The organism is Staphylococcus sp. LCT-H4, assembly GCF_001866145.1.
GTDB lineage: Bacteria > Bacillota > Bacilli > Staphylococcales > Staphylococcaceae > Staphylococcus > Staphylococcus succinus.
Map to the genome: position 1 here is coordinate 115,344 of NZ_MODY01000002.1, position 57,671 is coordinate 173,014.

The 57,671-nt window shown below is 31.6% G+C and carries 60 protein-coding genes and 1 pseudogene (2 of these 61 cut by a window edge); 46 read left to right on the plus strand and 15 right to left on the minus strand.

Translation table 11 applies throughout. From position 1 onward, the window contains the following. Both BK821_RS05475 and BK821_RS05480 read left to right on the plus strand, forming a co-directional pair. On the plus strand, positions 1-417 hold the 3' portion of the coding sequence (locus tag BK821_RS05475) for an endonuclease III domain-containing protein (protein WP_071331390.1). Its footprint begins 222 nt before the window's first position; the window shows 417 of its 639 coding nt (coding positions 223-639); its start codon lies off the left edge, out of view; its stop codon occupies positions 415-417. A 58-nt stretch (positions 418-475) separates the two neighbouring features. Next, positions 476-1,366, plus strand: coding sequence for an ABC transporter substrate-binding protein (locus BK821_RS05480; RefSeq protein ID WP_046837065.1), 891 nt, complete (start codon positions 476-478; stop codon positions 1,364-1,366). A gap of 230 nt (positions 1,367-1,596) precedes the next feature. Here the strand turns inward: BK821_RS05480 and BK821_RS13700 are convergent. After that, positions 1,597-1,689, minus strand: a pseudogene (locus BK821_RS13700) (VOC family protein); the annotation flags it as partial. A 248-nt stretch (positions 1,690-1,937) separates the two neighbouring features. Between BK821_RS13700 and BK821_RS05485 the strand changes: the two are divergent. From BK821_RS05485 to BK821_RS05515, 7 genes are all read left to right on the plus strand, one after another. Next, complete coding sequence (locus BK821_RS05485) at positions 1,938-2,285, plus strand: hypothetical protein (protein ID WP_071331391.1); 348 nt, start codon at positions 1,938-1,940, stop codon at positions 2,283-2,285. 303 nt (positions 2,286-2,588) lie between these two features. Further along, positions 2,589-3,539 carry a FecCD family ABC transporter permease gene (locus BK821_RS05490; RefSeq protein ID WP_071331392.1) on the plus strand — a complete coding sequence of 317 codons (951 nt, stop codon included), beginning with the start codon at positions 2,589-2,591 and terminating at the stop codon, positions 3,537-3,539. Positions 3,540-3,628: 89 nt separating this feature from the next. Then, positions 3,629-4,327 carry an HAD family hydrolase gene (locus BK821_RS05495; protein WP_046837068.1) on the plus strand — a complete coding sequence of 233 codons (699 nt, stop codon included), beginning with the start codon at positions 3,629-3,631 and terminating at the stop codon, positions 4,325-4,327. A 4-nt stretch (positions 4,328-4,331) separates the two neighbouring features. Further along, the gene (locus BK821_RS05500; protein WP_046837069.1) at positions 4,332-5,132 is read left to right on the plus strand and encodes an alpha/beta fold hydrolase; all 801 of its coding nucleotides are present in this window, start codon (positions 4,332-4,334) and stop codon (positions 5,130-5,132) included. 185 nt (positions 5,133-5,317) lie between these two features. Beyond that, entirely contained in the window at positions 5,318-5,824 is a 507-nt protein-coding gene (locus BK821_RS05505; protein WP_046837070.1) for an SA0570 family protein, read from the plus strand. Between the two features lie 200 nt (positions 5,825-6,024). Beyond that, entirely contained in the window at positions 6,025-6,735 is a 711-nt protein-coding gene (locus BK821_RS05510; protein WP_071331393.1) for a hypothetical protein, read from the plus strand. A 194-nt stretch (positions 6,736-6,929) separates the two neighbouring features. Then, positions 6,930-7,730, plus strand: coding sequence for an alpha/beta fold hydrolase (locus BK821_RS05515; protein WP_063410208.1), 801 nt, complete (start codon positions 6,930-6,932; stop codon positions 7,728-7,730). 289 nt (positions 7,731-8,019) lie between these two features. On the opposite strand, the gene sarA is transcribed toward BK821_RS05515, so the two are convergent. The 3 genes from sarA to BK821_RS05530 all read right to left on the minus strand — a co-directional run bounded on the left by sarA (position 8,020) and on the right by BK821_RS05530 (position 10,732). After that, entirely contained in the window at positions 8,020-8,394 is a 375-nt protein-coding gene (gene sarA, locus BK821_RS05520) for a global transcriptional regulator SarA (RefSeq protein WP_069823490.1), read from the minus strand. Positions 8,395-8,753: 359 nt separating this feature from the next. Continuing rightward, positions 8,754-9,686 carry an efflux RND transporter periplasmic adaptor subunit gene (locus tag BK821_RS05525; RefSeq protein WP_071331394.1) on the minus strand — a complete coding sequence of 311 codons (933 nt, stop codon included), beginning with the start codon at positions 9,684-9,686 and terminating at the stop codon, positions 8,754-8,756. Positions 9,687-9,802: 116 nt separating this feature from the next. Then, entirely contained in the window at positions 9,803-10,732 is a 930-nt protein-coding gene (locus tag BK821_RS05530) for a DMT family transporter (protein ID WP_071331395.1), read from the minus strand. 262 nt (positions 10,733-10,994) lie between these two features. On the opposite strand from BK821_RS05530, the gene BK821_RS05535 reads away from it, so the two are divergent. Then, positions 10,995-11,231: a hypothetical protein gene (locus BK821_RS05535; RefSeq protein WP_046837077.1), complete on the plus strand. Its 237-nt coding sequence runs from the start codon at positions 10,995-10,997 to the stop codon at positions 11,229-11,231. A 237-nt stretch (positions 11,232-11,468) separates the two neighbouring features. On the opposite strand, the gene BK821_RS05540 is transcribed toward BK821_RS05535, so the two are convergent. Together BK821_RS05540 and sroA are read right to left on the minus strand one after the other, a co-directional pair. Further along, complete coding sequence (locus BK821_RS05540) at positions 11,469-11,696, minus strand: DUF2922 domain-containing protein (RefSeq protein ID WP_069823494.1); 228 nt, start codon at positions 11,694-11,696, stop codon at positions 11,469-11,471. A gap of 22 nt (positions 11,697-11,718) precedes the next feature. Next, entirely contained in the window at positions 11,719-11,925 is a 207-nt protein-coding gene (gene sroA / locus BK821_RS05545; RefSeq protein ID WP_046837079.1) for a sigS mRNA-stabilizing protein SroA, read from the minus strand. A 145-nt stretch (positions 11,926-12,070) separates the two neighbouring features. Between sroA and BK821_RS05550 the strand changes: the two genes are divergently transcribed. The 9 genes from BK821_RS05550 to BK821_RS05590 all read left to right on the plus strand — a co-directional run bounded on the left by BK821_RS05550 (position 12,071) and on the right by BK821_RS05590 (position 20,977). After that, the gene (locus BK821_RS05550; protein ID WP_046837080.1) at positions 12,071-12,622 is read left to right on the plus strand and encodes a tyrosine-type recombinase/integrase; all 552 of its coding nucleotides are present in this window, start codon (positions 12,071-12,073) and stop codon (positions 12,620-12,622) included. A gap of 22 nt (positions 12,623-12,644) precedes the next feature. Continuing rightward, on the plus strand, positions 12,645-15,041 hold the full coding sequence (locus BK821_RS05555) for a DUF4040 family protein (RefSeq protein WP_071331396.1): 2,397 nt from the start codon (positions 12,645-12,647) through the stop codon (positions 15,039-15,041). After that, the gene (gene mnhB2 / locus BK821_RS05560) at positions 15,028-15,453 is read left to right on the plus strand and encodes a Na+/H+ antiporter Mnh2 subunit B (RefSeq protein WP_046837082.1); all 426 of its coding nucleotides are present in this window, start codon (positions 15,028-15,030) and stop codon (positions 15,451-15,453) included. Before BK821_RS05555 ends, mnhB2 begins: the two co-directional genes overlap by 14 nt. Beyond that, positions 15,450-15,800, plus strand: a complete 351-nt coding sequence (gene mnhC2, locus BK821_RS05565) for a Na+/H+ antiporter Mnh2 subunit C (protein ID WP_046837083.1) — start codon at positions 15,450-15,452, stop codon at positions 15,798-15,800. The genes mnhB2 and mnhC2 overlap by 4 nt, the downstream gene beginning before the upstream one ends. Then, complete coding sequence (mnhD2, locus tag BK821_RS05570; protein WP_177165131.1) at positions 15,790-17,292, plus strand: Na+/H+ antiporter Mnh2 subunit D; 1,503 nt, start codon at positions 15,790-15,792, stop codon at positions 17,290-17,292. Before mnhC2 ends, mnhD2 begins: the two co-directional genes overlap by 11 nt. After that, complete coding sequence (gene mnhE2 / locus BK821_RS05575; RefSeq protein WP_046837084.1) at positions 17,292-17,774, plus strand: Na+/H+ antiporter Mnh2 subunit E; 483 nt, start codon at positions 17,292-17,294, stop codon at positions 17,772-17,774. The genes mnhD2 and mnhE2 overlap by 1 nt, the downstream gene beginning before the upstream one ends. Continuing rightward, positions 17,771-18,073, plus strand: coding sequence for a Na+/H+ antiporter Mnh2 subunit F (gene mnhF2, locus BK821_RS05580; protein WP_046837085.1), 303 nt, complete (start codon positions 17,771-17,773; stop codon positions 18,071-18,073). Before mnhE2 ends, mnhF2 begins: the two co-directional genes overlap by 4 nt. After that, entirely contained in the window at positions 18,048-18,494 is a 447-nt protein-coding gene (locus tag BK821_RS05585; RefSeq protein WP_046837086.1) for a Na+/H+ antiporter subunit G, read from the plus strand. The genes mnhF2 and BK821_RS05585 overlap by 26 nt, the downstream gene beginning before the upstream one ends. A 431-nt stretch (positions 18,495-18,925) precedes the next feature. Then, on the plus strand, positions 18,926-20,977 hold the full coding sequence (locus BK821_RS05590; RefSeq protein ID WP_046837087.1) for a cation:proton antiporter: 2,052 nt from the start codon (positions 18,926-18,928) through the stop codon (positions 20,975-20,977). Positions 20,978-21,244: 267 nt separating this feature from the next. Here the strand turns inward: BK821_RS05590 and mntC are convergent, their stop codons facing one another. The 3 genes from mntC to BK821_RS05605 are packed head-to-tail and all read right to left on the minus strand — an operon-like array spanning position 21,245 to position 23,747. Further along, on the minus strand, positions 21,245-22,168 hold the full coding sequence (gene mntC, locus BK821_RS05595; protein ID WP_046837088.1) for a manganese ABC transporter substrate-binding lipoprotein MntC: 924 nt from the start codon (positions 22,166-22,168) through the stop codon (positions 21,245-21,247). Further along, positions 22,165-22,998, minus strand: a complete 834-nt coding sequence (locus tag BK821_RS05600; RefSeq protein ID WP_071331397.1) for a metal ABC transporter permease — start codon at positions 22,996-22,998, stop codon at positions 22,165-22,167. The genes mntC and BK821_RS05600 overlap by 4 nt, the downstream gene beginning before the upstream one ends. A gap of 26 nt (positions 22,999-23,024) precedes the next feature. Beyond that, positions 23,025-23,747 carry a metal ABC transporter ATP-binding protein gene (locus BK821_RS05605; protein WP_071331398.1) on the minus strand — a complete coding sequence of 241 codons (723 nt, stop codon included), beginning with the start codon at positions 23,745-23,747 and terminating at the stop codon, positions 23,025-23,027. A gap of 120 nt (positions 23,748-23,867) precedes the next feature. Between BK821_RS05605 and BK821_RS05610 the strand changes: the two genes are divergently transcribed. Next, complete coding sequence (locus BK821_RS05610; protein ID WP_046837091.1) at positions 23,868-24,512, plus strand: metal-dependent transcriptional regulator; 645 nt, start codon at positions 23,868-23,870, stop codon at positions 24,510-24,512. Positions 24,513-24,633: 121 nt separating this feature from the next. Here the strand turns inward: BK821_RS05610 and BK821_RS05615 are convergent, their stop codons facing one another. Next, positions 24,634-25,386 (minus strand): M50 family metallopeptidase, encoded by a 753-nt coding sequence (locus BK821_RS05615; protein WP_071331399.1) that lies wholly within the window; start codon positions 25,384-25,386, stop codon positions 24,634-24,636. Between the two features lie 240 nt (positions 25,387-25,626). On the opposite strand from BK821_RS05615, the gene tarA reads away from it, so the two are divergent. After that, the gene (tarA, locus tag BK821_RS05620; protein WP_071331400.1) at positions 25,627-26,373 is read left to right on the plus strand and encodes an N-acetylglucosaminyldiphosphoundecaprenol N-acetyl-beta-D-mannosaminyltransferase TarA; all 747 of its coding nucleotides are present in this window, start codon (positions 25,627-25,629) and stop codon (positions 26,371-26,373) included. An 84-nt stretch (positions 26,374-26,457) separates the two neighbouring features. On the opposite strand, the gene tagH is transcribed toward tarA, so the two are convergent. Beyond that, positions 26,458-27,252, minus strand: coding sequence for a teichoic acids export ABC transporter ATP-binding subunit TagH (gene tagH / locus BK821_RS05625; RefSeq protein WP_046837094.1), 795 nt, complete (start codon positions 27,250-27,252; stop codon positions 26,458-26,460). Between the two features lie 397 nt (positions 27,253-27,649). Between tagH and BK821_RS05630 the strand changes: the two genes are divergently transcribed. The 4 genes from BK821_RS05630 (at position 27,650) to tagD (ending at position 31,257) form a co-directional block, all read left to right on the plus strand. Beyond that, complete coding sequence (locus BK821_RS05630) at positions 27,650-28,450, plus strand: ABC transporter permease (RefSeq protein WP_046837095.1); 801 nt, start codon at positions 27,650-27,652, stop codon at positions 28,448-28,450. Between the two features lie 169 nt (positions 28,451-28,619). Next, positions 28,620-29,711 carry a teichoic acid glycerol-phosphate primase TarB gene (gene tarB / locus BK821_RS05635; protein ID WP_071331401.1) on the plus strand — a complete coding sequence of 364 codons (1,092 nt, stop codon included), beginning with the start codon at positions 28,620-28,622 and terminating at the stop codon, positions 29,709-29,711. Then, complete coding sequence (locus BK821_RS05640; RefSeq protein WP_046837097.1) at positions 29,708-30,766, plus strand: glycosyltransferase family 2 protein; 1,059 nt, start codon at positions 29,708-29,710, stop codon at positions 30,764-30,766. The genes tarB and BK821_RS05640 overlap by 4 nt, the downstream gene beginning before the upstream one ends. 92 nt (positions 30,767-30,858) lie before the next feature. Continuing rightward, positions 30,859-31,257 (plus strand): glycerol-3-phosphate cytidylyltransferase, encoded by a 399-nt coding sequence (tagD, locus tag BK821_RS05645; protein ID WP_046837098.1) that lies wholly within the window; start codon positions 30,859-30,861, stop codon positions 31,255-31,257. Between the two features lie 361 nt (positions 31,258-31,618). Here tagD and pbp4 read toward each other — a convergent pair whose 3' ends face one another. Next, positions 31,619-32,911 (minus strand): penicillin-binding protein PBP4, encoded by a 1,293-nt coding sequence (pbp4, locus tag BK821_RS05650; RefSeq protein WP_046837099.1) that lies wholly within the window; start codon positions 32,909-32,911, stop codon positions 31,619-31,621. A gap of 240 nt (positions 32,912-33,151) precedes the next feature. Between pbp4 and BK821_RS05655 the strand changes: the two genes are divergently transcribed. The 12 genes from BK821_RS05655 to BK821_RS05710 all read left to right on the plus strand — a co-directional run bounded on the left by BK821_RS05655 (position 33,152) and on the right by BK821_RS05710 (position 46,349). Continuing rightward, the gene (locus BK821_RS05655; protein ID WP_046837100.1) at positions 33,152-34,870 is read left to right on the plus strand and encodes an ABC transporter ATP-binding protein; all 1,719 of its coding nucleotides are present in this window, start codon (positions 33,152-33,154) and stop codon (positions 34,868-34,870) included. A 382-nt stretch (positions 34,871-35,252) separates the two neighbouring features. Further along, a complete protein-coding gene (locus BK821_RS05660; RefSeq protein WP_046837101.1) occupies positions 35,253-36,482 on the plus strand; it encodes a NupC/NupG family nucleoside CNT transporter in 1,230 nt (409 codons plus the stop codon). 500 nt (positions 36,483-36,982) lie between these two features. Next, positions 36,983-37,819 (plus strand): YitT family protein, encoded by an 837-nt coding sequence (locus tag BK821_RS05665; protein ID WP_046837102.1) that lies wholly within the window; start codon positions 36,983-36,985, stop codon positions 37,817-37,819. Between the two features lie 343 nt (positions 37,820-38,162). Beyond that, complete coding sequence (locus tag BK821_RS05670; RefSeq protein ID WP_046837103.1) at positions 38,163-38,966, plus strand: ABC transporter ATP-binding protein; 804 nt, start codon at positions 38,163-38,165, stop codon at positions 38,964-38,966. 10 nt (positions 38,967-38,976) lie between these two features. Continuing rightward, positions 38,977-39,978: a FecCD family ABC transporter permease gene (locus BK821_RS05675; RefSeq protein ID WP_046837104.1), complete on the plus strand. Its 1,002-nt coding sequence runs from the start codon at positions 38,977-38,979 to the stop codon at positions 39,976-39,978. Then, positions 39,975-40,991: a FecCD family ABC transporter permease gene (locus tag BK821_RS05680; protein WP_071331402.1), complete on the plus strand. Its 1,017-nt coding sequence runs from the start codon at positions 39,975-39,977 to the stop codon at positions 40,989-40,991. Before BK821_RS05675 ends, BK821_RS05680 begins: the two co-directional genes overlap by 4 nt. Before the next feature lie 156 nt (positions 40,992-41,147). After that, complete coding sequence (dhaK, locus tag BK821_RS05685; RefSeq protein ID WP_046837106.1) at positions 41,148-42,113, plus strand: dihydroxyacetone kinase subunit DhaK; 966 nt, start codon at positions 41,148-41,150, stop codon at positions 42,111-42,113. Between the two features lie 33 nt (positions 42,114-42,146). Next, a complete protein-coding gene (gene dhaL, locus BK821_RS05690; protein WP_046837107.1) occupies positions 42,147-42,722 on the plus strand; it encodes a dihydroxyacetone kinase subunit DhaL in 576 nt (191 codons plus the stop codon). A gap of 2 nt (positions 42,723-42,724) precedes the next feature. Next, entirely contained in the window at positions 42,725-43,087 is a 363-nt protein-coding gene (gene dhaM, locus BK821_RS05695) for a dihydroxyacetone kinase phosphoryl donor subunit DhaM (protein ID WP_071331403.1), read from the plus strand. A gap of 199 nt (positions 43,088-43,286) precedes the next feature. After that, on the plus strand, positions 43,287-43,787 hold the full coding sequence (locus tag BK821_RS05700) for a hypothetical protein (RefSeq protein ID WP_046837109.1): 501 nt from the start codon (positions 43,287-43,289) through the stop codon (positions 43,785-43,787). A gap of 340 nt (positions 43,788-44,127) precedes the next feature. Then, entirely contained in the window at positions 44,128-45,195 is a 1,068-nt protein-coding gene (locus BK821_RS05705; RefSeq protein WP_046837110.1) for a YkvI family membrane protein, read from the plus strand. Positions 45,196-45,317: 122 nt separating this feature from the next. Then, positions 45,318-46,349 (plus strand): alpha/beta hydrolase, encoded by a 1,032-nt coding sequence (locus tag BK821_RS05710; RefSeq protein WP_046837111.1) that lies wholly within the window; start codon positions 45,318-45,320, stop codon positions 46,347-46,349. A gap of 112 nt (positions 46,350-46,461) precedes the next feature. On the opposite strand, the gene BK821_RS05715 is transcribed toward BK821_RS05710, so the two are convergent. Continuing rightward, a complete protein-coding gene (locus tag BK821_RS05715; RefSeq protein ID WP_046837112.1) occupies positions 46,462-46,968 on the minus strand; it encodes a GNAT family N-acetyltransferase in 507 nt (168 codons plus the stop codon). Between the two features lie 120 nt (positions 46,969-47,088). On the opposite strand from BK821_RS05715, the gene BK821_RS05720 reads away from it, so the two are divergent. The 5 genes from BK821_RS05720 to BK821_RS05740 all read left to right on the plus strand — a co-directional run bounded on the left by BK821_RS05720 (position 47,089) and on the right by BK821_RS05740 (position 51,881). Beyond that, entirely contained in the window at positions 47,089-48,006 is a 918-nt protein-coding gene (locus BK821_RS05720) for an NAD-dependent epimerase/dehydratase family protein (protein WP_046837113.1), read from the plus strand. A gap of 14 nt (positions 48,007-48,020) precedes the next feature. Then, positions 48,021-48,701 carry a response regulator transcription factor gene (locus BK821_RS05725; RefSeq protein ID WP_046837114.1) on the plus strand — a complete coding sequence of 227 codons (681 nt, stop codon included), beginning with the start codon at positions 48,021-48,023 and terminating at the stop codon, positions 48,699-48,701. Then, positions 48,688-49,710, plus strand: a complete 1,023-nt coding sequence (locus BK821_RS05730) for a sensor histidine kinase (RefSeq protein ID WP_046837115.1) — start codon at positions 48,688-48,690, stop codon at positions 49,708-49,710. Before BK821_RS05725 ends, BK821_RS05730 begins: the two co-directional genes overlap by 14 nt. A gap of 532 nt (positions 49,711-50,242) precedes the next feature. Then, positions 50,243-50,860 carry a DUF47 domain-containing protein gene (locus BK821_RS05735; RefSeq protein WP_046837116.1) on the plus strand — a complete coding sequence of 206 codons (618 nt, stop codon included), beginning with the start codon at positions 50,243-50,245 and terminating at the stop codon, positions 50,858-50,860. A gap of 13 nt (positions 50,861-50,873) precedes the next feature. After that, positions 50,874-51,881, plus strand: a complete 1,008-nt coding sequence (locus BK821_RS05740) for an inorganic phosphate transporter (RefSeq protein ID WP_046837117.1) — start codon at positions 50,874-50,876, stop codon at positions 51,879-51,881. Positions 51,882-52,358: 477 nt separating this feature from the next. Here the strand turns inward: BK821_RS05740 and BK821_RS05745 are convergent, their stop codons facing one another. Continuing rightward, positions 52,359-53,168, minus strand: coding sequence for a LysM peptidoglycan-binding domain-containing protein (locus BK821_RS05745; RefSeq protein ID WP_046837118.1), 810 nt, complete (start codon positions 53,166-53,168; stop codon positions 52,359-52,361). Positions 53,169-53,620: 452 nt separating this feature from the next. Here BK821_RS05745 and BK821_RS05750 point away from each other — a divergent pair, with 452 nt between their 5' ends. The 4 genes from BK821_RS05750 (at position 53,621) to BK821_RS05765 (ending at position 56,489) form a co-directional block, all read left to right on the plus strand. Further along, positions 53,621-54,274: a Bax inhibitor-1/YccA family protein gene (locus BK821_RS05750; protein ID WP_071331404.1), complete on the plus strand. Its 654-nt coding sequence runs from the start codon at positions 53,621-53,623 to the stop codon at positions 54,272-54,274. Positions 54,275-54,698: 424 nt separating this feature from the next. Continuing rightward, a complete protein-coding gene (locus BK821_RS05755) occupies positions 54,699-55,046 on the plus strand; it encodes a transcriptional regulator, SarA/Rot family (RefSeq protein WP_046837120.1) in 348 nt (115 codons plus the stop codon). 218 nt (positions 55,047-55,264) lie between these two features. Further along, positions 55,265-55,981, plus strand: coding sequence for a YebC/PmpR family DNA-binding transcriptional regulator (locus BK821_RS05760; RefSeq protein ID WP_046837121.1), 717 nt, complete (start codon positions 55,265-55,267; stop codon positions 55,979-55,981). A 1-nt stretch (position 55,982) separates the two neighbouring features. Continuing rightward, complete coding sequence (locus BK821_RS05765) at positions 55,983-56,489, plus strand: cupin domain-containing protein (protein WP_046837122.1); 507 nt, start codon at positions 55,983-55,985, stop codon at positions 56,487-56,489. Positions 56,490-56,565: 76 nt separating this feature from the next. Here the strand turns inward: BK821_RS05765 and BK821_RS05770 are convergent, their stop codons facing one another. Further along, positions 56,566-57,671, minus strand: the 3' portion of a protein-coding gene (locus tag BK821_RS05770; protein WP_046837123.1) for a 5-methyltetrahydropteroyltriglutamate--homocysteine S-methyltransferase. It continues 7 nt past the right edge of the window; 1,106 of the gene's 1,113 nt are visible here — the last part of the coding sequence; its start codon lies beyond the right edge, outside the window; it ends in the stop codon at positions 56,566-56,568.

Sequence of the window (57,671 nt, forward strand, 5' to 3'; positions counted from 1 at the left end):
AAATCTAGTGGCTTTTATAAAAACAAAGCCCAAACAATAATCTCGTTATTACGTTGGTTGCAGCAATTTAATTTTGACTATCAAGCAATAGCTGAAAAATATAAAAGTGATTTAAGGTCAACTTTATTAACAATTAAAGGTATTGGGAGTGAAACAGCAGATGTACTTATAGTATATATATTTGGTGGTGTAACCTTTATTCCTGATAGCTATACACGTAGAATTTATAGGAAGCTCGGTTATAAGCATACTGAGAACTACGAAAAATTAAAAAAACATATTATGTTACCAGAAAATTTTACAAATGAAGATGCGAATGAATTTCATGCACTATTAGATAACTTTGGGAAAAATTATTTTAATGGTAAAGATAAAAAGAAATACACATTTTTAGATTGTTATTTTGAAATAACATAGTAGATAAGCACTGAGAATTTGATATGATAGATGTAAAAGACAATGAGGAGACAATGAAATGAAAAAAATATACAAAATATTATATCTTTCTATCATTTTAGTGTTATTGTTAGCGGCTTGTGGGACAGGACAAGATCAAGCTAATCATAAAGCTGGAAAGTCGGATACCCCTTCTTATCATAGAATCATATCATTGATGCCTAGTAATACAGAAATACTGTATGAATTAGGTTTAGGAAACAAAGTGGTCGGAGTATCAACTGTGGATGACTATCCCAAAGAGGTAAAAGACAAAAAACAATTTGACGCTATGAAATTAAACAAAGAAACTTTGTTGAAGGCAAAGCCAGATTTAATATTAGCACACGAGTCACAAAAAGCGACAAGTGGTGAAGTATTAAAATCATTGAAAAAAAGCGGTGTAAAAGTAGTTTACGTAAAAGATGCGCAATCTATTAATGAAATGTATGACACATTCAATCAAATTGGTACAATAACAGGTAAAGAAAAAGCTGCGAAAGCACTTGTAAAAGAAACAAAAAATAATATAGAAAAAGTAAAAGCATCAATTCCTAAAAATAGTAAATCCCAGAAAGTATTTATGGAAATTTCATCACAGCCAGAAATATATACTGCTGGCAAACATACTTTTTTTGATGATATGTTAAAGCAATTGAAAACCCAAAACAGCTTTTCTAATTTAGAAGGATGGCAAAAAGTGAGTAAGGAAGCTATTATTAAGAAAAATCCAGATATGATGATATCTACTATGGGAATATCTAAAGAAGATTATAAAAAAGAGTTATCGCAACGTGGTGGATTTAAAGATATAAACGCTGTGAAGCAATCTAACATAGAATCGGTAAATGGTGACGAAATTTCTAGACCAGGGCCACGTATAGACGATGGTTTAAAAGCCTTGAAGGAAGCTATTTATAAAAATAACTAACTGGAATAGTAACTTCGTTTTTTAGTTTAATTTGGTATTTAAAGTGTAAATGAAAAATATTTCGTAAAATACCTTAATACTTCAACGTAGCGCTTTTAAAAATGAAATAAAGTCATATAAAGTTAACAGCCAACCCATTTTATTTGGGTTGGCTGTTCTATTTCAAAGTAGTGTGGTTTGTATTCAGAGTCTATAATATAGATTTATTCTTTGATTACTAAATTAGGGTTTCATACTACTTCCCACAGATGACCGTCTGGATCTTGAAAATATCCTGAATAACCACCCCGAAAAGATTTGTGAAGTTCAATTATGATAGTAGCACCAGCGTTTCTTGCTTATTCAATTACTTGTTCTACTTCCTCTTGATGTTGAATATTAATTTTTGAAGTAACTTTTATAATCAGTAATTTTAATAATATTAATTATTTACTGTAAATATTTAGTATATTTATTATATAAAAATAATGAGAAAAGTTTTTGTTTTATTGATATTATTATAAAGATAACTCAAAATTAAAAATATATCATGAGATATTAAACTAGTTACTTTATTAAAAGGAGATTCATCATGAAGAATTTCATACCAGTTGCATATATATTGCCTTTTACATTTTTAGGTATTTTTACAGATTACCTATCGTTTACAATAATTGGTTATATTGTATTTGGGGTAATGCTTATCACATTGAATAGTCTATCAATCGGACAGTATAAATTAGTAATCGTTTTAATGTTAAACATTGTTTCGATGATAAGCTCCATCATATTTTCTATATATCTATTGAATTCTAATGAACAGGCAGTAAGTTATTTCAAGCCAGAAACACCTGTTAACTTAATTGTTGTTTATACAGTTATAATTTACTTTATTAGCATATTAATCGCTAAGCTACTTACATATGTAAACACAGAATAACAAATGATTAGAGCATAAGTTTATTGTTTGTTATTTATTTTATAATCTAGTTATAGCAATATAGAATAAAGTTAACTGCGTAATTTAAGGGATTTAATTTTGTCTTTTTGATAACATTAGGTTAGTATACTTTTCTACTTTTTAAATGATAGATATTAAAAGGGTGCTAGTTTCCATAAGCGTTTAAAAAGCACATACCATCTTAGTATATATTGTTGTATATAAGATAAAATACTGTAGTTTTAATTTAAATCAGATGGTATTGTAATAATTGAAAGATACTACTGAAAGCGTGGCAAAAAAATGAAGTACTATAAGACATTAATCATTTGGACAAGTGTACTTATTATAAGTATATTATTAAGTTTATTATGGGGGATTGGTGACTTAAATGGTTTATTATCAAAAACCATTCTCTTTCAGGTCAGAATTCCAAGAGCATTAGAAGCGTTATTAGCTGGTGTAGGTTTAACGCTTGCTGGGCATATGTTTCAGACATTGTTAAATAATCCATTGGCTGATAGTTTTACTTTAGGATTAGCAAGTGGTTCTACATTTGGTTCAGGTTTAGCAGTAGTGCTTGGTTTATCATTTTTTTGGTTACCGCTGTTTTCTGTTATATTCAGTATTACTACGCTTATTTTAGTTATTGCTTTAACTACAGCAATGTCGAGAGGATACCCAGTACGTACATTAATATTATCAGGGATAATGATAGGCGCATTATTCAATGCATTGTTATATGTATTAATAATATTTAATCAAAATAAATTGAATAATATTGTGAATTATATGTTCGGTGGTTTCTCTTCTGCAGAATATAATGAAGTTATTTATATCGGCGTTGTGTTAGTTACAGGTGGATTGATTTTATTATGTATGGTTTCAAAAATAAAATTATTACAACTTGGAAATTTACGTGCTCAATCTTTAGGATTAAATGTCCAAAGTGTAACTTATGGAGTCTTGCTTATTTCATCTATCTTAACTGCTGTTATCGTCGCATATGTAGGTGTTATTGGCTTCGTAGGTATGGTCATACCACAACTTGTAAAAAGGCACAGCCAAAATTATGATTTGGGACAACAAATGATACTTAATATGATAATTGGTGGTACAATTATGGTGCTTTCAGATTGGTTAGGAAGTATTATCTTGGATCCATTCCAAGTGCCAGCAAGTATTATACTGGCTTTATTAGGTATTCCTGTTTTGTTTTATATAATGATTTCACAACCCCGTATGTATGAATAACAAAACTTATTTAAAAAGCCATCATGTAATATAAATTGTAGTACTTATAAAAAAAGAAAATAAATGTTTGAAATAAAGAGGTTATGAATATGGACTTAACTCAAGTAAAAGCAGTTGTATTCGATTTAGAAGGTACATTATTAGACCGCAAAAAATCTAGAGATAAATTTATAGAAGAACAATATGAAAGGTTTCATGATTATTTAGTGCGTATTCAACTTGCAGATTTCAGGAAAAAATTTATAGAATTAGATGATGATGAGGATCATGATAAACCAGAATTATATAAAGCAATCATAAAAGATTTCCATGTTGATCGATTAACATGGAAGGACTTATTCAATGATTTTGAAATGCATTTTTATCGTTATGTATTTCCTTATTATGATACTTTATATACACTTGAAAAGTTATCGAAATATGGATATTTGACTGGGGTTATTGCTAATGGTAAATCAAAAATTAAGCAATATCGCTTACATGCTTTAGGGGTTGAAGATGCTATTAACTATCTTACTACTTCTGAAACAGTTGGGTTTCGTAAACCGCATCCAAAGGTTTTTGAGGATATGTTATCTCAATTGGGTACCAAGCCCGAAGAAACGATGTATGTTGGCGATGACGCGCTCAATGATGTAGCCCCAGCAAGAGCAATGGGCATGATTAGTGTATGGTTTAAAGAAGATGATGATGTAGAGGTAGAACCTTTACCAGAAGAGGTGGATTTTACTATTACAACGATGGAAGAACTATTATCGATATTACCAATTGCGAAGAAAGGAAGCTGACAGTATGGAATTATTTACCACAAATGATGGCATAACATTAAACTATAGAACGAGTGGTGAAGGCAATGCTATTGTTATGATTCACACTGCGTTTGATAATTTAACTGTTTTTAATGAGATTGAAAAGAAATTGAATACGAATCATCAGGTTGTATTAATTGATTTAAGAGGGCACGGTTATTCTGATAAACCGAATAATCTACATTTTAAAACATATGCAGAAGATGTAAAAGCTTTATTAGATTATTTGTATATTGAACAATGTGCATTCATAGGTCATGAGATGGGCGCTTCTATAGCTGTTTCAATTGCAGCTGAATTTCCAACACTTGCTACATCCTTAACATTAGTTAATCCAACAATGTTAAACGACATGAATCCAGCTGAAAGATTATATCGTAAATATGCCAACAAAATAAGGAATTGGGATGAAGAAAAGCAACAAAAATTTCTTGATAAACATTTATATTATTCAAAACGAAAGGTTAAGAAATTTTTGAAACAGTTAGACAACACAAATGGCATCGCGACTAAAAATGAATTGTCGGCTGTAAAACAATCATTTAATAATAATAATATTTCTTATTATCTAGGGAAAGTGAATTCACCTACATTAATTATTGTTGGCCAACATGGAGAACGTACTAGTGTTGTTGAAGCTAAAGAATTTGGTGATTATATTGGTGATGTTAAGTTTGAAGTTTTTAAAGAATCAGGTCTTTATCCGTTTGTAGAAGAAAAATCTAGATTTATTGAACTTAGTAAAAATTTTATTAATGAACACGAAACAACGGTAACAAATTAATTGAATAAGGTAATATGAATAGCAGTTAAAACAATAATGGTAAATATACCACTTTAAGTTGCTTTCTTATTACAGTGACGAAATTTTTGTAATATTTCTGTAACCTCACTGTTAATTAAGTAATATTTATAGTACAATATGAATAAGGAAAAAATAACGCATAATTAATAGAAGGAGAGAGTGCTATGAAAAAATTAGTCGCAGCAGTTTTAGTCACAGGTTTGGCATTTTCTGGAGTTAATGCAGGAAGTGCTTCAGCAGCTTCAGGTAACTCTATCCAAAGTGTTGATCAACTACAACAAGGTGACACAACTTTAGAAGGTGCTAAATTAGGATCATCCATTCAAAGTGTATTGAAAAATAATAGTAAACCTATTTATTCACATAGACCTGATGGTAAAGAGCATTACTATGAGTTTAAACAAGATGATGGCGTGCTAGTCGTAACTACAAACGGTAAGAAGAATGAAGGTAAGATTACACGTGTTTCTATGAGCTATAATGATACAGATGGTCCATCTTACAAAGAAGTAACTGAGCATGTAAGCCATAATGCTATTACACGTGAACATTATAATAATGTGACAGGTAATTTTGGTTATATCCAAGATGACGATGTGTCATATCAATTTAGTTCAGCATCACCAAGTGATAAAGATATTAAACTATATCGCATAGATATTAGTAAATAAACATCACTAGCAACACATAAAATGAATAACATAACCGGCAAGTGTGAATTTAATACTTGTCGGTTATTTTATTTTCAAATTATGAAAAAGTATGAGATTATAAATTAAATTGAAGTAAACAAATACAACATTTATCAATAAAAAGTTAAATATTATTATTTACTGGATAAATTTTTAATAATATTTTTAAGGAGCCTACCATGAGAGTTAATGACAAAGTATTAGTAGAAAATATTAATGATTACTTCACTCATAAAGGTCTTTCACCGAATTTAATAGACGATATTAAGGAAAAATTGAAAAAAGATTTTCATAAATCGGAAGCTCAAGACAAGGATTATATTGAGTATAGAAGTAAATCACCAGCAGAAATTATTTTGACCATACAACGCAATTTATTTACATTGCAGCTGAATCCTATTGTATTTTTTATTGTGAATTTTATATTATTGTCCTATTTATATGATAAGCATTATGTATCATTTCAAGCTGCTTCAGGTTTATCAATATTCTATTGTTTGGTGATTTTACCAATTTCAATATTTATTTACTTGCGAATAGATTGGAAAAACTATTTGTATAGTAACAAATTTGAGAGGATTATTGGTTTGATTGTGGCAGGTGCTGCATTTGTGCTCGTTATTGTTCATGCATTTGATTTGAATTTAGGTATCGTAGCAGTAACCATATATGCCCATCAATTTGTATTTTTTGTAGGAATTATATTTAGTATTTCAGGTGTTTATTTTAGAAGATTAGAATTTACTGGCATTGGATTATTATTATGTCAAAAAACAATAGACGCTATGATTAAGAATTCAAACATTGCCCAAATCGGATCCATAGTTATATGGGTATTATTACTTATTGTGATTATTTATTATACGATACGTATATCATCAAGAAATTAAAATAAGCGTGAAATATAATGAAAAAGCATCCATCAACAAGATAACGATTATTTCGTTTATCTTGTTGATGGATGCTTTTTATGTAGGATAACATAAAAGAATTTATAAAAAATTAAATATAGAAGAATAATGAATTGTAGCGTAATAAACACAAAATGAGGGTATATTAGTTTTGTAAAGGGAGGTGACCCATGATGAAAAAAATTGAAACGAGTTTCGGCACCGAGATTGCATACATCCGCGAGGGTCAAGGTATTCCTATTATATTAATTCACGGGCTTGACGGAAATATGGCCTCTTTATATGATTTAAAAAATAAATTGAAAACGTACTTTGAAGTTATTATTTATGACGTAAGAGGCCATGGTAAATCATCAAAACCTAATTCTTTTCATTTGCAAGATCATGTCTCAGATTTGAATATATTGATGCATAAATTGAGCATTGAACCGGCACATTTAATTGGATACGATATGGGAGGGGTGATTGCAAAGCACTTTACTGATCAATATGAAACAAGCGTAAGATCGCTCACACTCATTGCTTCTAACTTAAATAATAGTGTGCATGGATTGAATAAGTTGATGATTGAACATCAAGATGAAATTGAAGGCTTTGATAAATCTGAAGCGCTCATTATTTTATTTCCTTATTTGTACAAAAAACAAGATGTTGCTAAAAAGTGGTTTCAAAACCAATTGATATATAGTCGTCAGTCATCTGAAGATAGTGCTATTGCAACGAGAGCTCTGATGAATTTTCCAGAGTATGATAAAAATAATTTAATTAAGCATGTGAACGTTCCTACTTTAGTTATCTATGGTCGCTATGATCCATTATGTTCTAAAGAAAGTTTTCAACAATATCATGATGCGTTTACTTCATTAAAAATATTTGAATTTAATCACTCAGGTCATGCACCACATGTAGAAGAAGCTGAGCATTTTATGGAGATTTATCTTAAATTTGTAAATGCTTTGGAATATCAAAGTTAAAAACTAATAATTAAATAAATATAACTTTGGAATTCAAGGAAAAAATAATAGTTTGATTATGAAGAGGAGCAATTACTATAATTTAGTGATTGCTCCTGTTTGCATAAATGTTATTTTTTAAGTATTATAAAATATGGTGAAAATTAGCGTTTGAATTAAATTAAGCTTTATAAAATATTGAAGAGAAATGTTATTACTTATTATATTGGAATTAAGACACAATAAAAACCCACCAACTATTATAAGTGGTGGGTAGTTTGTATGCGTTGGGTAGTAACTTTAAGATTTTTTAAACTTCTTTATCGTCATTAGCATCTTTAATGCGTTGATTAACACGAGATAATAACTCATTGATTTTTTTACGTTGTTTAGTATTCACTAAAATTAAAACAGTTCTTTCATCGTGTTCGTTACGTTTCTTATCAAAGTAATCTTCTTGTGACAAGTTTTTAACAGCTTTAACCACTTGGGGTTGTTTATAGTTTAAATGGTTAATGATATCTTTTAAATAATATTCTTCATTTTCGTGTTCGCTAATATATGTTAATACTGCGAATTCCTCGAAACTTACAGAAAATTCCTTTTTAATAATACCTTTTAATTTGTCAGCATATGTGACCATAGCTAATAATTCAAAACAATCATTGATCTTTGTGATAGCCATCCTAATTCCTCCCTATTCTAATTCCCAATTTAGTATACATATTAAAAATATTTTTGTATAATTATTTGTCTTAATTCAAAGTTGAATACAAAGATTCTTCATAATTTATGACTCAATTATATTTGAATAAAATTTATTAAAGCCTCTTTTATTTAGTTTATTATAACTAAATAAAAATAGAAAGTAAACAAAAAAGTGTTTAAGCGTTACAATAATGATTTCTGTATTTAATACAATTATTTACAGACCAATCCAAGAAAATAATTTTATTCTATCAAATTTCAATTTTTTGTCATTAGATAAAAATTAAACAAGAACACTAAAAAAATTAAAGCGCTTACTAATTATGATGTGCACATCTAATTTTTAGAGCGCATAATATCAGCATTTTTAACAACTACTTCTCCCGGTTTTAATCCGTCGACGATTGTTACATGTTCTTTATTACCCATATTTTGAGTTTTAATAACCCTTTTAATAAATTTATTATTTTTTTGTATAAAAACAAATTGCCCTTGATATATTGTGGATTTTGGTAATTCAATCATATGATTTGGAACTTCAATTTGGACATGCTTCCCAATAGGAAGGTTATTTTGCGAAATAAATTCTACTAAATAGTGAGAATGTTTAAGATTTTTTTGAAAATTGATTGGTAATTTTGCAATATAGCTTATTTCACCAGAAAAAGTTTTTTGTTTTGAATGGCGTATGATCACTTTATCTTTTAAATGTAATGATTCTATTATAGACTCAGGAACTGCTGCTTTTATGAGCATTTTAGAATTATAAATATGAAGAATGATATCTTCACTTTGAGAAGGGGAATGATTATTCACGTAGATTGTACCTGTTTCGGGAGCGTATACTTTTGTGCGAAGTTGGTTTTGTAATTGTTGAATATCTGCTTGCAACTTTAGCATTTCTTGTTTAAGTAAGTTTAAATGGGAACCTTTATTTTGTTTTAAATAGAACAGTTGTTTTTGTTTAGTAGTTATTTGCTGTTCAATCGATGGGTTATAATATTCAAAAAGGACTTGGTTTTTTTTGATTCTATCATTTGATTTTACAAACCAGTCATTAATATAGCCTTTGCTTTTATCATATGTAATGGAAGCTATTTTCGAGGGAACTTTTTTGCCAACAAAAATGAAAGGTTTGTTATACGTTATTTTAATCGTTTCAATAGAAGTATTTGTGGAGGAAAGTTGCGTCTTAAAATAGATACAGTAGAAAATAAGCATAGTTGTAATTATTGCTATGATTGCACATATCATAATCACTTTTTTCATTGATGTCACCTCTAGTAGTAATGATGGTTATATTATACATCCAAATAATCTTTGTGAGGATTAAAAAAACGAGTCATTTACTATATGTTGAAAGTAAATGACTCGGTGCTACTATTTTAAAATAATCTTAATAAAATAATACCTATCATAATTGCTATAATGCCACTAACTTTTCGAATGGTAACTTTATTGACATGAGTACCAAGTAAACCAAAGTGATCAATAATAATGCCCATCAACATTTGACCCAGCATAACTATAATTGTAGTAAGCGCTGCGCCCAGGTGAGGCATCAAAATAATATTCGTAGTGACAAAAATAACACCTAAGATTCCGCCAATAAAATAAAGCGGCTTAATTTTACCTTGTTTTGTATCATACGAACTCAGTTTAAGGCTACGGTTAAAAATGAGTGTCAAGACAAATAATGCTATTGTACCCACTGTAAATGATATAAGCGCTGCCATTACTGAAGAGTGTATTTGTTGCCCTAACGCACTATTTGTAGCCGTTTGAATCGGTGGACAAAAGCCAAAAATAAAACCAACTATAATCCAAATATAGACTTTTGAATGTGTCTGTGTAGCTCTTTTATTACTGCGAACATAGTTCATTAAGACAATTCCTATGATTAAAAAGATAATACCGAACACTTTAAATAAGGTGAAAGTTTCTTGTTCTGCACCAAACCAACCCAATGTATCTATCGTTACGCCCATGATGATTTGCCCTGCTACTGTCATAACCACGGTTAAAGAAGCGCCTAAACGAGGTAATAGCACTAAGTTGCCAGTGAGGAAAATAACTCCTAGTAAACCACCTAAAAACCATATATAACTAAAAGATTGATTATCATAAAAGTCCGGTGTAAAAACATGAGGATTAATAATAATATTAAGTAAAATTAAAAAAATTGTCCCTGTTGCAAATGATATTGTGGATGCATAGAAAGAAGATCGTGTATAAAGACTTAATCTAGAATTAATAGAAGTCTGAAAAGGTACGACCATACCTGCAATAATACCTACTATATATAAGAGAAACATTGAATCACTCTTTCTGAAAAGTTTGTCTATATCATTATATAGTAAAGTGTAAAATAATCATATGAGTTAATTTGAGAAAAAGGTTTTGTAGTTATAATAAATAATGATGTACACAACACACAAAGTGTAATAAGATATATAAGTTGAATCTTTTCGGAAATAAAAAGGTTAACTATTATAATGAATCTTGAATATACACAACTAAGAAAATAAATATTATTAAATAATAAGAATGTTATTAAGAAGTGAGTGACTGAATATATTGAAGCAACTTTCCATAATTCGTCTTTTAGATGAGGAAACTTTTTTTGTAGGAGCAGGTAACGATGAAGGTATACAAAATAAGCAATTTATTGAGATATTAAACCCAAGAAGATCTTATAAAAATTTGGCACAGATTATAGAAGTTTATGACCAATACGCATTATGCAAAAAATTAGGTAAAAAGAAGATATTTTTTGGTGACAGAGTCAGATTGAGACCACTGAAAAATCAATGATATTGAATGATTAAATAGAGTAATAAAAAACCAAACGCAAATGACGTTTGGTTTTTTATTATTATCAAGATGAATCTAATAACAATAATTTGGCGTGAATATCTAGGAATTAATACAGCTAAATATTAAAAGTTAAACATGTATTTCAAGAAATCGTGTCATTTTGAAAAAACTGTCGACAAAGTCGCACGCCTTTGCCAACAGTTTCTACATATATCGTATAAGCAATAGTGAAATTTATTTTGTAAGTGTTTCGAAGATAACTTTAGTTGATTTATCTATAATTTGTGCTGAATGCACTTTTGTAGGAATACCGGCTTTAGGTCTGAATATATCTAGAGCGATTAATTTGTTCATACCTTCTTTTACAGCAGTATCATTGAGAAAATGCTCGATTTTGGGCAATTGAATTTTTATAGACTTGTTTACGGCATCGTTGAAAATAAGTTCTAGTGTTTGTGCCATTGTAATGACTCCCCCTTAATATTTAATTAATCGTTTCTGTTTTGATAACTTCTAGTGTTTCAAAACGTTCTCCTGTGATTTGTTCGATAATAGATTTAAAGCTCTTTAATTGTTCAGGCGTTGCATCTGTATTTAAATTAGCAAAGTGACGTTTGAAAAGGGATGCTTTTCCATCTTTATCGTACAATACACGTGACAATGTAACAGCAAGTTGATTGATTTGATTCATATTTTAACCTCCTTTCATTATATATATCGAAATAAAAAGGCAAAATGGTCAAAAAATTTAAAAAAATAATCTTAAACACTTTCATGTTACTTAAATATCATATATCATTAAATAAGAAACATTTAAGATGGTCAGAGGTGAATATATGAATCAAGTGGATCCAATTAGGGATATTAAAGAGATAAGAGCGATGTATGAAGTGTTAAGCCGTAAGTCTAAAAGAGATTATTTATTGTTTAAATTTGCTATACATACGGGTGTTAAGTTATCGGCGTTATTAAACCTTTGTGTAGCAGATGTTAAAGGAGAACATGATGATATAAAGGTGTATTGGTTAGAAGACCATGCGCCGAGTATTTATATAAAATTACCTGAAGCATTACGACAAGAATTATCACAATTTATTTCACAAGCACAATTGATGGATGATGAATTATTATTTCAATCGAATCGCACATTGAAAGGGCTCTCAAGACAGCAAGCCTATCGGATTATTCATGCTGCGGCAGATGAGTTAGGTATGCTACACATAGGGCTAACAACATTAAGGAAGACGTTTGCATATCATGCTTATCAGTCTGGCATTTCAATTTCAATTATTCAAAAATACCTTGGACACCAGACGACATTCGAAACGATGAAATTTATTGGTATTTCAACAAAAGCGAGTAAAACAACCATCGCTTTGAGTTTATAATTAAATAAAAAGGAGGAATAGGATGAGCTTATTATATCTATTTAGTGCTTTGTTAATCATAATGATTTTATTATTATTTACGTTAACGAATCACAAGTTACAACAACATGCCGGGCAATTTGTATTGATAGCACCAATCATTTCATCAATATACTTTTTGTGGCAAATACCACGAGTTATGCAAGGACATTTTGTAACGGTTAAAATACCATGGCTTACGCTATTAGATATTAATATCGATTTTAGAGTTGATGGTTTAAGCTTATTTTTTAGTTTATTAATATCATTGATCGGTTTAGCAGTTTTTTATTATGCGACACAATATTTATCTAAAGAACATGATAACTTACCACGTTTTTATATCTACTTATTATTATTTATGTTCAGTATGATAGGTGTTGTAACTTCTAATAACACAATACTCATGTATGTATTTTGGGAATTAACAAGTGTATCTTCATTCTTACTTATCGCGTATTGGTACAACAAGGGAGAAAGTCAATTTGGCGCTATACAATCATTTATGATTACAGTATTTGGTGGTCTTGCTTTATTAGCTGGATTTATAATGATTTATATAGTGACAGGGACAAATTCAATTTCTGAAATAATAGAACAAAGTGATAAATTAGCACAAAGTAATTTATTTATTCCTATTATTATCATGATATTATTAGGGGCATTTACAAAATCTGCACAATTTCCATTTCATATATGGCTTCCTAAAGCCATGGCAGCACCGACACCGGTAAGTGCATACTTACATTCAGCTACAATGGTTAAAGCGGGTATTTTTTTACTATTCAGATTTACGCCAGTATTGGGATTGAGTGATTTCTACATATACTGTGTTACATTTGTTGGTTTAATAACAATGCTATTTGGTGCAATTAATGCTACTCGCCAGTTTGATTTGAAGGGTATATTAGCCTATTCTACAATTAGCCAATTAGGGATGATTGTATCAATGGTAGGTCTTGGTGGGGGATTTGCACAACATCCCTCTGGAGAAGCTTCTAAGGTCTATGGATTAATACTATTTGCAGCATTATTTCATCTTATGAATCACGCGCTCTATAAAGGTGCGTTATTTATGGGGGTCGGAATCATAGATCATGAAACAGGGACACGAGATATTCGGAGATTATCAGGGTTAAGAAAGGTATTTCCTATAACACATATTGTCATGTTGCTTTCTGCATTATCTATGGCGGGTATACCCTTCCTAAATGGATTTTTAAGTAAAGAAATGTTTTTTGAAAGTTTAGTAAGTACAAATGAATTACCACAGTTTAATATTATACTTACTATAATTATCACAGCGATTGGAGTAGTGGCGAGCATATTTACGTTGATTTATGCTGTTTATATGATTAAAGAAGTTTTCTGGGGGGATTCTCAGCAAGCAGATCTACCTTTAAAATCGCCACACGAACCCTTTTTATTCACACTACCTTCTGCAATTATGATGATTTTGTTGCCGGTGATTTTTTTCATACCAAATCTATTTGGAGAATCAATCATTTTACCGGCATTACGAAGTATCACAATTGGAGAAAATGTAGATGAATTAGCGCCACATATTTCACAATGGCACGGTTTCAATTTACCCTTAACATTAAGTGCTATCGTCATTATAGTTGGCTTTATAGCAGCCCTTAAAATAGATTGGAAAAAATATGCCAATCATATTAAAGTGAAATCAATTACGGAAATTTACTTAGGTTCATATAAACATTTTGAACATTATTCAGGATATAGTATTCGTGGATTGATGAATAACCGTTTAAATCACTACATTACGTTAACACTACTGATTTTTATAATGATTGTAACTTACGGCATCATTGAAGCAGGATTTCCAAAAGTGCATCAAATTCATGTAAGTGAGTTTGGACCATTGGAAGTAATTACCCTCATCGTTGTATTTGTTCTAGGAATAGCTTTAACATTTATTCGTCAACGTTTAACGATGGTTATACTGAATGGCATTATCGGTTATTGTGTAACTATTTTCTTCATATTAATGAAAGCACCTGATTTAGCACTGACACAACTGGTTGTAGAAACAATTACTACAATATTATTTATTGTCAGTTTTTCAAGATTGCCAAACGTACCACGTACAAAAGTACATAAGAAACGTGAAGCAGTGAAGATTGTTGTTTCACTGATGATGGCAATTATCGTTGTGACGCTTGTATTTATTGCACAGCAAAGTGATTCAATGCCTACGATATCAACATTTTATCACGATGCATATAAATTAACAGGTGGTAAAAATATAGTGAATGCGATACTTGGAGATTTTCGTGCTTTAGATACATTATTTGAAGGACTGGTACTTATAATTGCTGGTTTAGGTATTTATACATTACTTAACTTTAAAGATAGGAGGGGTCAAGATGAAAGAGAATGACGTAGTATTACGAACGGTAACCAAAATTGTTGTATTTATACTATTAACTTTTGGTTTTTACCTGTTTTTAGCAGGACATAATAATCCCGGCGGAGGCTTTATTGGCGGTCTCGTATTTAGTTCAGCCTTTCTGTTGATGTTCTTGGCCTTCGATGTTAAGCAAGTATTAGTATCTTTACCGCTAGATTTTAGAATATTAATGATTACGGGATCTTTAGTATCATTTGCTACAGCAGTCATACCTATGTTTTTTGGTAAACCGTTCCTTTACCAAACAGATGCACATGTACAATTACCAATTTTAGGGGAAGTTCATCTAACGACGGTTACGCTATTTGAAGCGGGAATCGTATTAGCTGTTGTTGGTGTAGTTGTAACAGTAATGCTGTCCATTAGTGGTGGTCGCTCATGAATTTAATCTTATTATTAGTTATTGGCTTCTTAATATTTATTGGAACGTATATGATATTATCGGTCAATTTAATCCGTATTGTAATAGGAATTTCGATATTTACCCACGCAGGTAATTTAATTATTATGAGTATGGGACACTATAGTAAAAATATGTCTGAACCATTAATTGGAGAGGGGAACGAACATTTTGTTGATCCCTTATTACAAGCTATTGTACTAACGGCAATAGTCATTGGTTTTGCTATGACTGCCTTTTTATTAGTGCTTGTGTATCGAACATACCGTGTTACAAAAGAAGACGAAATTGATGTGTTGAGAGGTGATGATGACGATGATGATGAGTAATTTGTTGATTTTACCATTACTTCTACCTGCAGTGTGTGCTTTAGCACTAGTCTTCATACGTACACAAAGTAGATTATCTAGAATCTTTTCAATTGGTACTATGGCAGTGAGTACGATAATTTCATTATTGTTACTCGTTTATGTGATGTACAATAAGCCTATTGCTTTAGACTTTGGAGGATGGAAGGCGCCGTTTGGCATCCAGTTTGTAGGAGATTCGTTAAGTTTATTAATGGTAACAACCTCGAGTTTTGTTGTAACGCTAATCATGGCGTATGGTTTTGGGAGAGCAGAAAAAAGGGCGATTCGTTACTACTTACCAAGTTTTATTTTATTCTTAACAGTTGGTGTCATTGGTTCATTTTTAACAGCAGATTTATTTAATGTATATGTTATGTTTGAAGTAATGTTATTAGCTTCCTTTGTATTAATTACATTAGGGCAATCAGTAGAACAATTACGTGCAGCTATTATATATGTTGTCTTAAATATATTAGGATCATGGCTTTTACTTTTAGGTATTGGCCTATTATATAAATTAACAGGTACATTAAACTTTGCATTGGTGGCCCAAAGAATAGGTGAGATGGATAATCAAAGTTCAATAGTTATTGTATCTATGGTCTTCCTTATCGCATTTGGTGCAAAGGCGGCTTTAGTACTCTTTATGTGGCTTCCTAAAGCTTATGCAGTACTTAATACTGAGCTAGCGGCACTATTTGCATCGTTGATGACTAAAGTGGGAGCTTATGCTTTGATTCGTTTCTTTACATTAATATTTGATGAACATGATGGTATAACACATCCATTACTAGTATTTTTATCTTGTATTACAATGTTAATTGGTGCATTCGGTGTACTTGCTTATAAAGATATTAAAAAAATTGCTGCATACCAAGTCATTCTATCAATTGGTTTTATTATATTAGGACTAGGTTCAAATACTTATGCAGGAGTGAATGGGGCAATATTTTATTTAGCTAACGATATGGTCGTTAAGACGCTATTATTCTTCCTTATAGGAAGTTTAGTTTATATTACTGGATACAGGCAATACAGACACTTACATGGTTTAGCTAAACAAGAGCCGTTTTTTGGTGTAGCTTTTGTGATTATGATATTAGCTATTGGTGGCGTGCCACCATTTAGTGGCTTTCCGGGAAAAGTGTTTATATTTAAAGGTGCTATTGAAAATGGTAATTATATAGGGTTAGCGTTAATGATTATTACTAGTCTCATTGCGATGTTCAGTTTATTCCGTGTGTTTTTCGTGATGTATTTAGGCAATGAAAAAAAAGGCGAAGAAAAAATATTTAAAGCTATTCCTGTATACCGTAAGAGTCTCATAGCTATTTTAGTAGGCACGGTATTAGCAATGGGTATTATAGCGCCACTTATATTTAAAGTTACAGATAATGCTACACATTTAAATATGGATGATGGACGCTATGAAAAAGCGGTTAATCCTCATTTGAAGAAGGAGGCTAAATAATGAGACAAGTTTTACTTAACATTGTCATAGCTTTTTTATGGGTTTTATTTCAAGATGAAGACTCCTTTAAAGCATCTACCTTCTTCGCTGGCTATCTTATTGGATTGTTAGTCATTTATATATTACATCGCTTTTTTGGCCAACAATTTTATTTAAAAAAAGTTTGGGTAGCAATTAAGTTTTTAGTAGTATACCTGTACCAATTAATTACATCTAGTATTACAACAATTAACTATATATTATTTAAAACAAAGGATTTAAACCCAGGTTTAGTAACTTATGAAACAAAGTTAGATAGTGACTGGGAAGTTTCATTTTTAACAATATTAATTATAATTACTCCAGGGTCTACAGTTATAAGAATATCGAAGAAGAAGCAAAAGTTCTTTATACATGCCATTGATGTTTCAGATAAAGAAAAACAGAAATTGCTAAAAAGTATTAGACAATACGAAGGACTGATATTGGAGGTGACAGAATGATAGAATCTCTTATTGATTTTTTCATTACAAGCGCCTTAATTATATTCGGAATAGCATTATTATTAACGCTGTTCAGGTTAATTAAAGGACCCACAACTGCAGATAGAGTCGTAGCATTTGATACAGCAAGTGCAATTCTTATGTCAATTGTAGGCGTGTTAAGTATTGTATATGGGACATTTTCATTCCTAGATTCAATTTTACTTATTGCTATCATTTCATTTGTTAGTTCCGTGTCAATTTCCAGATATATAGAAGGGGGGCACGTGTTCAATGCAAATAACAAGCGAAATCGTTAATTTACTAGCTGCTTTTATGATGTTTTTAGGAAGTATTATAGCGCTAATAAGTGCGATTGGATTAATTAAGTTCCAAGATGTGTTTCTACGAAGCCATGCCTCGACAAAAAGTTCCACGCTTTCGGTTTTGTTAACGTTAGTAGGCGTTATTATTTATTTTATTTCTTCACAAGGTTATTTGAGTGTAAGATTAATTTTAGCGTTAGTGTTCATTAATTTAACAGCACCAGTTGGAGGGCATTTGATCTCACGTGCTGCTTATCGTACAGGAGCGTATATGTATCGCAAAAGTGATGCACCGAGACAAACCAATATTTTATTGAGTTCCACTGAGAATAATACATTTGATCAATTGAAAAAACGTGCACAAGACAGGGAAAAGCGTAGACGTGAAACATATGAAAAAGAGCAGGATTATTAGTGTATAGACAATAAAATGATTGAAAATAACAATCTCCTCACCAAAGTTGACACTCAAAAGTGCGCACTTTGTTGAGGGGATATTTTTTTGTGGAGAACGAATATATAATTTCACGACATAAAGAAAGTTGCAATTTTATTGTTAAATAGTAAAGGTATAACGAGTTGAATGTAATGATTTAAATTTAATAATTTTAAAAATACTACTTGAGAAGTGCAATACATTTAAGAAGTGGGTAAAAAAATGATAAAATAATATATATTTGTAATTGTGTTAATTTTTAAATTATTAGGCGAACAGTAAACCCTAAAGCTGTTTGTAAATAATCTATAAGGGTTTGGGACACATTATGTTCGTTAGAAGACAGTTTAATTTATGTTTCAACCTCAACAATTATGAAACAAATAATTTAGTTGAAAAGAGGTGAAACCTTGCAAATATTTGAAACGATTCTTGTTTTTTTAGCGTTAGTCATCGCTAGCTCCTTTGTGCATACTTTTCTTCCTAAAGTACCATTAGCTTTCATTCAAATCATTTTAGGTGTGTTGTTATATGTAACGCCGGTCCCTGTCGAATTTAATTTTGATTCTGAATTATTTATGGTTGCACTAATTGCGCCATTGCTGTTTGTTGAAGGAGTTAAAGTTTCGCGTGTGCACCTAAGGCGTTATATTAAGCCGGTATTAATGATGGCATTAGGATTAGTAGTTACCACTGTAATTGTAGTTGGGTTATTTGTTCATTGGATATGGCCAGATTTACCTATGGCTGCTGCCTTCGCACTTGCTGCAATTCTATGCCCAACTGATGCGGTAGCTGTTCAAGCAATCACTAATGGGAAAGTTTTACCAAAAGGTTCTATGACAATTTTAGAGGGTGAATCACTTCTAAATGATGCGGCGGGTATCATATCTTTTAAAATTGCTGTAGCTGCACTAGTAACAGGAGCATTTTCAATGGCAAACGCCATTGAACAATTTCTTATTTCGTCGATTGGTGGATTTATAGTTGGTATCTTAATCGGTGTTGCGCTAGTAAGGTTTAGGGTAACTTTATCTCGACGTGGCATAGAAAATATAAATATGTTTACATTTATTCAACTTGTTACACCTTTCATCACATATATAGTGGCAGAAATGTTCCATGCATCAGGTATCATTGCTGCTGTAGTTGCCGGTTTAGTGCATGGGTTTGAACGTGATCGTATTGCACAAGCACGTACCAGACTACAGATGAGTTATAATCATACTTGGAATATTTTGGGATATGCTTTAAATGGATTTGTCTTTACGATTTTAGGCTTTTTAGTGCCTGAAGTAGTGGGGAGAATTATAGAAAATGAACCACACAATTTAATGTTCTTAATTGTCGTTACATTTTTAATTGCATTAGCGATTTATTTATTTAGGTTCTTATGGGTTTTTGTATTATATCCATATTTTTATTTACCAGTCAGTCCGTTCCAAAAAATGATTTCTCATAATGAAAATGAAGATAATGCCACAGAATCACCACCGAGAAGAGGTATGTATGCTTTTATTATGTCATTATGTGGAGTTCATGGAACGATTTCGTTAGCCATAGCACTGACTTTGCCATACATGCTAGCAAATCACCACTCATTTATTTTTAGAGACGATTTACTTTTTATAGCATCAGGTATGGTTATTATCAGTTTGATTGTTGCACAATTTTTATTACCTTTAGTAACACCTACTGCTAAAAAACCTAAGGTACAAGGCATGAATTTCAAACAAGCACGTGTTTATATTTTGGAAAAAGTAATTGATAGTTTAAATCAAGCTTCTACAGTAGAATCTAGTTTTCAGTATGGAAATGTGATTAAAGATTATCATGATAAATTAGCATTCTTAAGAACAGTTGAGAATGAAGATGAAAACACGAAAGAATTGCAACGATTGCAAAAATTAGCTTTCGATGTTGAGAATAATACTTTAAATAGCTTGGTTGAGAATGGAGATATTACTACGAACGTATTAGATAACTATATGCGTTATTCAGAACGTACTCAAGTATATAAACAAGCATCTTTGATACAACGTATTAAAGTTGAAATTCGAGCCATGTGGTTAAAGAGAAGAATTAAAAATAAAGTTAAAACAAACGCTGCTTCTTCTTTATCTGTTGTAGATAACTTGCAAGAAATTTCAAATGTGATGCGTACGGTACATTATCGCGTAGTAAGCCGTCTTGCAAAAGAGACCACAGAAGATAATAAACTAGAAATAGGTATGATTTGTGATAGTTATCTGTTACGAACAGATAATTTAACGCCGTCCAATTTCTTTAATCCTAAACATGAAAATTCAATAACAAAAATTAAATTAACTGCGCTTAAAGAACAACGACGTGTATTAAATGAACTTGTTGAAGATGAAGAAGTAAGTGAAGTAACAGCTTTGAAAATACGAGAAGCTATAAATTATGATGAAATGGTTATTGTTGATAGTTTAACAGATTAAAATTTTAAATAGACATAAAAAAGCAGTTTTCCTAAATTGGAAAGCTGCTTTTTTGAGTTAAAACATTGTATTATCAATAACTTAAGAAAATAGTGCCTGTTCATATATGTGACTCTAAAAACTCCATCAACGGGGGGAGGAGCCAACCGTTGATGGAGTATGGGAGATGATTATAAGGCTTGAATACCACCATGCCGTACGTTTTAAGGAGGGTAACGTACGGCATGGGGCTATTCACCTACGAATGAGGTTAATAGCCTAAAACTTTTATTTCATGCTACCGTGAATCGTTTCGATATTTTCTTTCATCATATCGTAGTAAGAATCTCCTTTAGACCCTTTTTTACCAATAGAATCAGTGAATACTTCACCATAGATATCTTTCTTAGTCTCTTCGCTTAAACTTTGCATACTCTTATGATCTACACTTGTTTCAACAAGTAAGTGTTTTAAGTTGTTATCTTTAACGAATTCAATGGCTTGTTTCATTTGTTCAGGTGTACCTTGTTTTTCAGTGTTAATTTCCCAAATATAACCTGGTTTAATATCATACTGTTTAGAGAAATATTTAAAGGCACCTTCACTTGTTATCATGGCACGTTCATTTTTCGGAATGTCATTAAATTTTTCGTGACTTTCTTTGTTAAGCGCCTCTAATTTAGCGATGTAATCTTTACTGTGACCTTGAATATCATCCGCATGTTTCTCGTCATGCTTTAGTAATGTATCTCTAATTTTCTCAACATATTTTATACCATTTTCTAAGCTTAACCATGCATGAGGGTCTTGTTTAGACGCATCACCTTCAGCATCATTTAAATATAATGGCTTAACATTTTCAGAGACTTTTACTACAGAGCTATCATCAGGTGATTTATCTGCTTGTGCCAACGCTTTATTAAACCAACCGTTACCTGTTTCTAAATTTAAACCATTGTAAAATACAATGTCAGCATCAGTTAAAGCTTTAATGTCTTTAGGTTTCACCTCATATTCATGCGGATCTTGTCCAATTGGAACAATACTGTGAATTTCAATGTTATCACCCGCTGTATGTTTGACCATATCGTATAATATAGAATTAGTTGTAACTATTTTTAGTTTTTCATTAGAGGAAGTATCGTTTTTATGATTGCTACACGCACTTAAAAAAAGTAAGAAAATAAGAGCGAGTGATATTAATTTTTTCATGAAACCTGTCCCTTCTTGTTGAAAAGTTGTAATTTGTTGCATATAAAAATAATAATGTAAATAAAGAATGCACATAATACAATTGTGGCACCACTAGGTATGTTATATACATAGCTGAAATAGAGACCTACAATAGCACTAATGGTACTTATGACACTTGAAATAATCATCATGGTATGTAATTTTTTTGCAATTAAAAATGCAGCTGAAGCGGGTGTGATTAATAAGGCAACAACTAAAATAATACCTACAGTTTGAATGCTAGCAACTGTTACAAGAGACAATAAGAGCATTACAAAATAGTGTATTAATGTAGTGTTTAAACCGCTCATTCTACTAAATATTGGATCAAATGTAGATACCATCAATGGTCTGTAAAAGACGATGATTAATAACATGACTATGATACCGACAACAATCGTTGACCAAAATGTAGAATGTGTAACTGCTAGTAAGTTACCAAATAAAATATGATATAAATCTGTAGAACTATTAATAAGGCTAATTAAAATAACTCCCGTTGCTAAAAAAGCAGTGAAACTTATACCTATGGCAGCATCGGGTTTAGTTTTACTACTCTTGGTAATAAACCCTATAAAAATACTAGCAATCATGCCCGTGACTAACGCACCAATAAACATTGGTATGCCGAATAGGAATGATAAGGCAACACCTGGTAAAACAGCATGGCTCATAGCATCCCCCATAAGCGAGAGACCTCTAAGTACGATGAGGCAACCAACTGTACCACATATGATTCCCACGACGATAGAAATAATAAGCGCATTGCTTAAAAATTGATAATCAAATAAATGGTTAAAAAACTCCATGTTAAGTTACGTCCTTTCTAATGCATTTAAGTCATGCCATTTTGAATCGGAGCATTTAAAAATGTATGATTCAAATGTTCTGGTTTCATGGCAGTAACACTATCTCCAAAATAGCGAATGGATTTATTTAATAGGATGACACGATCAAAGTAAGTTTCAGCCTTCGATAAATCGTGATGAACGATTAAGAGTAACTTTCCTTCTTTTTTTAGTTGTCTTAATTGAGACATAATGATTTCTTCACTATGGAAGTCAATACCAACAAAAGGTTCGTCCAATAAATATAATGTACTCTCGGTCATTAATGCTCGAGCAACAAGTACACGCTGTAATTGGCCACCACTTAATTCAGATATTTGACGGTGTCTTAAATCTTCTAATTCCAAAGTTTTCATCAATTGATTTAATTTGGTTTTAGTTTCTACATTTACCCATTTAAACCACCCAATATCTTTGTATGCTCCTGATACAACGACATGTTCCACATCAATTGGAAAATCCAAATCAATATGTGCTTTTTGTGGAATGTAGGTAATAGACTTTAAACTATTTTCGACAGGGGTTTTATTTAAATGTGCTGTTCCAGTCGATTTAAATTCACCTATAATTGATTTGAGCAGTGATGATTTACCCGCACCATTTGGCCCCATAATTCCAATGATTTCACCTTGAACAGGGATGTCCAGATTAATATGTTGTAAGATCAATTTATTACCTAAAGTGAGATTTAAATCTTTAATTTCTAACATATTAGCCCTCCTTAATTTAATTTTTAGGTTAACCTAATTTAATTAATCATATACTATGAACTTTTAGCGTGTCAAGTCAATTCATGGTATAATAAGGTCAATGAGTTGAGAGGTGAGATAATGCTAACTGAAGAAAAAGAAGATTATTTGAAGGCGATTTTAACACATGATGGCGACCGTTCTTTCGTTTCAAATAAGACACTATCCCAATATTTAAACATTAAGCCGCCATCCGTCAGTGAAATGGTGAATCGTTTAGAGAAGTCGGGATATGTAGAAACAAAACCGTATAAAGGCGTACAACTTTCTAAGGAAGGTTTAACATATACATTAGATATTATTAAGCGACATCGCTTACTAGAACTCTTTTTAATAAAGATCCTGCAATATAATTGGGAAGAAGTGCATCAAGAAGCAGAAGTTTTAGAACATAAGGTTTCTCATTTGTTTGTGGAGCGCTTGGATAAGTTATTAGATTATCCAAAGACATGCCCACACGGAGGCGTTATCCCTCGCAATAATGATTATAAAGAGATTTATACAACGAATTTATTATCATATGAAGCAGGGGACAAAGTAACGGTTAAACGTGTGAGAGATCGAACAGAATTGTTAGTTTATCTTACGAGCAAAGACATTTTAATTGGAGAAGAAATTACGCTTATTAATAAAGATGACACAAATAAAGTGATTATTGTACAAAAAGAAGAAAATATCACTATTTTAAGTTATGATAACGCAGCTCATATATATGTAGAAAAATAGAAATGCTCTTTTTGAAAGTGCTGAGTTGTGGTTGCCTTTTTTATAAATAAAAGGCATAGAATATTATAGTAATACAAGAAAAAGCATGGTATTTATGTAAGAGACATAAATACCATGCTTTTTAGTTAGCTAAAAAATAGGAAAGAAATAGTTGGTAGACAGTGAATAAATTGATAGTAATCCAAATTATACTATATAAAAACGTAGGGATACGTGTTAATTCTTTTAAAGTACTGCCATCCCATGATATAGATTGTTGTGAAAAAGTAAGTCTAAAAATAGTCCAAGATGATTGTAGGACCTCACCTAACAACACAGCTAATATGAAATGATAAGTAATTGTTAAGATATAGAACATCATAAAGTGATTATCATTTTGAAATAATAAGTAAAGCAATGTAAAAAGTAAAATAATCATAATGATTGGAACTAACTTTCGTGAAGTTAATATTAAAAAATAAACAAAGATTAATAAGTAGGATGCTATAAATAAGCTAGGATATTGCGTATCTATAGCCCAAAACCCTAGTAGTAACATGAGTGGCGGCATTACATAACCACCAAAAGTTGTGATAGTTTGGCCAAGACGATGTTTTGATTGTGTAATAGCATATCCTTGTTGAGATGTTTCCATCCGCTCGGTAGGAGAGGCTACAATAACTAGATCCTTTGCTTTTCCACCACTAATTTTATTGAATAATATATGCCCGAATTCATGTGTGAGCACTGGTATATAATTCAAATAGATATCTAAAATACGATTTATAGGTTTGTTGCGGTAGTTATGAATAATTATGTATAGTAATGCTACCAATATCACCCAGTAAAGATTGAGTTGGATAGCGAAACTGAAAAATTCATGTAGTTTTGTCATAGTATAACCTCGATTTAAATTTTCAAAAGCATGTATACATTAGCTTTAAATTTTTAACATATATTTTAGTATAAAGTATTGTTGATGAGAAAGCATTTAGACTTTGGATGTATATTTTATCTGAGCGCTCTTGAATCATTACATTTTTATATGTGTTAAGCAGGTCATGTGTTAAAATTACAATAATTAAAATAAAGATTAATCAATTATAAGATATATTGAGTTAGGAGCATATGCATAATGACAGAAAGCAACAAGCTGAACAAGGTTGATATTTTATCAGTATATTTTGATAATGTCACTTTAATCGATATGCAAGAAAATATTAAGCAATTTTTCTTATCAGAAGCAAAAGATAATTTATTTATCGTTACTGCTAATCCTGAAATCGTAGACTATGCTACTGAGCATAATGAATATCGTAATTTAATTAATCGTGCTGATTATGTTATTCCTGACGGGACAGGTGTTGTTAAAGCCTCTAAATTATTGAGAACACCAATTAAAGAACGTGTTCCCGGTATTGAAATGATGGAAAGCTGTTTGGAAATTGCTAACGATAAACAACAAAATGTATTTTTATTAGGTGCAGAAAATAATGTTGTCATACAAGCGAAACAAAGATTGGAACAAAAGTACCCTAATATCAATTTTGATTTCCATCATGGCTTTTTTGATTTCTCAGATGAAGAGGTGTTGGAACAAGTGATATCTTTTAAACCAGATTATATATTTGTTGGTATGGGCTATCCTAGACAAGAACAATGGATTGAAAGTTATACGGAGTGTTTTAATCAAACTGTTTTGATGGGCGTTGGAGGCTCTCTAGAAGTGTTTAGCGGAACTAAAAAAAGAGCGCCTATGCTATTCAGACGTTTAAATATAGAATGGATTTATCGAGTGATTATAGATTGGAAAAGGTTAGGTAGATTAAAATCTATTCCTAAGTTTGTTTTTAAAGTTATTAAAGTAGCGATAAAAAAATAAAAATTAAAAGCGTGAATTCCAATTAGTACTAACTGGAATTCACGCTTTTAATCAATCTGATAAGTTATATGTGATAATTTACTTTTACTTAACCACAAATCTTGAGTTATCTAACTCGCTTCTAAATTTCTTTTGTTCAGCTTTTGAACGTTTTTTGAAGTTATTCAAGAATTTTTCATACTCTGGCAATACTTCTTCTAATTCCCCGTATTGTTTGAGTTTTCCACCTTCAATCCAAGCGATTTTAGTACAGAATTCACGAACTTGTTTCATATTGTGGCTTACAAAGAAAATTGTTTTCCCTTGGGCTTTATATTCGAAAATTTTGTCTAAACATTTTTGAGCAAACGTTTGATCACCAACAGATAGCGCTTCATCAATTACTAAGATGTCAGGGTTTGTAGTAATATTAATTGAGAAACCTAATTTTGCGCGCATACCACTAGAATATTTTTTAACGGGTTGGTAAATAAATTCACCTAATTCACTGAATTCAATAACTTGTGGCGTCAATTCTTTAATTTCTTTTCTTGAGAAGCCCATACAGAGCATTTTAAATTCAATGTTTTCGACGCCAGTTAATTGACCATTTAGGCCAGCATTGATAGCGATAACGCTTACGTCACCATCACGCTGAATGTTGCCTTCAGTAGGTGATAAAGATCCACCAATCATATTGCTTAAAGTAGATTTCCCAGAGCCATTGATGCCTACAAGGCCAATGACATCGCCTTCATAAGCTTTTATGGATAGGTCATTCAAAGCGTAAAATGTTTTGTTCTTATGAAAAGGTACAATAGCATCCTTTAAACGCTCTTTATTATTACGGTAAATACGATACTCTTTAGTTACATGTTCAATGTTAACCGATACATTCATAATTTAACCTTCCTTATTTACAGTTACTTCAAGTATATTATATATTATATTAGTTGTTAAATTTATTAACCTATTGTAAAGTAAGTGAGTACAATTTAACGATTTTAACTCTTATACAGTTGTTAAATTTTACTGAATTTAGGATGTAAAATCAACTATAAAGATAAAATAAATGGAAATATAAAAAATAAAACAACTTTTATTTTGTTTTCACTAGCTTTTGTTTTCATCTTTAGTATACAGATTAATATATTCATAGCATATCTAATAGTGGAAATTTACGAAAGTAAAGAATTGTTGTTATGATAGGGAACAAGTCGTATATTAAACTTGAATGCTTTATTGTCATGAGAAAATAGTGATAAAGTCAAATCGATTGAAAGTGTGGTTTAGTTAAATGAATGCAGTTTGGGTAGTTTTGAAGGAGCATTTAAAAAATTTCTATCTTATTCAAAGGTTAGCGCAGTTCCAATTAAAAATTTCTAATACGAATAACTATTTGGGAATGGCGTGGGAATTAATTAACCCAGCATTACAAATAATGGTTTATTGGTTTGTATTTGGTTTAGGAATTAGAAATAATGGTCCAGTAGACGGCGTTCCATTTATTTATTGGTTACTTGTAGGTATTAGTATGTGGTTCTTTGTAAACCAAGGTGTTTTAGAAGGTACCAAAGCGATAGCGACGAAATATAATCAAGTGGCTAAGATGAACTTTCCACTGTCAATTATACCTTCATATATCGTTATGAGTAGGTTCTATGGGCACATTGCATTATTAGCAGTGGTCATTTTATTGTGTATGTTATCAGGTTTTTATCCAACAATATATACATTACAGTTATTGCTTTATGTGCCATTCGCTTTAATTCTCACAACAACCATAGCTTTGTTTACATCTACTTTAGGTGTATTAGTTAAAGATACACAACAGGCGATTCAGGCTTTAATGAGAATGGTATTTTTCGCATCATCTATTTTAATTGTACCACCAGAAGGTATTGTTAAAGATGTAATGCAATTAAATCCAATATACTATTTAGCAGAGGCTTATCGCTCTGCAGTGTTACATAAAGAATGGTATTTTATTACGCATTGGGAACTAACATGCTATAACTTGTGTATTATACTGCTATTATTTATGGTAGGTTCTTTCCTACACATGCGGTACAGAGATCATTTTGCAGACTTTATGTAAGAGGCATAATCAGTTACTTGGTTAGATAGATGAATGGAATTTTAAATGATTATATAGATATCCTTTAATGACTTGTGTAGAGTCGTTAAAGGATTTTTCTATAATTTTAACTATAAGATAGATATAATATAAGGAATGGAATTCATAATTCAAGTTGGCGGTGGAAATTTTGAGGCAAATAATTAAAAAACTTTATATGACTATTATTAGTTTTTTAAATTTAATTTATAGTAGAAAAAAAGTACAAGACCATCATATTGCTGTGATCATGACGTTTGCAGAAGATGTGCTACCAATTATAGAAGCATTAAATAAAAAAGGTTATCAAATTACTGTTATCAGTAAAGAAGAAAATAGAAGATATATTCAACCATTTGAAAATGCAACATTTATACCTGCAGGAAACAAACAAGTTTTCAAACATATAAAGGCCTTAAGTATAGCAAAAATAATGATTATAGATACTTATTATTTAATGTTAGGTGGTTTTAAAAAGAAAACGAATCAGACCGTTATCCAAACTTGGCATGCTGCAGGCGCATTAAAAAATTTCGGGCTGACAGATCACCAAGTTGATTTATCCAATAAACATATGGTTAATCAGTATAGAAAAGTGTATCAAGCTACAGATAACTATTTAGTTGGGGGAGATGCCATGGCCACTTGCTTTAAAAATGCTTTTGAAGCAACAGATGATCAATTCTTAAAAACAGGTTTGCCGAGACTTGTGCCTTATAGCACTATAGATATTGTAAAAAAACAACAAGAATTAAAAATTCAATATGGCATAGAGGGCAAAGTCGCGATATATGTCCCTACGTATCGAGAACATCAACAATCTAATCGTGATATTGATAAGGAGAGATTCGAATCAGAATTACCTCATTATACTTTATTGAATAAACTACATCCATCTATTGCAAGTGATGATCAAACAGAAATAGATTTACAATCTTTAATGATTATGGCAGATATCATTATTAGCGATTATAGTTCATTAGCGATAGAAGCGAGTCTGTTAAATAAACCCACATTATTTTATGTTTATGACGAACAACGGTACGAGAAAGAACGTGGTTTAAATGAATTTTATAATGACATTCCAAGTCAATATAAAGTTTATGACGAAATGCAATTAGTGGAAAAATTAAAAGAAGATTCAGTACCTTTAGTGCCATTATTTAAGTCGTGGCATGAATACAATAGTAAAGATAGTTTGGAACAAGTCGTTAATTATATAGAGAAAATGGTGAAAGTATGAAAATATCAATAATAATTCCTGTATATAATGCAGCACATACGTTGCGTAGAGCTATTGCTTCAGTAGATACCAAACATCAATACGAAATTATATGTATTAATGATGGCTCTACTGATGAGAGTGCAATGCTTCTAGAACAGTTGCAAAAAGAATATAAGAATATTGTCTGTATAAATCAAGAAAATCAAGGAGCTGCAGCAAGTAGAAATAAAGGATTATCATGTATGACCGGTGATGTATTTATGTTCTTAGATGCAGATGATGAGTTTTTACCAAGTCGTATTGATTTTATGGCAGATTATTATCAACAGGATGAGCATGTTGACATCGTTATTGGCCAAATAGCTAGAGAAAATAATGGTGAATGGCAGACCATTGCAACACACCAGGCTATACAAAAGCAAGAAAAAGTAAGTTTAGCGCAATGTCCAGAAATCATGCAGTCCATCGGTCCGGGCGGTAAAATGTTTAGTAATAAATACGTTGATATACGATTTGATGAAGACATTGTATTTTGTGAAGAACATCAGTTTATGATTCAAGCGTATAAAAAAGCAAGAGACATACAACTTTTACCGAATATTGTTTATGGTTACAATGAAGTTGAAGGCTCTGTTACCGATCAACGTGCAGAGCAATTTGAAATTTATATAAGAGATGCAATAAATGTAAGGGCACGTGTTATGGAGACTTTATTGTTGCCTGAAGAACGAATATACTATAGCTACCGTATGGATGAATTAATTGTCAGTTATTTGTTACAAGCACATTTGATGAAACACAAGGCAATTACACAACAATTATTGCAAACGGTAATCACATATATAAAAACAATGCAATCAACAGATTATTCTGGTGAGGCGCTGTTTAGAATTGTGAGTGTCCTTGAACGTGGAGGTAGCAACTGGACTAAATCACTTTACACTCAATGGAGAGAAGCGTTATTGAGCGTGGGTATAGGCAGACCTAGCTATTATCGTTTTAAAGTGGAAATATTACCGAGGCGTGCAAAATTTAGAGGAAAAATGAAATTGAAGCAGTATTTGAAACGATGAATTTTTGCAGAATTCGTAAACTTTGTATCAATATGCTATAATTTTTAAAAATGTAAAATTAAAATAAAATTTTTGTTAAGGAGTAAATAAAAATGAAACGTGTTATTACTTATGGAACGTATGATTTATTACATTACGGTCACATTGAATTATTAAGAAGAGCAAGAGAGATGGGCGATTATTTAGTCGTTGCACTTTCTACAGATGAATTTAACCGTGTTAAAAATAAGAAATCTTATTATAATTATGAACAACGAAAAATGATGTTAGAGTCTATTCGTTATGTTGACCTTGTTATTCCAGAAAGCGGATGGGGACAAAAAGAAATAGATGTTGAACGTTTTGAAATAGATAAATTTGTTATGGGCCATGATTGGGAAGGTGAGTTTGACTTCTTAAAAGATAAATGCGAAGTTACTTATTTAAATCGTACAGAAGGTATTTCTACAACTAAAATTAAAAAAGAACTTTATGGCGATTCAGAAAAATAAAGATTATTCTTTTTTGAATAGTAAAATGAGTAGCTTTAAATGAAAAATATGATATAAATCTTAAAGGTTTAGTAGACGCATGATATTCGAACTTACAGTATATCGTGCGTCTTTTTTTTTATCACATAGAATGTATAATGTATTGTTAAGTTAGAGAACGATATGAGTGAGGCATTGCACCATCAAAGTTATACTTAAACAAATAAGAATGTTCAAAATTGTGAAATTTCAAGCATAAAAAAGTACACCTCTATTTTAAATAGAGGTGTACTTTTATTTTGAAGATGATTATATATTAGCGTGTTTTGCTTGTTGTGAGACGTAGCTTATTTTAATGATGAACTAGAGTGAAGGTTTCTGTTTACTTTTTCTTTTTTCTTTTTTTAACCATATCGATGATTAAAAAAATTATAATAGCGAGTGCTGCAATGATAAACAATGTTCCTATTAATGTTAATAATGGATGCTCATCCCATGAAGATTTTACAATTGTTGTCGCTTTGTGTACAAGCGGCTTATTAACATCTACAGATGGAGGGCCATATTTACTAGAAATAAAGTCACGGTCGTATTCAATATGTACTTTACCGTCCTCTACAACAAATTTGTAATCTTTTTTGGTGAAGTCGCGTGGGAGGACATCGTAAAAGTCTTTCTCTACAAAATACGTATGACCATTAATCTTATGTTCTCCTTTAGCTAATATCTTTTGATATTTGTACTGATCAAAGGACATATTCATTAATGCATTTCCCATCATATTACGTTGTTTTTCTCCACCGAGATTATCATAATTGCCTGCTCCCATAATGGTTTGAACAATTCTAAACCCATCACGCTTAGTAGTAATTGTATGATTATAGTCTGCTTGATCACTTGAGCCAGTCTTCAAACCATCAGTCCCTTTTAGACTCATGTCTGCACCTTCAAGTGAATGGTTGAAGGTGTAATAAGTTACACCGTGTTGGGTTGGAGCAAGTTGCTTAGTGAAATATAAAATTTTAGGTGTATCTTTAATCGTGCGTTGTGCTAAAATATCGAAATCTTTTGCTGTAGATGTTGTACTATCCTCAGCTTGGTATTTCTTTGGCACGAAATCTTTCAATTGTTTATTTTCAGCACCAGTAGGGTTAACAAAGTGTGTATCTTTCATACCTATAGACTTAGCTTTCTCGTTCATCTTATCAGTAAAGTCAGAAGTATTCCCAGATACTTCATTTGCTAAAATTAAAGCAGCGGCATTACTAGAAGCTGAAACAGTAATTTGTAGCAATTCTTTAATAGTATAAGTTTCTCCAGGATATAATTTTGTATTGCTTAATTCTGGTAGGGTAGACATACGATAATGGTCATCTGTAATAGTAACTTTATCGTTTAAGGACAAATCTCCCTTTTTAATAGCTTCAAGTGTTAGGTACATCGTCATCAGCTTGGTCATTGATGCGGGATACCATTCTTTATTCATATTATATTGATAAAGAACTTGTCCCGATTGTGCAATGTTAACTGCGCCCTCAGGCTGATAGTTGTCAGATACATTATAACCATATTGATTTGCTGCTTGAGTAGGCGTTACTGTTTCGGCATCTGCAAAAGGTGTTATAATTGTACTGGCAAAGAGTGCAGTTACAATTGTCAGAACTAACTTTTTCATAATTACATTCCTTCTTACATATTCAATTTTTTGTATAATAGATTTATTTTAGCATATTGAAGTACTATTTAAAAATTTTATATCTAGCTTATGATGTATAATGTTGTGTAAAATATGTTATATATAAGTAGTAAGAATATATAATAAATATTTAAGTGGAAAATTTAATTAATATATCGTTTAACTGCTTTTTAAAGCAGAGTAAAGATTTTTGAAAATATTTTAGAAGAGGTATCAGACATGAATCAAAAAAATCCATTATTTTATTTGTTTAAAAGATTATCATGGCCGACTGGGCTTATAGTTATTGCTGTGCTCATTTCATCTTTAGGAAGTATTACAGGACTAGTCGTACCATTTTTCACGGGTAAACTTGTAGATAAGTTTTCTTTTGAAAATTTTAATTGGGGCTTTGTAGTTGCATTTATAGCAATATTTATATTGAACGCTTTATTGAGCGGTCTAGGGTTATATTTATTAAGTAAGATTGGTGAAAAAATAATATATGCGATTCGTTCGATTTTATGGAAACATATTATTCATTTGAAAATGCCATTTTTCGATCAAAATGAAAGTGGACAATTAATGAGTCGTTTAACAGACGATACTAAAGTCATTAATGAATTTATATCCCAAAAGTTACCGAACTTATTACCTTCTATTTTAACAATTATAGGTTCTTTAATTATGTTATTTGTGATGGATTGGAAAATGACATTACTGACCTTCATTACTATTCCAATTTTTGTGTTAATCATGATTCCATTAGGTAAAGTGATGCAAAATATATCTAAAAAAACTCAGGCAGAAATTGCTAATTTTAGTGGTTTGCTCGGTCGTGTATTGACAGAGATGCGTTTAGTAAAAATATCAAGTACAGAACATTTAGAGTTAGATAATGCACATAAAAACTTAAAAGAAATCTATTTTTTAGGTTTAAAACAAGCAAAAATTACTGCAATTATTCAGCCGATTTCTGGTTTGATTATGTTATTAACTATTGCTATTATATTAGGTTTTGGTGCGATTAGAATATCGACGGGTGCTATTACGGCAGGTACATTAATTGCCATGATTTTCTATGTTATTCAATTGTCTACGCCATTAATCAACTTATCGACATTAGTTACTGATTATAAAAAGGCTGTAGGAGCGAGTAGTCGTATATATGAAATTATGGAAGAGCCAACAGAACCATTATATTTAACGCAAGAAGATGTAATTAAAGATGGAGATTTAACCTTTAAAAATGTCGATTTTAAATATGATGTTAAACCTATATTAAAAGATGTATCTTTTAATATTCCACACAGTAAGGTGACTGCATTTGTAGGTCCGTCAGGGTCAGGTAAGAGTACAATATTTAATATTATTGAACGAATGTATGATATTGAAAAAGGGGATATATCTTATGGTGATAAATCGATATACGACATATCTTTAGTAGATTGGCGTGAAAAAATTGGCTATGTTATGCAATCTAACGCTTTAATGAATGGTACGATTAGAGATAATATTTTGTATGGTATTAATCGAGAGGTAACGGATGAAGCATTAATCCATTATGCACGTTTAGCGAATTGTCATGAATTTATTGAACAGTTTGACGATGGCTATGATACCCTCGTCGGCGAGAGAGGATTGAAGCTGTCAGGTGGTCAGCGTCAACGTATAGATATTGCACGAAGTTTTGTTAAAAATCCAGATATTTTATTGCTCGACGAAGCAACAGCAAATTTAGATAGTGAAAGTGAACGTAAAATTCAAGACGCATTAGAGGAATTAATGGAAAATCGTACAACCGTGGTTATTGCGCACAGACTTTCGACTATTAAAAAGGCAGAACAAATTATCTTTATAGATGGTGGAGAAGTCACTGGGAAAGGTACGCATCAAGAATTAATGGCATCACACAAAAAATATCAACAATTTGTAAATACTCAAAACTTAGCAGACTAAAAAATGGTAATTACAAATAAATAGACCATAAATGTATTCGGTTTCACCCTAAAACACGTATGTTAAATGCTTTTTTTAGGTTACTTTAGATTGTTAATCGAACTTTGAAATAGTTATTTTCACTAAAGTACATACATGCTATAATTATTGTGAATTATTCAAAGAAGCATTGGATGAGAAGTGTGGTCATTAATATTTGTAAATTATATTTATTTAAATAGATAGAAGGGTTAAGGTGCGCATATTAACTATGGTTTAGGAATGAGTTCAAGTTATTTTGGATTGACTATGTGTTTATCTTAACTTTTCTAATACATAACGACGAATTATTTTCAAAAATTCTTTGCTGTCCTTGATATAAAATAGAAATGGTGGGTGTATTATGTTTTTAGTAATTAACATAATTGGTTTATTTGTGTTCTTAGGGATTGCCGTATTGTTTTCTAGAAATAGAAAAAACATACAGTGGACATCTATTGGAATACTTGTCATTTTAAACTTATGTTTAGCGTGGTTCTTAATTTATTTTCCTTGGGGGAAAAGCGGCGTACAAGGATTAGCGAATGGTATTTCTTGGATGATTGATTCTGCACACGCAGGTACTGGATTTGCGTTTGCAAGTTGGGTTAAACCTGGTGCAATGGATATGGCAGTAAGCGCGTTATTTCCAATACTATTAGTAGTACCATTATTTGATATTTTGATGTATTTAAATATATTACCTAAAGTTATAGGCGGTATTGGTTGGGTTCTAGCAAAAATCACACGCCAACCTAAATTTGAGTCATTCTTTGGTATTGAAATGATGTTCTTAGGAAATACAGAAGCTTTAGCAGTGTCTAATGAACAGTTAAAACGTATGAAAGAAACGCGTGTATTAACTGTAGCCATGATGTCTATGAGTTCTGTATCAGGCGCAATTGTAGGTGCATACGTTTCTATGGTTCCTGGAGATTTGGTATTAACTGCGATTCCATTAAATATTATTAATGCTATTATCATAACTTCGATATTAAATCCTGTTACATTAAAGGAAAAAGAAGATATTATTTATAGTATTCAAAATAATGAAGTAGAGCGTCAGCCGTTCTTCTCATTCTTGGGAGACTCAGTACTAAATGCAGGTAAATTAATTTTAATTATTGTTGCATTTGTTATTAGTTTTGTAGCATTATCTGATTTAATCGATCGAATCATTAACTTAATTACAAGTATTGCAGCTGGTTGGATAGGAATCAAAGGAAGTTTTGGTTTAGATCAAATCTTAGGTGTATTCATGTATCCATTTGCTTTATTGTTAGGTTTACCGTGGGATGAAGCGTGGATAGTTGCTCAACAAATGGCTAAGAAAATCGTTACAAACGAATTTGTAGTAATGGGTCAAATTAAAGATGTAATTGATTCTTATTCGCCTCATAGACGTGCAGTACTGACGACATTCTTAATTTCGTTCGCAAACTTCTCTACAATAGGAATGATTGTTGGAACATTAAAAGGCATAGTTGATAAAAAAACTTCGGACTTCGTATCTCAATATGTTCCAATGTTACTGTTATCAGGTATTCTTGTATCATTAATGACAGCTGGTTTTGTAGGATTATTTGCTTGGTAACTAGAAATAATAGAATTATAAAAAACTGGTGTGGACCTTAATGAGGTTCTACATCAGTTTTTTATTACAATGAATGTGTATGTTATATATTGAGGTAAATTTTTAAAAGACAAAAATAAAGCCAAGTGAATGAAGTGAGGAGACACATTCATCATTACTTGGCTTTTACGGGAAATGAATTAATTGTATATTAGTAGTAAGGACTAGGTACTATTAATATACTCGAGCAAAAATTGTTTTGTTTGTTACTATAAACAACACAAAGGAGATGGCTTCTTATTGGCTATCAATAAGAAGATAAATTTTATTATAGCAAAGTAGTTTGTATAAGTAAATCGAAAATTCAGAATTTTTAAAAATTAAATTCGGTCGCTAATTAAGGGGCAATACATTCAATTTTATAGAAAAATAGATAATCATTTATTCATAATGATATTGTGGTATGTGTTGATATTTGCTAACATTCAATTGATTGAACCAAATAAAAGGAGGTTGTGTAGGTGAATAAAACAGCGCGTGATTTAATATTAATTGTTTTCGGATCGTTTGTATTCTCAGCAGGCGTAAATACATTTATTATATCTGCTGATTTAGGTGAAGGAGGCGTGACTGGTTTAGCAATTGTACTTTACTATGCCTTTCACATTTCTCCAAGTATCACTAACTTCGTATTAAATGCCGTACTTATTGCTTTAGGCTATAAGTTTTTGAGTAAGCGAAGTATGTACTTAACAATTGTTGCGACTATATTAATATCAGTATTTCTAGAGGTGACTGAAAGTTGGCATATTGAAACTGGAAATTTACTAGTCAATGCAGTTTTTGGTGGCTCGTGTGTTGGTCTAGGAATTGGTGTTATCGTACTAGCGGGTGGTACAACTGCAGGTACTACGATCTTAGCGAAAATAGCTAATAAATACTTAGATGTCAGCACGCCATATGCTTTATTGTTTTTTGATTTAATTGTAGTAGTTATTTCTTTAACGGTGATACCTATTGCCAGTGCCTTAGTCACAGTAATCTCATTATATATTGGCACAAAAGTAATGGATTACGTTATTGAAGGTTTAAATACGAAAAAAGCAATGACCATTATTTCAAGTAAACCTGATGAAATTGCGAAGGTTATTGATGAACAGGTTGGACGTGGACTTACTATACTCAATGGTAGGGGCTATTTTTCAAAACAAGAGAAAGACATACTTTATGTCGTTATTACAAAGACCCAAGTCACAAAGGCCAAACGTTTAATTAGAAAAATAGATGATGATGCCTTTTTAGTCATTCATGATGTACGCGATGTATATGGTAATGGTTTTTTAATAGATGAACACTAATTTAATTACGATGTACAAATAATTTGCGATGCCTTGTCTTTTGGTTTTTTTACCAAGAAACAAGGCTTTTTTAAAACAAAATAATCTTTGGCATCATAATATGATCATTCTACGACTCAAAATTATAATTCACTAGATTTTCCTTCTGGGCATAGTAACTGTAATTAATAATTATAGTAATAATATTTGATAGTCAATATTAGTAAAAAATGATATAATGACACCTGTGATAATGATTATCATTTACAAAAATTAATTGAAAATAAAATAAATATATTGTCGTAAATCATAAAATGAAATTATAGATAAAGAATTATGCTTATTATAAGGAAGAAGGGAACTTATGAACCGTTTATTAGGAGAGCAAGTTACTATAGGTTATGGAGATAATGTCATTGTAGATAATTTAGATATTCATATTCCTGATGGGAAAATCACTTCAATAATTGGGCCTAACGGTTGTGGGAAATCAACGTTATTAAAAGCGTTGTCGCGTTTATTGCCAATTAAAGATGGTCAAATAAAATTAGATGGTGAAAGTTTGCATGCGCAATCTACAAAAGATGTAGCTAAAAAAATTGCAATTTTACCGCAATCCCCAGAGGTTGCAGATGGATTGACAGTCGGAGAATTAGTTTCATATGGTCGTTTTCCACATCAAAAAGGTTTTGGTCGATTGTCTGCTGAAGATAAAAAGGAAATCGATTGGGCTATGACAGTTACGGGAACTTATGATTTTAAACATCGTCCAATTAATGATTTGAGTGGGGGGCAACGTCAAAGAGTATGGATTGCTATGGCACTAGCGCAACGTACAGATATCATTTTCTTAGACGAGCCTACTACGTATTTAGATATATCTCATCAATTAGAAATTTTAGAATTAATTACTCAGCTAAACCGTGAACAAGATTGTACAATTATTATGGTGTTACATGATATCAATCAAGCGGTACGTTTCTCAGATCACTTAATTACTATGAAAGATGGGGATATCGTTGCTCATGGAGATACTGAAGCAGTTTTAACTAAAGAAAATTTAGAAAAAGTATTTAACATTGATGTTGAAATTAGTACGGATCCTAGAACGGGAAAACCTATGTTAGTGACATATGATTTATGTAGAAAGAGCTATACAGAGGTTTAGGAGTTAATTTATGATGACAAAGAGAAAAGGGAAACTAAACTTTACGACAACACTACTTGTGAGTGTTGTCTTATTATTAATTGCACTTACTGTGTCTATTTTATTGGGTGATGCCAAGATTCATATAACTACAATCTTTGATGCGGTATTCAATTATGATTCAAAAAACCAACAGCACAATATTATTAGTGAAATACGAATTCCTAGAGATATAGGTGCAATATTAGTAGGAGTTGCATTGGCTACCTCAGGAGCTGTGATTCAAGGTGTTACTAAAAATGGGTTAGCAGACCCAAGTTTAATTGGCTTGAACTCTGGAGCTTCATTTATGCTTGCACTCACTTTTGCACTATACCCTTCTGCGCCTTTTTTAGTACTGATGTTTGCTGGTTTTATAGGCGCGTTGTTAGGTGGTTTTATCGTATTAATGATAGGAAAGTCAAGAAGTGATGGTTTTAATCCTATGCGCATAATTCTTGCTGGTGCAGCAGTCAGTGCATTATTAACTGCATTAAGCCAAGGTGTCGCGCTTTTATTTAGATTAAATCAAAGTCTTACTTTTTGGAGTGCTGGTGGTGTTTCTGGTACAACGTGGGGTCAACTAATTTGGGCCGCCCCATTTATTATTATTTCACTAGTTGTACTTATTATTATGAGTAAGCAATTAACCATCTTGAATTTAGGAGAAACTCTAGCAAGAGGGTTAGGGCAAAATGTAGCTTTCACTAGAGGTATCACGTTGGTCTTATCTATGGTACTTGCTGGTATAGCAGTCGCTATGGTTGGACAAATTGCATTCGTTGGACTAATGGTTCCACATATCGTCCGTTATTTAGTAGGTACAGATTACGCACGTGTTGTTCCATTAACAGCTGTTGTCGGTGGTCTGTTAATGCTTGTGGCAGATACTGTTGCGCGTATGTTAGGTGAAGCGCCAGTAGGAGCAATCATTTCATTTATAGGCGTACCTTATTTCTTATATTTAGTTAAAAGAGGAGGTCGCTTCTCATGATAAATCCAAAACTTAGATATAAACAATGGATAACAATGGTTATTTTATGTGTACTCGTCTTGCTTGCTTGTGCATGGAGTATGACCTCAGGAGAATATAAAATGTCGATAGGCACTTTCTTTAAGACGTTGATAGGTCAGGGAGCGTATACAGATACACTTATTTTGATGGAATTTAGACTACCACGCATGATAATTACTATTTTGGCAGGTGCAGCACTAGCTATGAGCGGTGCGGTGATACAAAGTGTTACAAGAAATCCATTAGCAGAACCAGGTATTTTGGGAATAAATGCAGGTAGTGGTTTCGTTATAGCCTTATTTATTGTTGTTGGTCAAGTTAATGCGGATAATTTTGTGTATATCCTGCCTTTTGTAAGTATGATTGGCGGCATATTAACAGCGTTGATTATCTTTTCTTTTAGTTATAATAAAGGAGAAGGTATTACACCTGCGAGCATGGTACTTGTGGGTGTAGGGATGGCTGCAGCACTTAGTGGTGGTTCATTGACTTTAATGTCTAAATTTGATGAAGACCAATCCGAATTTATTGCCTCATGGTTTGCTGGTAACATATGGGGGGATGAATGGACATTTGTTATCGCATTCTTACCATGGGTTATTATTTTAATTCCATTCTTATTGTTTAAATCCAATGTGCTAAATTTGTTGAGTACGCATCAATATATTGCTCAAGGTGTAGGCGTGAAAATTGGCAAAGAACGTATTATTCTGCTCTTGGTGGCAGTGATTTTATCGTCAGCAGCTGTATCAGTTGCTGGGGCAATAGGGTTCATTGGTTTGATGGGACCGCATATCGCTAAATCTATTGTTGGCCCGAGGCATCAACTGTTTTTAACTATATCTATATTGATAGGTGCGTTTTTATTAGTATTAGCAGATACGATTGGGAAAGTTATTTTACAACCTTCTGGAGTACCTGCAGGAATCGTAGTTGCGATTATTGGCGCGCCGTATTTCTTATATTTGATGTATAAAACGAAATCAGTATAAATGATTGATAATGAGGATGTATACCATGAAAGTGGTTTACATCCTTTTCTTATACTTTGTAAATGAATATTAAATAGATTTCTTCCTTGGTGTTAGCGTTTACATTTGTGAGTGGGGTATAATGTAAGAGAACAATGATAACAGGAGGCTAACTTTATGAAAAAATTAATTAAAGAAAAGACGTCCTTCTTAACTGATATGTTAGAAGGACTTTCAAGAATGAATACTCAAATTGAAGTCATTGCAGATACTGTTGTTGTAAGAAAAGAGAAGAAAAAACAAGGTGTCGCTATTGTATCTGGAGGTGGGAGCGGGCATGAGCCGGCACATGCTGGATACGTGGCGGATGGTATGTTAGATGCTGCCGTATGTGGTGAAGTCTTTACATCACCAACACCTGATAAAATACTAAGTGCAATTAAAGCTGTAGATAATGGTAATGGTGTGCTACTCGTAGTGAAAAACTATGCCGGTGACGTTATGAATTTTGAAATGGCACAAGAGATGGCAGAAATGGAAGATATTCAAGTGGCCACAGTTATTGTTAAAGATGATATTGCAGTGAGTGATGAAGATAAAAGAAGAGGGGTTGCAGGGACTGTCTTAGTACACAAGTATGCTGGACATTTGGCTGACCAAGGGGAGAACTTAGATAATATAAAAGAGAAGGTAGAACAATTTATATCTGAAATTAAAACAATTGGAATGGCAATAACTGCACCTATGGTACCTACTACAGGACAATATGGTTTTGATATTGAGAGTGATGAAATAGAGATTGGCGTCGGTATTCATGGTGAAAAGGGATTATCTAGAGAAAAAATAGTGCCAGTAGATCAAATCGTGGAACGGTTAATTTCGGAATTAATGAAAGAAGTTGAAGCAAAGCAACTTATAGTTATGGTCAATGGAATGGGGGCTACACCATTATCAGAATTGAACATAGTAACGAAGTATGTAAATGATAACTTGAGTCAACGGGATATTGAAGTTAAACATTGGTTGGTTGGCGATTATATGACTGCGCTTGATATGCAAGGTTTTTCATTAACTTTTATACCATATAACGAAGCTGTATTAACGGCACTGTCAGAACCGACGGAAAGTTCGTACTTTAATTAAGGCATATAACATTGTAAAAAGGAGCGAATAAATATGAATGTTGTCGAATTGAAAGATAGATTACTTAATTTAGTAGAAATATTTGAAGAAAAAGAAGGTTTATTGACTGAATTAGATCGTGCGATTGGTGATGGTGATCACGGAGTAAATATGGTTAGAGGCTTTAAAGCACTGCCAGATAATATTGATGATAGTTCTATGCAGAGTTTGTTAAAATCTACAGGTATGACATTAATGTCAAATATTGGTGGTGCCTCAGGACCATTATACGGATTTAGTTTTGTTAAGATGTCTCAAGTAGTAGAAGATGACATCAACGATAAGAACTTAAAAACTATATTAAATACTTTTGCGGAGGCTATTGCTCAAAGAGGAAAAGTAGAGTTAAATGAAAAAACGATGTACGATGTAATTAAGCGTGCAAGTGAAGCAGCAGAAAATGACGAAAAGTTAACAGAAGAAGTTTTACAATCGTATGCAGATTTAACGAAAGATATAGAAGCAACTAAAGGAAGAGCTTCCTACTTTAAAGAAGCATCTATTGGTCATATTGACCCAGGTGCACAAAGTAGTGTTTATATTTTAAATGCATTGATTGGAGATGAATAGTTATGACGACAATTGTAATAGTTAGCCACAGTAAAGATATCGCAAATGGAACAAAAGATTTATTGAATCAAATGGCAAATGGAGTGCATGTGATTGCACAAGGTGGTGTCGAGGGTAACATCGGCACTTCATATGATCATATTCAAACTTTAGTCAATGAGTTAGAGGACGATGCACTTTGTTTTTACGATATTGGTTCCGCAGAGATGAATTTAGATTTAGCTATTGAAATGTATACAGGAAATTATCAAATAGAAAAAGTGAATGCCCCGATTGTCGAAGGCAGTTTTACAGCAGCTGTAAAATTATCTGTCGGTGGATCGATTGAAGATGCTATTGCGGATTTAAATAAAACCTTTGGTTAATTATGATTAGTATATATGTCTAAATAATTTGGAAAAGGTTGTTTTTGTTCTAGTTCATTTAAGGTAGTGTTCTTGTATCTAGTGATCAAACTTAAGTTAATATAGTGAATAGCTTCTTTTTTAAATGAATAAATAGTTATATTATGGTAAAATAGAAGCTAACTATTATAGAAATCTGGAGACTTAGGAGGACATTGCCATGAAAGAGTTAATTAAAAAGCATGTCTTAAACGGCGAATTTGAGTCAGTTAAACGTTTGATGTCCGAAGCAGATTTTATGGAATTTGAAGAAGCTTATATTTCTAGTGCACATGAAGTGGAAAGTATCATGTTTTATACATGTATCTTAGATATGATGAAAATAGAAGAGACTGCAGAAATGCATGATTTAGCTTTTCTATTATTAGTTTATCCTCTTAGTGAACTACAAGGGGCTTTAGATTCTGCTTTTTATCATGCAGAGTCATCCATAAAACTTACTGATGGCAAAGAAGTGAAAAGTTTATTACAAATGTTATTGTTACACGCAATTCCTGAACCAGTTATTTCTGATAAAAAAGCATTCGATGTTTCTCGTCAAATACTTAAATTAGATCCGTCTAATAGCGTTGCGCGTAACGTACTTAAAGAAACTGCTAAACGTATGGATAATGTAGTGGTAGATTTCAATGAACTTAATCGATTTAAAAATGCACATTAATGTACGATATACTTTAATTGAAAGATTATTATTGGACTTTGACGTGATGAATAAAAACCAGAGAACTCGCTTAAATATATGCGTTCTCTGGTTTTTTATTTAAAAAAACCTGGTATAGTTATTGTTAAATTTTTCTAAAGTAAAAATTAAATTTAAAAAATAGAATTATGTTTATTAAAATATAATCAAAAAGCTATTGGGTGACCAAAGATTTTTTAATTTTAAATTGGTAAGTAGTGTATTGATTTTTTTTTGTAATTTTATATTTTACTATGTTGCAAAATATATTTATTGAGTTATAATAACTCAATGTGTTAACAATAAGGAGGTTTTTTAGTAGATGGGGCTGAATAAAGAAGCTATAAAAATTGGTTTTGCTTATGTTGGCATCGTTGTAGGTGCTGGTTTTTCTACTGGTCAGGAAGTCATGCAATTCTTTACACCATTTGGTTTATGGTCTTACATAGGTGTTATACTTTCTGGTTTGATTTTAGGATTTATTGGAAGACAAGTTGCTAAAATAGGAACAGCATTTGATGCACAAAATCATGAATCAACATTAGATTACTTATTTGGTGGTGTATTTAGTAAAATTATAGATTACTTACTAATCTTTTTCTTATTTGGTATCTCGGTGACAATGATTGCTGGTGCTGGTGCAACTTTTGAAGAAAGTTTTAGTGTACCTACTTGGTTGGGTGCCTTAATTATGGTAATTGCAATATATATCACGCTATTAATGGATTTTAATAAAATTGTCCGTGCATTAGGTGTGGTGACGCCATTTTTAATTATTTTGGTAGTAACCATCGCAATATATTATTTATTTAATGGAAGCATTTCATTCGATAAAGTAAACCAAACAATGCCAGAAACGAGTATTTGGAAAGGTATTATGTATGGTATTAATTATGGTGGCTTAGCGTTTGCAGTTGGTTTTAGTACGATAGTTGCTATAGGCGGAGATGCTTCTAAACGTAAAATTTCGGGTTCAGGTGCATTATTTGGTGGTGTTGTTTATACTGTTTTACTTGCACTCATCAATTTTGCATTACAAGCAGAATATCCCAAAATTAAAGATGTCTCTATTCCGACATTAACTTTAGCGAATAATATCACTCCATGGTTAGGGTTAGTATTATCAATCATTATGTTAGCAGTAATGTACAATACAATTCTTGGACTCATGTATTCATTTTCAGCAAGGTTTACAGAGCCATACAGTAAAAAATATCATATATTGATAGTTGTTATGTCATTAGTAGCATATGGTTTGAGTTTTGTTGGTTTCGCTGGCCTAATTAATTTCTTATATCCAATTATGGGTGTGATAGGACTAATTGTAGTTGTTGCAGTACTTATTAAATATTATTTTAGAAAGAGTCAAAATAAAAAGCATATTGCTTAATTAAATAAATCTCAGCCACTTAAAAAATAGGCTGGGGTTTTGTTTATATAACGATAGTATTTACATTTACTACAGTGTCATTATAAATTATGTTACAATGCATCCGAAAGGAAAGGTAAGGCATGAAGAAAAAACACAAATGGACCATTATTACGCTTTTTATATTTGTAATTGTTGCAGTTGTTACTGCAGTGTTGTTGAAGCAACAATTTGATCGACAACATGCACAAGAAGTAAGAGAAAAGGTACAAATCAACAATAAAAATGTAAACGCATTTACAAATATTACTTATAGTAGCGGGTTACCAAATAGTAGATTAGATATATTAACACCGACTGAATTAGAAAGAGATAACAAATTACCTGTTATCTTTTGGATGCATGGTGGGGGCTACATCGCTGGCGATAAACAATATAAAAACCCATTACTCTCCAAAATTGCTGAACAAGGATATATAGTGGTAAATGTAAACTATGCCCTTGCGCCTGACAATAAATACCCAACTCAATTAAATCAGATTGATCGAGCAGTACAGTTTATTAAAAAGAATCAACATGAATTACCTATTGATTTTAATCAGGTTGTGTTTGGTGGGGATTCGGCCGGAGCACAATTGTCTAGCCAGTATACAGCAATCCAAACTAACAAATCTTTACGAGATGATATGAAATTTAAACAACAGTTTAAACCAAATCAAATTAAAGCGGCTATTTTTTATGGTGGTTTTTATGATATGAAAACAGTGAAAGCTACAGAATTTCCTAGAATACAGCTTTTCATGGAAAGTTATACAGGTAAGCGAGACTGGGAACAACAATTTAAATATATAAGTGAAATGTCTACAATAAACCAAGTTACAAAAGATTACCCTCCTACATTTTTATCGGTGGGCGATGCTGATCCATTTTATAGTCAAAATATAGCATTTTATAAGAAGTTAAAATCTAAAGATGTACCTACTGATAAATTATTTTATGATGGTTCGCACCAATTGAGGCATCAGTACCAATTTCATATGAATAAACCAGAATCACAACAAAATATGAAAGATACATTGAGGTTCTTAAGTAGGAATACAAGTGCTTCAGGTGTAGAAACAGAATTAAAATCTGGGGAATCAAATCCAAATGGCATCGAATTAAATCCGTATTAAAAATAAAAACTTAACAATAAAAGCCAAATAACAATATTGTTATTTGGCTTTTATTGCTTTTATTATTAGAATAATAATAAAGAAACGTTTACTTCATGATCTAAGAGGTAGATTATAATAATAATTTAGATAAAACATATTTGTTGTAATAGCGACCATCAATATAAAGTTTATCTCTTAACTCGCCTTCTAGTTGATATCCTGCGGATTTGAATAAGTCGACGGCAGTTGCATTTTCCGGTACTACTGAGACTTCGATGCGACGGATTTCATGGTTTAAACACCATGCTTCTATAGAATTAATTAATGCTTGCCCTAATCCTTTTTCTCTGTAGTGCTTAATTACGCCCATTGAAAAGTTGGCTTCGTGACGTGCACGTTCTAAATTTTCTGTAGTAACAGTCGCGAAACCAACAAGCTCGTTATTATTTTCAGCTACGTAAATGGCGTTGGAAGGCGATGTTATGAAATGTTCCAAATGAGATATGGCATCTGTAGTAGATGGTGCATATTCACCAGGATTATATATCAAATAGTCAGATTCATCATAAATTGTAGTTAATAATTTTATGAAAGCATCTATATCATTGATACTAATTTCTCGAATTTGATGAACCATAAGTGTCCACTCCTCATTTCTAATTTGCTAATGCGCAATTATAGTATAACTTAACATCATTAGCATGATTTTACTAGACAATAATAAAATTGAGGTAAACTAATATCAGGAGGTAAGACTATGAAACCTAATATTTTATTGGCAGGTGTAACAGGTTATATAGGCAAGCATCTTATTCAATTTATCAATTCAGAGGCAAAGCTATTTACAATGTCTAAATACCCAAAAGAAGATGATTTTAAAGATATAACATGGTTAAAGAAAGATATTTTTAATTATAATGACGTGTTAGAATCAATGGAAACAATGGATATAGCTATTTTCTATTTAGATCCTACGAAACATTCAGCCAAACTTACTCAAGCTACTGCTAGAGATATGAATCTTATTGCTGCAGATAACTTTGGGCGCGCTGCTGCTAAACAAGGTGTGAGTAAAATGATTTACATTAGTGGTGGGCGATTTGATGATGAAACGGTACAACGCTTATCTGCATATGGTGTACCAGTAGAAAAAACAGAAGCAAAAGTACCACGTCCGCATGTGGCTGTAGAACTTCAAGTTTCAAAATATGATGATGTACGTAGTGCATTAAGTATGCAATTACCAATGAATTGGTCACTTAACCAAATGGTAGACTATTACATGAGTTGGTTAAATGAAACAAATGGCACATTGTTACATACTTACAGGGACGATAATAATTATATGATATATATTAAAGATAAAAGTAAGCCATTACTTGTGCTGCACAAAGCGTATACAGAAGAAGATATAATTACATTACATCTAGTGGGTGGTACCTTAGTTAAACCAAATTTAAAGAAACAAGGTAAACTAGAATTTCGAAAGTTACAAGGTACGCAAACAGTTATCGTTCATTTATATGACTATATACCTAAATTAATATGGCCTATATATTATTTAATCCAATCGCCATTTCAAGGTTTAATGATGAGAGGCTTTGAAATAGATTGTCGTATTAAACATTTTAATGGTCGTATTCAGTCAGGTGAAGATATAAAATACACAAAATAAAAAGAGGTGGAATTGTGAACATTTTATTAGTAGAGGATGATATGTCATTATTTAAGGAGTTAAGTGAAGAACTTGAACAATGGGATTTTCAAGTTAATGGCATCGATGATTTTAATGACGTATTGACGCAATTTAAAGAAGTGAATCCTGCTATTGTAATTATGGATGTCAAATTACCTAAATACGATGGCTTCTATTGGACTCGAAAAATAAGAGAAATTTCCAATACGCCGATTTTGTTTTTATCATCTCGAGATAATCCTATGGATCAAGTAATGAGCATGGAATTGGGTGCAGATGACTATGTACAAAAGCCTTTTAATACAAGTGTGCTTATAGCTAAACTTCAAGCTGTCTATAGAAGAGTGTATCAATTTAGTATAGAAGAAAAACGTGTATTATCTTGGTTAGAGGCAACACTTGATTTGTCTAAAGATAGTATAACTAAAGAGGATAAGGTAATTTATTTATCTAAAACTGAAATGATTATTTTAGAAATGTTAGTAAAAAAACAAGGTGAAATTGTAACGAGAGACACATTAATTACAGCGTTATGGGATGATGAAGCCTTCGTAAGTGATAATACACTTACAGTAAATGTGAATCGTTTGAGAAAAAAATTGGCAGATATTGATATGAAAGATGCCATTGAAACGAAGATAGGTAAAGGATACATGGCGCATGATACATTTTAAATGGATTTTTAAGTTTATCCAGTCACGTATAAATTGGATATTATGGCTGATTGTATTACATCTTATAGTTTTAGGTATTGCATATATAGATGTTGATATAAGTGTGAACAGTATTTTATATATCATAGTATTAAATCTTGGATTATCAGTTGTCTTTCTGATTTTTACTTATATTAAAGAAATAAGGTTTTATTTACATTTGGAAAATAATATAGAGCCTGAAGCACTTAAACATAAAGCATTAGCTGATACACCATTTCAAAAGGAAATTGTCGATTATTTATATCAAAAAATTACAGACCAAAAAATGGTTGTCACTGAGCAAAAGAAACAAATTCGTTCAACTGAGGTTTCGCTCACTGATTTTGTACACGATATTAAAACACCAGTGACAGCTTTAAAATTAATGATTGAAAAAGAACAAGATATAGAAAGAAAACGGGCTCTTCTTTTTGAATGGTCACGCATTAACGATATGTTAGACAGACAACTTTATTTAACAAAGTTAGAGTCACGAAATAATGATGTATTTTTTGAATACGTTGATTTAAAAAGATTGGTTATAGAAGAGATACAAATCACACGATATATTAGTCAGGCTAAAGGTATTGATTATGATCTTAATTTTGAAAATGAGTATAAAGTATATACAGATAGTAAATGGTCTCGAATGATGATTAGGCAAATATTATCTAATGCTATCAAATATAGCAATGAAGGGACAATTCATATTCAAAGCTTTAATGATCATAATCATGTGACATTAGTTATTAAAGATGAAGGTAGGGGGATAAGTAAGAAAGACTTACCTAGAATTTATGATAAAGGTTTTACCTCTACAGGCTTTCGAAATGAGACTACATCTTCGGGCATCGGTTTGTATCTTGTAAATAATGTTAAAAATAGTTTAGGTATACAGGTAGATATTAGTTCTCACGAGCTAGAAGGAACAGAAGTTAAATTTATGTTTCCTAATCAAAACGAAATAATAGAAAGATTATCGCAATAACTTTGGAAGTCATTTTGTATTCCAAAGTTTTTTTGTGGGTTAACATTATGGCTTTATCATAGTAGAAAAATAAGCAATGACAACAATATAAGCAGTAACAAAATTACTAGTTGAATCATTATAATAAATATGCAATTATATGTAGTGTGTTATTGTTTTGTAATAGAAATGGAAATGCGTACAATTTAATAATGAACATAAATTAGGAGTTACAAATCAATATATTTATTAAGTGTAATAACACACAATCAATATGTTTACAGAAATGTAATGTTAAGAATTTGTAAATTTAATTGTGGGATTGTAAATTTTGTGCTATTTTCAATTAAGGACAAATCGACATTTTGTGAGATTTTTTAAAACTATACGAGCAAAAACTCATTAATATACATATAACAAACAAACATATTGATTAATAAAATGATGAGGGAATTGTAAATCTTGCCAATCTTAGTTTGTCTGAAAGGATTTTAATTTTTTAAATTTATTGAAGGTGATTGGAAACAGTCGCTGTAAATGGAGGATTTTTTGGATGTTTAACAAGAAAAAAGATAAGTTCATGGTGCAACTTGAGGAAATGGTCTTTAACTTAGACCGAGCAGCAATTGAATTTGGTAAAATGGATTTTAATAGTCACTTAGATCTTAAAGCATATTCAGATAACATTAAAACGTATGAATCACATGGTGACGAATTGATGCATCAAGTCATTTCAGATTTAAATCAAACTTTTATCACACCTATTGAACGTGAGGATATCCTCTCTTTATGTAACGCAATTGATGATGTTTTAGATGCAATGGAAGAAACATCAGCAATGTTTGAAATGTACTCTATTGAATACACAGATGAATATATGGCTGAATTTGTCGACAACATTCAAAAAGCTATTGCAGAAATGAAGCTAGCTGTTGGATTACTTGTTGATAAAAAATTATCACACATGCGCATCCATTCAATTAATATTAAAGAATTCGAAACAAATTGTGATGGTATTTTACGTCAGTCTATCAAACATATTTTTAGTAGTGAGACAGATCCAATCACACTTATTAAAATTAAAGAGATATACGAAAGTATGGAAGAAATCGCTGATAAATGTCAGGCTGTAGCAAATAACTTTGAAACTATAATTATGAAAAATAGCTAAGGAGTCCTAACTTATGGAATATATTTTGATCATCACAGTAGCTATCGTAATTTTTTCACTTGTATTTGACTTTATCAATGGTTTCCATGATACAGCCAATGCTGTTGCTACTGCTGTTTCAACGCGTGCTTTAACTCCTAGAACTGCTATTCTATTAGCAGCAGTTATGAACTTTATTGGTGCATTAACTTTTACTGGGGTTGCAGGTACAATTACAAAAGATATTGTAGACCCATTTAAATTAGAAAATGGGCTAGTTGTAGTATTAGCTGCAATTATTTCAGCAATTTTATGGAATTTACTTACTTGGTTTTATGGTATACCAAGTTCATCTTCTCATGCGTTGATTGGTTCAATCGCAGGAGCAGCTATAGCGTCACAAGGTTCATTTGCTGTACTACATTATCAAGGATTTGCAAAAATCATTATCGTATTACTTGTTTCACCAATTATTGCTTTTGGTGTAGGGTTCATTATTTACTCTATTGTAAAAGTCGTATTTAAAAACGCTAATTTGACGAAAGCGAATCGTAATTTTAGATTTTTCCAAATTTTCACAGCATCATTACAATCATTTTCACATGGTACCAACGATGCTCAAAAATCAATGGGAATCATTACGCTAGCTTTAATCGTTGCTGGTGTGCAAACAGGTTCAAGTGTAGAACCACAACTATGGGTTAAAGTTGCTTGTGCGACTGCAATGGGCTTAGGTACTGCAGTTGGTGGTTGGAAAATCATTAAAACCGTTGGTGGAAACATCATGAAAATTCGTCCAGCTAATGGAGCTGCAGCAGATTTATCATCTGCATTAACAATTTTTGTAGCATCATCATTACATTTTCCGCTATCAACGACACATGTTGTATCTTCATCTATCTTAGGTGTTGGTTCATCTAACCGTATTAAAGGTGTGAAATGGAACACGGCACAGCGAATGATTATAACTTGGGTAATTACATTACCTATTTCGGCAGTATTAGCAGCAGTTATATTTTATATTATGAATATTTTCCTTTAATTTTAAACTTCAATTAAAATAATAGGTATTAATATATAGTAGTTTTCACATGAGATGATAGCTACATTAAAAAATAAGCAAAAACCATTTTAGGTTATTGCTTATTTTTTATGATATTTCATACAATATGAGCAATAAAAACCATTTTTATAAGTGAGGTGTAGAGCGTTATTGTGAGGGAATATAAAATGAAAGAATTAACCTCAACAGAAAGTATATATAAGCCTTGATTATTGCTGTTACGGTCACACAGAGGTTATGCATACAAAATCATATTTGAAATTGTCAAATTATAACTATGATAATAGAAATATATGAAAATATCGTTACTATATATAGAATTAGTATTTAAATTTTATTGAATGTATGTAAATTAAAAAAACCGATAAATCTTCATAAGTGAGTTAAACTCACATTAGAAAATTTATCGGTGAACTACGTCGGTATGGAGATAATCCATAAATGATTTAATTTGAACTAGTGTATATAATTATAGCTTGAAACTTCTGAAGCAGGAATAGTACGATAATCCACTGTACCTGGAGGTGTATTGTAATTCATTTCTGAAATTAAAATACTTCCATCAGGATTAACTTGTTCTACATATGCAACGTGACCTACAGCGCCTGAATATGTTTGTAAGATTGATCCAGCGCTTGGCGTATTATTAACAGTATAACCATCAGCAGCAGCATTGTTTGCCCAATGATCAGCGTTCCACCAATATGTACTAATCGGTTGGCCAGTCTCAGCTCTACGATTAAATACGTGCCATGTACACTGTCCCCAGTCGTATAAGTTTTGGTCACTAGCTGTTGAAGCAGTGTTTGTGTTGCTTGTTTGTGTAGTGTTACCACCAGAGCCACCTGCTCCTGTAGTACCAGGAATAGTTAGTGTTTGGTTAGGTTGTATAATATAACCATTTAAGTTATTTGCTGAAACGAGTTCATCTACAGTAACACCATAATTATTAGCGATTATATTTAATGATTCTCCAGACTTAACCGTGTGTGTAGTGCCACCAGATGATTGTGAAGTAGTATTTGAACTTGAGCCTTCTTGTGATGCACTTCCACCAATTTCAATAACTTGTCCTGGAAATACAATATTATTATTGATATTGTTATTTTGTTTGATCTCTTCTACGGATACGCCGTATTGTTGTGAGATAGTCCAAAGTGACTCACCAGATTTTACCGTGTGCTGAGTTGAAGCATCGGCTTCATGATTAGCGATAAATGCCGCTGCACCTGAAGCAGCTGTGACTGCAAATGCTAACTTTTTCAAAAGAACTCCTCCTCTGATTCCTATTATATTTAACGCCCGATTAAGTAATTAAATACATTTTTAAGATTTTTAATCTAAATTCACGTTTCATACTAACAAAAAAGCATTGCTTTGTGTTTGATGTTATAGAGTTGTAATATTATTAACATTTAAAATCAAATCATAATATATTGGTTGAATACCTTCACAATGCAGTTTTAAAAGCATCATATACCTATAATTAATCCTGTCACTTTAACATTCTGTAATATTTCTTTGGACTATTTTTGCACCTTTTTTTGTACCTTATAGTTAAATTTTGAAAGTGATGACTTCAAAATGATGTTTGCAATATAAGAAATGAGTGAAAATACAAATATTAAAGTAATGGAATGAGTGAATGATATTAACTTTGATTCAGAAATGTTATATTGGCTACAAAAGTAATGATAGATAATTAAGGAGTGGGAGAATTGGCTGAATCAGCACAACACACACATCAGCAACAGTCTAAAAGTAAGTCTAAGTCACATGCATATAGTAAAGTTTGGCTATTTTTTGTATATTACTGGATTATTTTTGGTATAGGTTGTTACTTTGGACAATACTTACCAATGGAGTGGAGAAAACCATTATCATTTGTACTACTCGGATTGGTCCTTATTACGGTTATTTCAAACCGAGCACGTAAATATGGACTCGTGATTTCCCATATATATGCAATAGTAGTCGGTTTATTATCATATGCGACCTTCACGATATATTTGCAGAATCTAGGGCCAGAAGTATTCTATAAAAATATTATATTAGCTATTGCAGCATTTATAGCTTTTGGTATTATTGGCTATTTCTTAATTGGAAATGCTGCTAGTATGGGAAAATATTTATTTGTAACATTGATTGCTTTAATTGTTGCAAGTCTTATAGGGATGTTTATCCAAAATCCAATTTTCCATACAATTATTACCGTAGGCGGATTATTACTTTTTCTCCTATACACATTATATGATTTTAATCGTATGAAACGGGGGCAATTTTCACCACGAGAGATGGGCTTTAATTTATTTATAAACCTATTACACATCATAAAGTACGTATTAAACTTAGCAAATCGCTTCAAAAAATAACTTCACGCATAATGTTTATGTTTGATAGGTTATAGACATAATATTAGATAACCCTAAAAGTTAGTTTTTAACACACTTTAAGTATATTTGAGTGTGTTTTTTTATTGGAAATTATTATTATGAATTAAATATAATACTATGACATTTAAAGGGTATGAATATAAGGATTGATTAGTTTAGCAGATATGAATTAATGTCATAAAATATGAAAATTATCATTACAATCGATAAATTGACACCATAAATGGAATATAATACTATGCATATTAGTGTTCTATTTGGAATAGGGATGATATCCAATCTAAGTATAGGATATAGTATTTAACACAATACATGAGTGAATGCCAAATGATAATGAAGCAGAATATATAGAATAATGATTATCTTATAGCTGGATAATTCATATTTATTGGAGGTATAAAGGGTGAAGGAAGAAAAGAAAGCATACTATTTAAATGTCTATAAAAAATACAATAGTTTAATGCACTATATAGATTCAACTTATAAATTAACCATGAATGATATAGCGATATTAGAACTCATTCAGAAACATTGTAGTGAACAAAAAATGTTATTACAGACATTCTTAAAAATAGTTATAGATGAGTTAGAATTAAGTCGAACGAAGGTTCTTGCTTCTATTAGACGATTAATTGACCAAGGTAGAGTAAATAAAGTGCGTTCATCAGAAGACGAACGCAAAGTATACCTTTTAATGAATAAAGCAAATATCAAAAAATATAATGCATTGTTAGAAGATATTGAAATGTAGGAAATATAGATTGCAGGGGCGATTCTGATAAATAATAAAACATTTAAAATAATAAATAAATTAGCAAAAACGTGCTACTTTATTTTCAGAATTTATGATATATAATGTGATTTTCAGTCTAAGAATGATATGTGCATCCGTCTATGTTATCTTAATAAAATATTGTATAATATATCTTGTTAGTAAATTAGTAGTTATCGAGAAAGCGAGATGAAATTATGGGACGTAAGTGGAATAATATTAAAGAAAAAAAGGCCCAAAAAGATAAAAATACAAGTCGAATTTATGCAAAATTCGGTAAAGAAATATATGTAGCAGCTAAATCAGGTGAACCCGATCCTGAATCTAATCAAGCGCTCCGTCTAACGTTGGAACGCGCTAAAACATATGCAGTTCCTAATCATATTATAGATAGAGCTATTGAAAAAGCAAAAGGCGCGGGAGAAGAAAATTATGACGAACTAAGATATGAAGGTTTCGGGCCAAATGGCGCAATGATTATTGTAGATGCGCTTACAAACAATGTTAACAGAACAGCATCAGATGTACGTTCTGCTTTTGGTAAAAATGGTGGGAATATGGGCGTTTCTGGTTCTGTTGCTTATATGTTTGACCATACAGCCGTATTTGGTATTGAAGGTAAAAGTGGAGATGATACATTAGAAGCATTGATGGAAAAAGATGTTGATGTTCGAGATGTCGTTGATGACAATGGTTTGACAATTGTATATGCAGAACCAGATCAATTTGCGCAAGTTCAAGATGCTTTACGTGAGATTGGGATTGAAGAATTTAAAGTAGCTGAATTTGAGATGTTACCACAATCTGATATAGAATTATCTAAAGAAGATCAAGAAACATTTGAAGGACTCGTTGATGCTTTAGAAGATTTAGAAGATGTTCAAAATGTCTTTCATAATGTGGATTTAAAATAAGATGAAACAAGAAATACAAAATTGGATAAAACAATTACAACTACTACCACATCCTGAAGGCGGTTACTATAGAGAAGTGATAAAAGGGGCATATGATAGCACGTTACGACGTGAATCATACTCAAGTATATATTTCCTTTTAACACATGATAATATATCGCATTTTCATCGTATCGATGCAGATGAAATTTGGTATTATCACGCTGGTCAATCTTTAACTGTTCATATGATAAACCCAGATGGTATGTATCACCAAGTCACTATTGGCAAAGATTTAGAAAGTGGCGATGTTTTACAATATGTTGTTCCGAAAGGGACGATTTTTGCATCATCAATTGAAGGTACGGACGGTTACGCATTAGTAGGTTGTATGTGTCAGCCTGCATTTAAATTTGAAAACTTTGAATTATATAGTAATGAATGGCTGAATAATCAATATCCAGAGCTTAAAGATATTAATAGAAAATATGCTCTGTCATTAGAAACAATCAATAAAAATAACAAATGAGCGTATTAGTAAAGCGAATGATACCTTCACAATTTGAGTGAAGGTATCATTCGCTTTTGTTGCTATATATTAATTTTTACTTAGCTGTGCCAAAAACTTCATTTGCTATTTCTACCACATAAGCCAATTTTTGCCATTGTTCATCTTCAGTGAGTTTATTTCCTTCTTCAGTAGAGGCAAAACCACATTGCGGACTTAAACAAATTTGGTTTAAATCGATATAATTTTGTGCTTCTTGAATACGTTTTAAAATACTTGATTTGTCTTCCAAGTCACCTGTTTTTGAAGTGAATAGACCTAATACTGCTGCTGACTTATTTTTTGGGAAAAAGCGTAAGGGCTCGAAATCACCAGAGCGTTCATCATCGTATTCTAAGAAAAAGCCGCCCAAGTTTTCTTTGAATAAATATGGCGCTACTGGTTCATAACCACCTGAGATAGCCCATGTAGATTTATAATTACCGCGACAAATATGAGTTGTAATCAGTAAGTCTTCAGGTAAGTCTTGTACTGCGTCATTGATTACGCGATAAGCAAGTTGACGAGCAACTTCTTTTTCTTCTTCAGAGCGATCACGGCCACGTGTCTTTTGAGAACCAGAAGTTAAATTCGCCCAATATACATCATCGAGTTGAATATAGCGTGCACCTAATTCATAAAATTTAAGTAAACTTTCTCTATAAGCTTGAGAAACATCTGTAGCAAAATCTTCTATGTCAGGATAGATAGTTTCATTTAATATATCAGGGTGGAAAAGTTGGTTAGGACTTGGAATTGAAACTTTTGCTGTTGCACGTCCATCAACTTTGTTATGTAAAAATGAAAAGTGATTAAAATGAGGGTGGTTTGGATTAAAAGTAACTTTATCTATAACTTTAACATTGTAACTTCTAGTTTCAACACCTGCGAATGATAAACCATGTTCAGGTTGATAACCTTCAACACCATCTAAATGCTCTAAAAAGTCAAAGTGCCACCAGCTTCTACGAAATTCACCATCGGTAATGCTATGTAATCCTATTTCTAATTGTTTTTCTATGATACGTTCAATTTCTTCATCCTCGATTTTACTTAATGTCTCTTGAGTAATGACATTATTTTGATAATCTGTACGTGCATCTTTTAAGCGTTGTGGTCGTAATAAACTACCGACATGATCTGCTCTGAAAGGCCTCTGAATAA

Bases quoted from the DNA above. Each gene is read 5' to 3' on its own strand.
- BK821_RS05480 (WP_046837065.1), top strand. From the start codon at position 476: ATGAAAAAAATATACAAAATATTATATCTTTCTATCATTTTAGTGTTA.
- BK821_RS05485 (WP_071331391.1), top strand. From the start codon at position 1,938: ATGAAGAATTTCATACCAGTTGCATATATATTGCCTTTTACATTTTTA.
- BK821_RS05490 (WP_071331392.1), top strand. From the start codon at position 2,589: ATGAAGTACTATAAGACATTAATCATTTGGACAAGTGTACTTATTATA.
- BK821_RS05495 (WP_046837068.1), top strand. From the start codon at position 3,629: ATGGACTTAACTCAAGTAAAAGCAGTTGTATTCGATTTAGAAGGTACA.
- BK821_RS05500 (WP_046837069.1), top strand. From the start codon at position 4,332: ATGGAATTATTTACCACAAATGATGGCATAACATTAAACTATAGAACG.
- BK821_RS05505 (WP_046837070.1), top strand. From the start codon at position 5,318: ATGAAAAAATTAGTCGCAGCAGTTTTAGTCACAGGTTTGGCATTTTCT.
- BK821_RS05510 (WP_071331393.1), top strand. From the start codon at position 6,025: ATGAGAGTTAATGACAAAGTATTAGTAGAAAATATTAATGATTACTTC.
- BK821_RS05515 (WP_063410208.1), top strand. From the start codon at position 6,930: ATGAAAAAAATTGAAACGAGTTTCGGCACCGAGATTGCATACATCCGC.
- sarA (WP_069823490.1), bottom strand. From the start codon at position 8,394: ATGGCTATCACAAAGATCAATGATTGTTTTGAATTATTAGCTATGGTC.
- BK821_RS05525 (WP_071331394.1), bottom strand. From the start codon at position 9,686: ATGAAAAAAGTGATTATGATATGTGCAATCATAGCAATAATTACAACT.
- BK821_RS05530 (WP_071331395.1), bottom strand. From the start codon at position 10,732: ATGTTTCTCTTATATATAGTAGGTATTATTGCAGGTATGGTCGTACCT.
- BK821_RS05540 (WP_069823494.1), bottom strand. From the start codon at position 11,696: ATGGCACAAACACTAGAACTTATTTTCAACGATGCCGTAAACAAGTCT.
- sroA (WP_046837079.1), bottom strand. From the start codon at position 11,925: ATGAATCAAATCAATCAACTTGCTGTTACATTGTCACGTGTATTGTAC.
- BK821_RS05550 (WP_046837080.1), top strand. From the start codon at position 12,071: ATGAATCAAGTGGATCCAATTAGGGATATTAAAGAGATAAGAGCGATG.
- BK821_RS05555 (WP_071331396.1), top strand. From the start codon at position 12,645: ATGAGCTTATTATATCTATTTAGTGCTTTGTTAATCATAATGATTTTA.
- mnhB2 (WP_046837082.1), top strand. From the start codon at position 15,028: ATGAAAGAGAATGACGTAGTATTACGAACGGTAACCAAAATTGTTGTA.
- mnhC2 (WP_046837083.1), top strand. From the start codon at position 15,450: ATGAATTTAATCTTATTATTAGTTATTGGCTTCTTAATATTTATTGGA.
- mnhD2 (WP_177165131.1), top strand. From the start codon at position 15,790: ATGATGAGTAATTTGTTGATTTTACCATTACTTCTACCTGCAGTGTGT.
- mnhE2 (WP_046837084.1), top strand. From the start codon at position 17,292: ATGAGACAAGTTTTACTTAACATTGTCATAGCTTTTTTATGGGTTTTA.
- mnhF2 (WP_046837085.1), top strand. From the start codon at position 17,771: ATGATAGAATCTCTTATTGATTTTTTCATTACAAGCGCCTTAATTATA.
- BK821_RS05585 (WP_046837086.1), top strand. From the start codon at position 18,048: ATGCAAATAACAAGCGAAATCGTTAATTTACTAGCTGCTTTTATGATG.
- mntC (WP_046837088.1), bottom strand. From the start codon at position 22,168: ATGAAAAAATTAATATCACTCGCTCTTATTTTCTTACTTTTTTTAAGT.
- BK821_RS05600 (WP_071331397.1), bottom strand. From the start codon at position 22,998: ATGGAGTTTTTTAACCATTTATTTGATTATCAATTTTTAAGCAATGCG.
- BK821_RS05605 (WP_071331398.1), bottom strand. From the start codon at position 23,747: ATGTTAGAAATTAAAGATTTAAATCTCACTTTAGGTAATAAATTGATC.
- BK821_RS05610 (WP_046837091.1), top strand. From the start codon at position 23,868: ATGCTAACTGAAGAAAAAGAAGATTATTTGAAGGCGATTTTAACACAT.
- BK821_RS05615 (WP_071331399.1), bottom strand. From the start codon at position 25,386: ATGACAAAACTACATGAATTTTTCAGTTTCGCTATCCAACTCAATCTT.
- tarA (WP_071331400.1), top strand. From the start codon at position 25,627: ATGACAGAAAGCAACAAGCTGAACAAGGTTGATATTTTATCAGTATAT.
- tagH (WP_046837094.1), bottom strand. From the start codon at position 27,252: ATGAATGTATCGGTTAACATTGAACATGTAACTAAAGAGTATCGTATT.
- BK821_RS05630 (WP_046837095.1), top strand. From the start codon at position 27,650: ATGAATGCAGTTTGGGTAGTTTTGAAGGAGCATTTAAAAAATTTCTAT.
- BK821_RS05640 (WP_046837097.1), top strand. From the start codon at position 29,708: ATGAAAATATCAATAATAATTCCTGTATATAATGCAGCACATACGTTG.
- tagD (WP_046837098.1), top strand. From the start codon at position 30,859: ATGAAACGTGTTATTACTTATGGAACGTATGATTTATTACATTACGGT.
- pbp4 (WP_046837099.1), bottom strand. From the start codon at position 32,911: ATGAAAAAGTTAGTTCTGACAATTGTAACTGCACTCTTTGCCAGTACA.
- BK821_RS05655 (WP_046837100.1), top strand. From the start codon at position 33,152: ATGAATCAAAAAAATCCATTATTTTATTTGTTTAAAAGATTATCATGG.
- BK821_RS05660 (WP_046837101.1), top strand. From the start codon at position 35,253: ATGTTTTTAGTAATTAACATAATTGGTTTATTTGTGTTCTTAGGGATT.
- BK821_RS05670 (WP_046837103.1), top strand. From the start codon at position 38,163: ATGAACCGTTTATTAGGAGAGCAAGTTACTATAGGTTATGGAGATAAT.
- BK821_RS05675 (WP_046837104.1), top strand. From the start codon at position 38,977: ATGATGACAAAGAGAAAAGGGAAACTAAACTTTACGACAACACTACTT.
- BK821_RS05680 (WP_071331402.1), top strand. From the start codon at position 39,975: ATGATAAATCCAAAACTTAGATATAAACAATGGATAACAATGGTTATT.
- dhaK (WP_046837106.1), top strand. From the start codon at position 41,148: ATGAAAAAATTAATTAAAGAAAAGACGTCCTTCTTAACTGATATGTTA.
- dhaL (WP_046837107.1), top strand. From the start codon at position 42,147: ATGAATGTTGTCGAATTGAAAGATAGATTACTTAATTTAGTAGAAATA.
- dhaM (WP_071331403.1), top strand. From the start codon at position 42,725: ATGACGACAATTGTAATAGTTAGCCACAGTAAAGATATCGCAAATGGA.
- BK821_RS05700 (WP_046837109.1), top strand. From the start codon at position 43,287: ATGAAAGAGTTAATTAAAAAGCATGTCTTAAACGGCGAATTTGAGTCA.
- BK821_RS05705 (WP_046837110.1), top strand. From the start codon at position 44,128: ATGGGGCTGAATAAAGAAGCTATAAAAATTGGTTTTGCTTATGTTGGC.
- BK821_RS05710 (WP_046837111.1), top strand. From the start codon at position 45,318: ATGAAGAAAAAACACAAATGGACCATTATTACGCTTTTTATATTTGTA.
- BK821_RS05715 (WP_046837112.1), bottom strand. From the start codon at position 46,968: ATGGTTCATCAAATTCGAGAAATTAGTATCAATGATATAGATGCTTTC.
- BK821_RS05720 (WP_046837113.1), top strand. From the start codon at position 47,089: ATGAAACCTAATATTTTATTGGCAGGTGTAACAGGTTATATAGGCAAG.
- BK821_RS05730 (WP_046837115.1), top strand. From the start codon at position 48,688: ATGATACATTTTAAATGGATTTTTAAGTTTATCCAGTCACGTATAAAT.
- BK821_RS05735 (WP_046837116.1), top strand. From the start codon at position 50,243: ATGTTTAACAAGAAAAAAGATAAGTTCATGGTGCAACTTGAGGAAATG.
- BK821_RS05740 (WP_046837117.1), top strand. From the start codon at position 50,874: ATGGAATATATTTTGATCATCACAGTAGCTATCGTAATTTTTTCACTT.
- BK821_RS05760 (WP_046837121.1), top strand. From the start codon at position 55,265: ATGGGACGTAAGTGGAATAATATTAAAGAAAAAAAGGCCCAAAAAGAT.
- BK821_RS05765 (WP_046837122.1), top strand. From the start codon at position 55,983: ATGAAACAAGAAATACAAAATTGGATAAAACAATTACAACTACTACCA.